We start from the raw sequence: 57517 nt of genomic DNA on the forward strand, positions 1-57517 counted from the left end.
TGGCAATTGTTTCTGTCGCTGTCATAGTCCTTTGTTCACTGACATAGAGTCTGTTTCTGCGTCGCTATCGCTTGTGCTACTTCCACCAGCATCGTGATTTGTCTTCATGTGTTTCGCTCGAACTCGTGGGTTGAAGACACGATCGAGTGCTTGAGAGAGCAATAACAGTGCGAACGACAGCAAGATGATCGCGATCATTGGGACGATCAGCCAGTGGGCTGCATCCCACGAGTGCATCGCACCGCCGGTACTGTAGGCTCTGTTCAATGTCAGCCCCCAGTTCGCACCGGTCACCGGGAGAACGCCGAGGAAGTACAGTCCAACGGACGCGTAGATAACACCGCGAGCGTGGCCGACCATACTAACGAGAATATACGGCATCAGGTTCGGCGTCACGTCTTTGAGCATAATCGTCCGTCTCGAGATCCCCATCGTTCGGGAGGCTTCCACATACTCGACGTCCCGCAGCGTAAGCACCTGCGAGCGGATCGAGCGGGCGAGGCCTGCCCAGGCTGTCAGCGACAGCAAGACGCCGATTGTCACTGGATGGGATGGTTCAACGGCGGCCGCGAGAACGATCAACAACGGGAGACCGGGGATCGTCATCGCGATGTCGGATACGGTCATCAACGCCTGGTCAACGTTTCCGCCGATGTAGCCCGAACCGACGCCGACGATCGTCGCGACGGTCGTCGCGAAGACCGCCCCTGCGGTGATCATAATCAACATCATCGGTGTCGCGTGGACTGTCAACGAGACGATATCCTGTCCGTTCCCGTCGGTTCCAAGCGGATGCTCGAGTGTCTCAAAGGGGCCAAGCAGGTTTGGTCCCTGATTGACCTGTGGAGCGTCGACGAGGACAACCCCAGCTGTCGCCATCAGTACGTACCCGAGTAACAGAGCCAGTCCAACGAGTGCCCGCCAGTCTTGCCGAAGCACACGCGCGGGTGATGCGATCCAGCGATCGTAGATCACTTTTGCCCGCTCCTGTCTACTCATCGTCGTTCCGCTTGCACTCGAGAAGGCAGCGATTGGTGACTCCGTTCTCCCACCATCAGGAAGTGGACGATCGGCATCGGACTCGGTCGTGCTCGCTGAATCGTCACCGAGCAGATGCTCGAGATCACCGGTGGCTTCTCGATTGCTCGAGTCGTCTGTCTGTGGTTGTGATTGTCCGTTCTGGTCAGTAGGTTTCACTGTCCTCACCTCCGCTTTCTGCACGTGGATCTATCTTGCCGTAGGTCAGGTCGGCAATGAACACGGCGATGACGACGCCGAGGGTGATGATGAGGAACGCACCCATCATTACTGGGTAGTCGCCGCGTTCGATCGCTTGGAACATGTAGTAGCCGACGCCGGGATAGGCGAAGATTTCCTCGATAATGATCGAGCCGCCGAAGACGAAGCCGAACGCAATCATCAGGCCGGTGTACATCGGCAAGATTGCATTGCGAGCGACGTATCGCAGGGCGATTCGACGTTCGGAAAGGCCCCGGAGTCGAGCAACGCGCATGTAGTCTTCGCCCAAGACCTGAATGCTGTTGCCTCGCATCGACAGTGCAACGCCGCCGAATCCGGTGATCACAATCGAAATGATCGGGAGTGCTCCGTGGTGGAGCACGCTTCCGAGGTACTCGGGGCTGAAACCGGCGGCGATGTCGTAGTTGACTCGTCCACGTGTTGGGAAGAGCTCAAACCCGTAGCCGAGGAAATACACGAGTAACAACGCGGCGATGTAGTTTGGCGTCGAATTGAGTAGCAGCGAGATGACGGTCGATCCGACGTCGAAGCGACTGCCTTCCCAGTAGGCCATCACCGAACCGAGCGCAACTCCGATCAGGAACATGAGGAACGTTGCAACGGACATATAAAACACCGTCCAGGGCAACGCCGGAAAGAGTACGTCGGCAACAGGCTGGCTGAGCCACATGGATTCTCCCAGATCCGCTTGCAGGAGACTCACCATGTACTCGACGTACTGTTGCCAGAGCGGTTCCTCTGGGTTGACGTTCGTGTAAGCCTCGACGAGGTTGTTGATCTGTTCCTGGTCGATGTCGCCGGATTGCTCCTGGCGAAGTTGTGTCCGAAGGTGATCGACCGGACCGCCTGGTAAATACCGGATCAGTACGAACGACAGCGTCATCACTGCGAACACAGTGAACAACGCTTGGATTGTTCGCTTTGCGTAGTAATGCATAGATGGCGGATACTCTCACTGTTACTCTTGTCGTTGCAACTCGCCCTCGCGAACGAGATACCAAGCCGGGAACGGAATCTGCATTATCGATTCGTCTGTGTCCGGAATGTCCCAGTCGTGGGTCGTCATCACTGCTTGGTCAAGTTTCTCTGCAACTGGAATTATCGGCAGCGACTGATTGTACGCGAACGCAATCTCTTGAATTAGTTGATGCTCTTCATCCTCATCGTGTGTGCGCTCGAGTTCGGTGAGCGCCTCGTCGAAGTCGAACTCCTCGGATTCGCCATCGGGGTCATCGAGCGCCGGCACGTCGAAGTCTGTTGGCGCGTCATTATGATTTTGCGGAATGCTGCCGACAACCTGGTCGTTCCACGCTTCATATGGATGGCCGGTTGCACCGTAGAAGTCAGCGGCGATTTCGAAGTCGCCGCTATCCCAGTCGTCGGCCCAGTAGGCGTCGTCGTCACGAGCGCGCAGTTCCGAGTCGAATCCGAACTCCTCGAGGTGCTGGGCAACGGTCTCGAGTCCGTCGATCCAGTCGCTGAACCCTGCTGGTCCACGAATCTCGACTGAAAATGGCTCGCCATCGTCGTCGAGCCATTGGTCGTCATCATCGCGTTCGTAGCCGGCCTCTTGCATGAGCTCTTCTGCACGGTCCGTATCCTGGCTGTAGTCGGTGAAATCGTCGAGAACGTCCTCTAGGTACTCCTCTTCGTGAAGTTCTGCGAGCCCCGTCGGGTGAGAGACTCCCTCGTAAACCGGTCCGCCAGCATTCTGTGCGACATCCTCCTGATCGATCGCAAATGCAATCGCTTGTCGAACGCGAACGTCCTGAAACCGCTCGTGGCTGTGCTGTGGATAGATGGCGAGCCCTTCGTTTGCCGGAATCAACCACACTTCCACGTGATCTGGGAACCCCTCGAGGACGTGTTCCGGGATGAACAGCGTCGAAAAGCCATCGAGTTCGTCCTCGATGAATCCTTGCCAGCGCGCTTCGTTATCTGGGAAGTGATAGAACGCGTACCCAGCGAAATTCAGCTCGTCCGTATGTGGGTACTCCTCGAACACGTCGAAATACGCCGCTTCGGGATTGGCTTCCGAAAACGCGAACGGACCGTTCCCGACGGGTTCGTCGGGGGCAAAATCGAGGAGTTCCCCGAGGTGTTCGTCATGCTCGTCCGACTCGAGTTCGGTGTCCTCGAGTGGATCGAGGTACTCCTCGTAGACATCTGCTTTCGTATCGATCTGGAACTCGAGGAGAACGTTCTCGAACAATGCCGGGTTGACGTCGCCATCGAAACTGAAGTACAGCGTGTGGTCATCTTCAATTTCGATTTCGTCAACATATCGCCAGATGTTCGAATCACCGAAGCCGTGATGATACTCGAGTCGGAACTTCGTGTAGACGTCTTCTGCGGTGAGTTCGTCCCCATCGTGCCAGACGTAGTTCTCGTTGAGAAAGAGGCGAAGTCCGTCCTCGTCAACTTCCCAGTCGTCACCGATTAGCGGCCGGAAATCGTCTGTCTCCGGCTCGTACTGGAATAGCTGGTCGGTCGCCATCTCCATCATATCTGCATCGTAGCTCGTTGGATTGTATGGATTAAATTGCACCTGATCGGGTTGATCCCACGCTGGAATTCTAAAGTACCGTTCGTCCCCGTTTCCACCTGTTCCCCCTTCCTCACCGGCCGGCTCTTCGTCTGAACAGCCGGCAAACCCGGCGGCAAGTCCGGCTGCTCCAACTGCATGGAGGAGTCGACGGCGCGAAACTGGTGAGTCATTCGACTGGCGCTTGGTATTACTCGGCATACTCCAACACAACCGTTGATCTATCGTTAAATAAAGATTATGGTGGGTGACATCCTCCCCGGTACAGTAGACAAAATGCCCTTTTCAGTGTGTATAGGGCTCGAGACGTACCTTTATGATCATCTCTCACTGTATTTTGTACGCTCTGTGTCATCGGTGGGCCACGGCAATGATTGATGGCTACTCGAATCTGTGTAATTTCTTTTCTTTCCCGTGAATTCGCCTTTCAGTCGTCGACTTCCGCAGGATCTCGAGAATATACCAGTGCAATAGTTTACACTGGTACACTCGTAATTAGCTGTGTCTCTATTACGAGTGGCGAGATACCAATTAACATGAATTCTATACTGAGACGGGTATTCAAAACGATTTATCACAACATAGTCGTCGGCCAATTGATTATTGTGTCGATGTTCGATGTCAAAATAAGTGGTGAAATTTTGCTTCGCAGATTATATTTTGTTGTCTGGCCACCTGTATCAGGGAGTTCACATCACTGGTTGGCAATCTATCTACACAACTTTCAAAATGCTGCTCAATATGTAGTATCGATTGTAGATAACTCAGCGCCAACTAACAGAACTGGCTATGGATGACTCAGACAGTTAACCCCTGCCAATTATCACTTTTCCTCGAGCGACCGTTCAGTTCGACAGAGGGCGTATCACAGCAAATTAGCGCTTATCTATTTCGAGTCTGGTCAGGATCGCCTCGTATTCCTCCTTGAACGCCCCTTTCCCACCGATACTTACGACTCCGTCAGCAGTTTCGATATCGAGTGCGCATTCGATGACCGCGCCTTTTGTCGGTTCGACGAGTTGCTGACGGATATCGGTAATTTGGCCGGAAAATTGCTTTTGGGTCGTTGTATCGGTCGTTGAGCGTGCTTCAACCGTTGCGAATAGCGATTCACCGTTGGTCGCGTGGACGGCAGCTTCCATGACTGCGTACTGAAAGCACGAGTACGTCTTTGGAAGTGAATTTGGTTGCCTGACGTTCGTCTCTTCAGCGAACTTCCACTCGTTACTTAGAAAATTTCCGTAGACGACCGGTTCGATGTAGGACTGGCCGAACGCGACCGCTTTTGTTTGTTCAGATGGATTCGTGAGCAATGATCGGGGTGCAAGTAGTCCAAAACTGCCATCGACAGCGAGTTGAATCGGTACTTCCGTTTGTTGTGTACGCGTAACGTGTGCAATCTCGTCGAGATCAAACGCGTCTACAGCAAGTTGTTCTTTCAAGTTGCCGTATGTTACCAACAAGACAAACACATCTCTGTCAACTGCAGCAGCGAGCGCATCGGTTAATTCTGCAAGAAGGACTGGCGGAACGATAATTGAAATGATTTGATCCGCTTCGTCGATGAACTTCTGGATTCGCTTTTTCAGACTGGGGCCTGATTTAATCACCTGAACGGTTTCGAGATCCGCTTTCGCTCCGTTGTATTGATCGGCCAACTGCTCGTGGAGGTGATCGATATTCGACCTGTATCGTTCTTTGACACGGTCCGGCGGCGTTGGGCGCAACAGCGTTGGGGTAACAAAATCAACCATTTCAACAAGTCCATGTGTCTCGAGGCGTTCAGCGGTATTGTAGACGTGGCGCTTTGAGACACCAGCTTCCTGTGAAACCTCTTTTGCAGTCGTTTCTCCGTGCTGGAGAATCGTGGTGTACGTGTCGGCCTCCTTTTTTGTCAACCCAAACGATTGCAACAGATCCGTAAGCCCCGAGTCGTCCATACCTCGAGGTAGTCACTGCCCCATGAAAGTTCTACCCTAAACTCTAATTTCGATGAGATGTGTCCAGTCGCTCCGTTTTGTCAGATACACCGCAATCTTGCCGCTTCAGAAACGGGCTTTCACAGGAGGTGTGAGGAACTAGTATGGCATCGACACGTGTCACCGTCTGGAACGAATTCGTTCACGAGCAGGAAAACGACACCGTCGCGGAGCTCTATCCCAATGGGATCCATGCAACGATCGCTGACGCCCTTGAGGAGCATGGCTTTGAAACACAGACTGCAACCCTCCAACAATCTGAGCATGGACTCACCGAGGACGTCCTCGCAGAAACGGACGTGCTCACTTGGTGGGGCCACACGGCCCATGACGAAGTCGACGACGAAATCGTCGAGCGGGTCAAAGAGCACGTCCTCGAGGGAATGGGACTGCTCGTCTTGCACTCGGGACACTTCTCGAAAATTTTCCGCGAACTGATGGGCACCACCTGCGCGCTCAAATGGCGCGAGGCCGCCGAACGCGAGCGCCTGTGGGTCGTCGAACCAAGCCACCCAATCGCCGACGGCATCAACGAGTACATCCAACTCGAGGAAGCAGAAATGTACGGTGAGCACTTCGACATCCCACAACCCGAGACGCTCGTCTTCAATTCGTGGTTCGAAGGCGGCGAAGTGTTCCGCTCGGGCTGTTGTTACCGCCGCGGTAGCGGGAAGATTTTCTACTTCCGACCGGGCCACGAGACGTATCCCGTCTATCACAACGAGGAGATTCAGCGGGTCCTCGCAAACGCCGTCGAGTGGGCCGCACCCAGTGACGACCGCTCGGAGCCAGTTCGTGGCAATCACGACCCACTCGAGGAGATCGACACGAGCGACGATCGAACCGTTCACTGATCCGCTCGTGTCCATTTCGCCCTCTCGGTAGTGTTAAGGGAAACTGTCGGAGTAGGGCGACGTATATTTGATCACCATCCATCCGAAAGTGGTTTTACCATCTGTGCTACGAGTTCCTCCACCAAATCATATGGTGTGAATAATACTATTTTTATCGACAAGTCTGGGGGACAGATCGAGCTAAAATAGTAAAATAGTCTAACCTTGGATAAAACCCTGCCTAATATCCCGACTTCCATCTCCATAGGCCTACTGTGGTCTAAATCATCACATATCGGTTGATGATATGCGGGTCTGATTCACACCTATCTATCAGATATGTGTTGTATATGTCTATTTCTATATTTGAAGTTATTTTATCCACTTACTCTCATGATTTCCGATACATGAGCGTTCGCTTTCGACCTCTGCCGTAAGTAACTCTCTATAAGCGGTCAAGGCAGAGTACCACGGGTCACCTGACCCGTGGGTGAATGCCGACCAATCACTACCTTTACAACGGTTCACGACAAGAATATGATAATGCAAGATGCAGGACTCACTCAGACACTTTCTTTTGGATTAACTATCCAAACGGGGAGTTCTGACAACTTGCACGAAGGATGTCTCGAAGCCAGACGAGTCCGTAACGAAGTCAACCGACTCGACAAACACGGGTGGAATTGGGACGACATCCACGATACTGTCGTTGACAACGCCAACCTCATTAAAAACACGACGCAACTTCTCGTCCAGAAAGCTCTCGGAGAGCTTGAGACGTACCACGACCACAAAAATGAGGGTTGGGGTCGCCCGTTCCCCTATATCGACGAGGCGTATCCGATGCGGATGAACCACGACGAAGGATACGCGCTCAACGTGGATGATTCGGGAGACGTTCGGTTCCGCATCAGCTACAAACCGTACAACCACGTCAAAGGCGTACTTCGTGGCAGTCCCAACCACCTCGAACAAGTGAAAAACGCGCTCGAATCCGAAGCGTGGCGAGTGGGAGTGGCCGAACTTGTGTACAAACACGGTGAATGGCGACTGCATGTCACTGTAACCCACAAAACACGCACAGTATCGTCCCCAGACAATGCTGGAACTGTTGTGGGTGTAGACATCAACGAGGACTGTGTGGCACTTGCCGCTATGTGTCGAGACACGGGCGACGTACTTGATTCAGTCGTCATCGAGTACCCGGACATCAAGTGGGTTCGCCACGAGTTCTTCACCAAACGCAAGCGGATGCAGACAGTCAGGCAGACTGCGTTTGAAAACGTTGTCCGAACCGAAGAACGGGACTTCGTTCACGACCAACTCCACAAAGTATCGCGTGATGTGACCCAATGGGTTTCGCAATTCAACAACCCAGTAATTGTCTTTGAAGACCTCAAAGACATGCGAGACTCAATTGATTACGGCACGCGGATGAACCGTCGCTTACACTCCTTGCCGTTCGCGACACTCCGTGAAATGATAGCGTACAAATCCGCATGGAACGGTGTTCCGTCGGATGACGTGAATCCAGAGTACACGTCCCAGCGGTGCCCTCGCACGGAGTGTTTGCATACGGAACGAGCTAATCGAGACAAGAAACGGTTCAAGTGCAAGGAGTGTGGATTCCAAGACCATGCAGACCGGAAAGCGGCAGTGTGCGTGGCGCAAGAATGGTTTGACGACCACGATGAGAATGTGCTGTCTCTCGAAACCTTTCCTCGAGTTCGGAAGGTGAGACGGACAGTATCGGGCCTGTGTGAAGAGGCCGACGCTCACGGAGCAGTTTTCGCTTCGGGTGTTACCGACACGGAGTCGGCGCAAGACTCACAGAGTCGAGCGCGAGCGGAATTAAAGACTGTTGCGTCCACGGCGGACTAGACACAGACGCCCCGCGTCACCCGACGCGGGGTACTTCACCTCAGTTCGTTGTTAGTGATGTACGCTAATCGACTGCATTTGTGAATTGCAAATATAATCGAATCTGACTCGCGGCAAAGAAACTAGATAGCTATTTAACCAGGTATACCAAAGTTTGGCACACGAGAAACGCACCTGATACGGAACTGACCGACCCACAATTACACGGAATCCACCCACTCAATTCGTTGAAATTGAATCTCACGGTGATAATTGATGACACAACCACTACTCAAGCGCATACTTGTTCCAGTCGCCAACGAAGACGATGCATATACAACCTGTCATGGAATCAAAAACCACCTTGACGGCTGTACGGAATTGCACGCCATCCATATCATCAAGAAAGGCGGTGGTGCCCCCGATAAAGCACCGATCGATCTCCGTCGCGAGCAGGCCGAGGCTCTTTTTGAAATCCTTGAGACCGAACTGGCAGACACAGCGTGCGAGCTTTCGACAGAACTTCGATATGGAACAAATGTTCTAACCGAAATCATCGCAGCTGCCGAGGAGAATGATGCGACAGCGATCGCTTTCACACCGCGATCCAGTGGCCGAATTACGAAAGTACTCACTGGAAACAAAACTCAGAAACTCGTTTCCAAAAATCACGTTCCTGTAATCGTCCTCCCAACAGATAGCGAACAGGGATGACGACTGACAGCGAGTCTGTGAAGTGGCCGTCCGTCCGAAAACATATTCGGTAATATACTATTTCGCTCGAGTTCGTCTTGGCTATCGCTGACAATATCTTGTTGTCGCCGGAAACATATTATGACTGTACGATTGTATACCAACATAAATACCCCTGTATCTGTACAGACAAACTCGTATTAGGTGGTGCGAACATGCCAAAACGATATTAGTATGTTAATCTCGTTATATTTGATGTTGATGAAGTGGCCGACTCCCATAACGCATTGCACAACGTTGGGCAGTCATCAACGTACTACCGACACCGCTGGATCGTCGCTTAGTGACATCGACCAATCCCACGATGGCCTTGAGTGCAAGTACGGGACCGTGCGAGCTGCCGTGGTCAGTTACTCTATAGTAACAACTGCAACTATGTACACCTAATCGCATGATGGCCGTGCGATCAGGTGTGCAGTGACTTGCAGTGACTACTCTAGTCGCGGCCAAACTGAACTCGGCGGTCGGCGTACGGGAAACTTGCAATCCGCCTCATGAAAACACGGCGACAGCGAGGATGGCGAGCAACGCATGCCAGACGATGGCCGTCGCTACGACCCGCGGATCTGACGCTGGGAGCGGCGGGTTGCGAAAGATTGCATCATAGACAAACAGCGTCGCGATGACCGTCCCAACGAACAGGCCGGTCTGGAATCCGATTGCGGTCAGACTCCCTAGAACGACCCCAATCAGCAGGCTCCCAGCGATGCCAACAATGATTTTGTCGTAGTAGTCGAGCATGGTATTCCCCTTGGGCGAGTATACGGCCCCAACCAGTAGTAATCTGCTGTCAGTTAGCGCCGGGCAGGAATACATTTCTGTTGGGCCCACGACCACGACGGTATGCACATCCTCGTTCCAATTGACGACAGTGAACCTGCTAAGAAGGCATTGAAACGCGCGGTAACAACGTATCCTGATGCAACTTTCACCGCGCTCCACGTCGTAGAGCCGTCGGTTGCAACTTACAAGAGTGCCACGTCGAATCACTACGACTTGCAGTTGCCCGTCACTGCCGAGGATACAAACGTCGATCCCATATTTGTTGACGTCTCGACGCTCGCAGACGACCACGATACCACCATCGAAACCGAAATTCTCGTCGGGTCGCCCGCTCGAGCCATCGTACAGTTTGCTGAGACGAGCGACGCGGAGCAGATCGTCATGGGGTCTCACGGCCGTACTGGCGTGTCTCGTGTGCTGCTTGGCAGCGTGGCAGAGCGGGTCGTGCGTCGTGCGCCGATTTCAGTAACGGTTGTGAGATGAGCGCACGCTGGGACGTTTCGGCCGTGGTAGTGCCCAGACACGCTGTGGGTGCGTTGGTCATCTGGAACAGGCGTCGACGAGTGTCTCTGCATTATGAACGCGATCAGCAAGCGTCTCGAGAAATCGCGCGGCGTCGGCACCGTCGAGCGGCCGATGGTCGAACGTGAGATCGACGGTCATGCGACGGCGAACGGCAACGTCTCCATCGTTCCCGTCGGGGACGACTCGTTCGCGGACGCGATTGACTCCGAGAATGGCGACCTCTGGGGGGTTGCTGACAGGACTGAAAGAATCGAGGCCCAGCGGACTGAGGTTCGTTACCGTGAACGTGCTTCTTTGCAGATGGCTCATCGAGTGGTCTCACGCCTGCACGAGGCCCCGACAGTCGTCATGTCGATGGCGTCGATGCCGTGGCCATGGTGGTGCGTCTGCGCCCACTCGACGTCGCACGAGACGCCAGTGTGAGACAGCAAGGTTGGAGTGCGTTCGAGCGGCCGCGAGTGAGACAGCAGAGTGGCGCTCGGTGAGCCGCACGCGGCAGGATACTCTGGCATCCAGCCCGGACAAATGACCTTTCCACGTTCTCCAGGACTGTCTCGAGCAAAAACGAGTTCTCGAGTGCAACCGATCCAGCGGACTTCTCGAGGGTGTCTCAGCGGATCGTCCCCGTTCGGAACTGATGTCGAAACCGGTCAGTACGGCGGCCGCTGTGCCTGCACGACATCCGCGAGTTGCTGGTGTTCGTCGGCGAGCAACTCGTTGAGGTCGTCGACCGTGATGATGCCGCTCAGTTGGCCATCGTCGTCGACGACCGGCAATCGACGGACGCCGTGCTCGCTCATCAGCTCTGTCGCCTGATAGAAACCGTCGTCGTGGGCAACCGTACACAGGTCTGTCGACATCACGTTCTCGGCGGTGACGTCGTCTGGGTGCTCGCCGTCGCCGATCACCTGCAGCGTGAGGTCGCGATCGGTGACGATCCCGACCGGTTCGTCGTCGTCACAGATGACGATACTCCCGACGCTCTCGTCGTCCATCGTCGACGCGAGTTCTTGGACTCCGGTCTCGGTGGTCGCCGTTACGACGTCACTGCGGGCGAGATTGTCAACTGGCATGATTCCTGTTATCGTTCCACGCTTGCGACTATAATACCGGGTGGTGTCCGTCCCTGACCCGTACTGTCACGAGTATCGACTGCTCCCGTGTCCAGCAGTCTGGGCCATCGATATCCGTCGCTCACTATAGTAGCCACTGCAAGTCACTGCACATCTGATCGCTGGACGGGTCGGCGATCAGTGTGTACATAGTTGCAGTTGTTACTATAACGGCCACTATTCACGTGACCGAGTTCACGGCAGTTCGAGCCAGAATAAGTGGCTCGGAACCGTTCGACGGCGACTCGAGGGTCATCCGGGATAGTAGAAGTCCGATTTTGGGGAGTCGTACGCCGAGGCAGTCCTGAGTGTCGAGATCTTCGTCGGCCGACGATGGCGAACGATAACGACGTCGTAGGCAGTATCCGTGGCAACGGAGCCGCCCACGCTACTCACTGCCGTGACGAGCCGACCCGCGTTCTCGCTCCCGATGAAGACCATCGAGGCGTCCTCGTTCCGCGCGACCTTCCGCAACCGTTTCGCGATCGAGCCAGGCGGAGCACGGCGATCGACGACGGTGTGACGAAAATTCGCGCTCGGGCAGAGACTCGTCACCTGTTCGTGCAACGTCGAGACGACGGTCTCCATATCGAACGCGTCATCCGTCCCGAGCCAGCCGCGTTCTCTGGCGTAGTCCGTATTTCCCTTCGGAATCACGCTCACGGCCACGACGATTTCGTCGAAGACGTTCCCGAACTCGGTGGCTCGGACGAGTGCCGCCTCGGCTAACTCCGACCCGTCGAATGGAACGATCAGTGTCATATATGACTACTTTCACCCAGTATTGAAAACTCGACCGCCACTTTCCACGCAGCGGGAATCCACCAGTCCGGCTGCGAGCAGTCGGCGCTACCGCTGGGACGGCACGTTCGACGTGACCGTCCTCGAGTGATCGGCTCTGTCGGCGAGTGGTTGCCTCACGACGACCGACGGTAGCGTGGTTCGTGGTTCGTGCCCTGCCGGGGCCATCGTTTATTTTTGTGCGAGTCGACAGGACTGCCATGAACTGCCTCGTCGCTATTGATGGCTCTGACGCTTCGAAGAACGCACTCATTCACGCGATTGACGTCGCAGACGCAATGAACGGCTCGGTTACAGCCGTTTACTCCGTCGATCCATCCGTCTTCGAGGAGGGCGGCAGCGAACCGATCAGCGGTCTCGGTGATGCCGACAACCGACTTATTATTGAACGCCTCGACGACGCCGAAGCACGCAGGTTGGACATCCTCGAGGATGCGGAACGAGTCGCCAGCGAACGCGAGGTGAGCGTTGAGACGGAACTGCTGTACGGGAACCCAGTTGTAGCGGTCGCGGACTACGCCGAGGCGTTCGACGCGCTCTTCGTCGGCCATCGAGGACGGTCCGAGCGCGCAGATCTGCTGCTTGGCAGCGTCGCGAAGTCGATTGTCGAGCGGGCACCGATTCCTGTGACGGTCGTTAGATGAGACCGCTAGCCGTCGATTACTCCTCGAGCAGCCAGCCGAAGCGTTTCTCCCAAAACTCCTCGCCCGGCGGCTTCTTCGTCCGGCCGTGGGTCTTTGCGTCGCGGATCTGGCGCTCGAGGACGTCTCGAGCCTCGTTGATTGCGTGCTTGGCTCCGTAGCCCTCTCCGGATGCGATGAACAGTCCACTGTCGGTGTAAAGCCGAACACGGGCGAGCAGGAGCGACCGGCCGCGCCGTGTTTCGTCGTGTTCTTGGAGGTGGACCTTTGCATCGAGGATGTTCATCCCGTGATCTCGGTCGTCGAACTTCTCGACCATCGCGACAATATCGTCGTACGAGAGATCGTCGATCAGGCTGGCTCCGTAGAGTTGGACGCTGCGGTTGCCACCGGCTTCCCAGGTGAGCGAGTCCAGCACGTCGGTCTTCGTCACGATTCCGTAGGGTGAGCCGTCACTGGTCACGACCAGCGAGGAGCCGTCGATCTCGAACATCTCCTCGACAGCCGTCTCGAGCGTTTCGGACGGCGAAATGGTCCGAACCGGCGACGCCATGACGTCCTGAATCGGCAGATCGAGCATCCGCTCGAGTTCGCCTTCCCGCGCACCGAATCCACCGCGACGTGCACGCGCCGTGCTCGAGGATATTTCGCCACCGAAGGGGTCGACGCCACCGGCATCGCCGCCCTGGCTCTGGACTTCGGCCCGCACTGTGAGATCGGTAATGTCGTAGAGACTCAGGATGCCGACTGCGGTCCCGTCTTCGACGACCGGCAGGTGCGTGATACGGTGCTCTCGGAACGTGTGCAGCGCCTCGCCGAGTCGCGACTCCGGCGAGAGCGTGATCAGGTCCCTCGAGGCTGCCTCCGAAACGGTCGCTGCATCGAGGTACGGTGTCACCGCCTCGAGGATGCCGTCGACGGTGACGACACCGCGAAAGTCGCTGTCCTCGAAGACGGGCAGCAACTGTGAGTCGCTGTCGATCATCAGTTGTGCGACTTTGCGGATGTCTTCGTCGGGCGTCAGCCGAGGGACGTGCCAGACCAGCGAGCCGAGCTTTTCGTTTGGCTGGCGGTGCGACGTGGCCAGTTGTCTGCGGGTGACGACGCCCTCGAATTCGTCACCGCGAACAATGACGCCGTTGACAGCGGTGTCTGCGAACGTGCCGACGAGCTTCGAGACAGTGGTATCCGGGGCGAACTCGACATAGTCTTCGGAAATGATGTCTTCAATGTTCATGGTCATGATCGTGCGTGGGGTGTGCTCTTACATGCGGTCCTGTAGCAGGCGTTCTCTCGCAGTCGATAGTTTGCTGGACAGTACCAAATACCCGGTGGTGATTCCCGATCTCTGGTCAGTCTGGTCTATCGGCACCTCGAGATTGGCTCTCGCTTACGATTCGAGATACGCCATTGCCTCCTCGTCGGTCACCTGCCCGAAGTCAGCGTAGAACTGTCCAACACCCCTGAATCCGACGGGAGTCTCGAGACAGACGACTTCGTCGACCTGCGCCTCAAGGTCGGCGATCGTGTCCGGCGGGCCGACCGGGACGGCGAGGACGACCCGGGCGGCGTCGGATCCCTGGAGTTTCGAGAGGCAGGCCCTAACGGTCGATCCCGTTGCGATGCCATCATCGACGACGACCACTGTGTTACCGGTCAGTTCGGGAGCGGATCGACCGCCGCGGTAGCGATCGGCCTTTTGCCGGGCGTTCTCGGCTTCGATCTCACGTCGTTCCTGAAAGTACTCCTCGTCGGTCCGCGTCCCACCGATTGCCTGTTCGTTTCGCCAGACGCTGCCGTCGCTCGCCACGGCACCGACAGCGTATTCTGGATTCCCCGGCGCGCCAATCTTCTTCGCGACGACGATATCAAGCGGTGCCTCGAGCGCGTCCGCGACTGCACGGCCGAGCGGGAGACCGCCACGCGGAATCGCGAGGACGAGGTCGGCGTCGAGCCCGCGCTCGAGCAGGGCCTCGCCGAGGCGTTCGCCGGCGTCGGTTCTATCGGTGAACTGTCGTGTGCTAGCCATCGTCCTAGACGAATCCACGAGACGAGAGACTATATAACGGACCGTCGAACGCAACGCCCCCACCATCAAGGTCGTTGGCGGTGTCGTCCCACTATGGCCCACGAGACCGAAACTGACAGCGTCGTCTCTATCCCGGTCGGCGACGGCGACATCGAACTCGAGGGAGCGCTTGAGGTGCCGGCGGATGCACCAGGGATCGTCGTCTTCGCCCACGGCAGCGGCTCGAGTCGGAAGAGTCCGCGAAACAACTACGTCGCGAGCGTGATCCGCGACCGCGGACTCGGGACGCTGCTGTTCGATCTCCTGACTGAGGCTGAAGACCAGCGACGCGAGAATCGGTTCGACATCCCACTGCTTACGGATCGGCTCGTCGCGGTGACCGAGTGGCTGTGGACTCGCGAGACGACACCGACTGCCAGCGTTGGCTACTTCGGCTCGAGTACGGGTGCTGCGGCCGCACTCCGGGCGGCCGCCCGCCTCGAGAACGATGTCGATGCCGTCGTTTCTCGCGGTGGGCGCGTCGACATGGCCGAGGAGACTCTCGACGAGGTCCGCGCATCGACGCTGTTCATCGTCGGCGGCGAAGACACGCAGGTACTCGAGTACAACCGCGAGGCGCGCACACAACTCGACTGCGAGAACGACCTTCACGTTGTCGAGGGTGCAGGCCACCTCTTCGAGGGCGACGGTGAACTCGAGGAAGTCGCCGACGTGGCGGCTGATTGGTTCGCCGACACGGTAGCGTGATCTCATCGGCTAACGAAACGGTTCATACGGATCGTTGTAGCGTTTTACCGGTGATCGCTCGGACGAGGTCAACGATCACCGGTAACGAACTACAACGGACCGTATCAATGCTCGAGACGGTACTCGAGCATACACCGGACCCCTAGATTGACACCCTTGCTCGAGGAGTGAACGAGTGCAATGAATTTCGATGAGTTCACCGGCGAGATACAGCACCGACTCGAGTTCCCTGATACTGGCCGAACTGTGCGGGCAATCCGAGCGACGCTCATGACGCTTGGCGAGCGGATTCCAGAGGGTGCGGCCGAGGACCTCGCGGCATCGTTGCCGATGGAGATCAAGTGGTACATGACGGGTGCGGTACAGGACCACGGCCAGCGGTTCGACTGGCAGGAGTTCATCTCGCGGGTCAGCGACCGCGAAGGCGACCGAACCGACCGCTCGGAGGCCGCCTACCACTCCCGGATCGTCGTCGATTTCGTGGAATCACAGGTGCCGCCGTCGGACTTCCAGCAGCTTCGCGATCAGCTGCCCGAAAGCGCGGACGACGAGAATTGGGGCACGCTGTTCGAGGTGGTTGACAGCGGCGGCTGGGGCGATGCCCAGGAGGCCCAGACCGGCGGCGGTCCACAGCCGGAGATCGATGAATGAGCCCCTCGTACACTACTCTCACGTCCAATCTGCGACGCGAATAAGCCACGATGTACAACACCATTCTCGTTCCGACCGATGGCAGTCCCGGTGTTGAACCGGCAATCGACAACGCACTCGAGCTCGCACAGCGGTACGACGCGTCCGTCCATGCAATCAGCGTGATCGACAGTGCTGAACTCATGGAACTGGACTATCTCGGCGATCGGACTGCCTTCGAGCAGACGATCGAACCCCTCGAGGACGCGGCCAAAGACGCGGTCCAAACGGTCGAGGCGCGAGCGCGGGCGGAAGACGCCGATCTCGAGGTCGTCACCGTGGTCCGCCAGGGAACGCCCTTCGAGACGATCCTCGAGTACGCCGACCACGTCGATGCCGATCTGATCGTGATGGGGACTCACGGTCGCCGCGGGCTGTCACGATACCTCCTTGGGAGCACGACCGAGCGAATCGTGCGGGCTTCACCCGTCCCCGTGCTCACCGTCCGGTTCTCCGTGGATGGTGAGTGAAACGGGCCTTGAAGTCGTCTCCCCGACTTCCAGCCGCCGGATCGACGCACGTTACTCGGTTTCGACCTCGATATCACCAACCTGCGTTGCCTCGTGGTACGTACAGATGTAGACGTCCATTTCCTCGGAGGCGACGACGCCCTCGAGCGTCGTCTCCTCACCCTCTTCTTCGACATCATCGCTCTGGTAGTCGTCGATAATCTCGTCGTCCTCGTCCCTGATCTCGAGGTTGTGGACCACGCCGTCGGCATTGATCCAGGTGAAGTCGTACTCCTGGCCTTCGATAAGCGTAATCGTTGGGTTCTCGTCGCCCTCGATGAACGCCGGTTCGACGCCGGTCCACGCCTGGACTTCCCCCTCGAAGACGAATTCATCGACGGCGCCCCAGTCTTCGTCCTCGTCTTCGTCCTCGTCGTTATCGACATCGTTGTTGTCGTCGGGCTCCTCGTCCGCACAGCCCGCGAACACTGCCAGACTGGACGCGCCGCCGATCCGTAACAGCGTTCGCCGGGACAATCGACTCGCAGTCTGCTCCCTCATAGCCGGTCCTATGCCAACCCAGTAATTAATGTCAATTCATCATAGGAGCGACTGTTCAGCGTTCGGACACGCTCGAGCAGCCTCTGAACTGTTTCACTCTCTCCCTCAGCCATACTTCTACTCCCACTCGAGTACTCGAGTGCCGGAGTCTCAATTCCGCCACTTCTCTCACTCCCCGTCGCGTCCGACCGCCGAGAGACGGTGGCCGATCGCGTCCGCGCCAACGAGTGCGTCGCGCACGTCCGCGGGTGTCACCGGGAAGGGCTCGTTGTGAATCGTCTCCTCTGTGGCGCAGGCCGCCTCCGCGACGACCTCGAGGTCCTCTGTCGAGGGGTTCTCGAGCCCGATTTCGGCGAGCGTCGTCGGCAGCCCCACCGATGCTGCGAAGCCAGCGACGTCTTCAATGAACGCGTCGTCACGTCCCTCGAGAACGAGCTGTGTGATCGTCCCGATTGTCACTTTCTCACCGTGGGTTGCGTCGTGAGTCGCCTCGAGTTGGGTCAGGCCGTTGTGGACCGCGTGCGCGGCAGCGAGTCCGCCGCTTTCGAAGCCGAGGCCGCTGAGCAGGGTGTTGGCCTCGACGACGGCCTCGACGCTGTCGGTGACGGCGTCGCGTTCGACGGCGTCGACTGCCGACCGACCGTGTTCTCGCAACGTCGTGTACGCGAGTCTGGCGATCTGCTGGGCCGTTCGCGTCGAGCGCGTTCCGAAGATTGTGGTCGCCCCCGACTGGTGGGCTGCTTCTGCCTCGAACCAGGTCGCGAGCGCGTCGCCGATCCCGCCCCGAAATAGTCGCGTCGGTGCCTCGGCGACGATCTCGGTATCGACGAGGACGAGTTCGGGGTGGCGCTCGTAGACGTGAAACTCGACGAACTCGCCGTCTTCGGTGTAGATGACGGCGACGGAACTCGTCGGCGCGTCGGTCGAAGCGACCGTCGGCAGCGAGACGAGTGCCCCGCCAGTGTGTTCGCGGGCGGCCCGCGCGGTGTCGATGGCCTTTCCGCCCCCAGCGCCGACGATCACGTCGGCACCGAACTCCTCGTGGACGTTGGCGACCCGCTCGATTTCGGCCTCGGAGCACTCACCGGTGAACTCCTCGAGCGTGACGTCGAATCCGCCCGCCTCGAGTCCATCCTGAATGCGGTCACCGAAGAGATCGAGGACGAGCTCGTCCCCGAGAACGACGGCGCTATCCCCAAGATCTGCGGCGTGGTCGCCGAGTTCATCGATAGCGTTGCGGCCCTGTACGTATCCTGCTGGAGATCTGAATACCTGTGTCACGTATACTCCTCGAGACTGGTGTCTCGAATCCACACTATCCGCTATGACCGGGGCGACCAAATAAGCGGGCGTTTGTCACCCTTGCAATAAAAGGTGGCTCGATCCAGGGATACAGCCCCTCAGAGACACCGCTACTGAGCTACTGATCGCGAACGGGACTCTCAGGGCCGACCAGCACGGACAGACTTCGCTCGCGAATCGACACCTCGAGGTCGGTCGCCGAGAGGGGTTCGCCGTCGAGACTGAAGTTCACGGGCTCCTGATCGTCTTCACGAGTCGTGATCGACACCGACGACGCCTCGACCCTGGTGATCGGCCCCGGAATCGCGTCGAGATCGGTGTCGAACACGCTCGCTGTGCCCTTGTCGTCGACTGCGAGCGACTCGCCGTCGCGCCCCCGCTCGAGGATGACCAGCTCGAGGGCGGCGTCCGCGATAGGAGTCCGTGAGCGTCTCCTGACTGTCGGGAGCCGGAAGGCATTCCCGACGAGGACGAGCAACGCGTTTCCTCGCCACGTCGACGTCGTTCCGTCATCGTCGTCATGGGCGTCATCGGCGTCCGTAGCATTAGTGGCGTCATCGTTACCATCAACGCCAGTATCGGTATTGTCACCGGACTCTAACTCCACACTGGCACCGGAACCGAAACCGCCACCGGTACCAGCATCGCCGTCAACTTCTGTCTCGTCGTACCGAATCTCGAGCGGGAGCCCCTCGTACTCGGGGAGGAATCGAAGCGTCGTGAGGACATAGGCGAGCGGTCCGAACTGGCGCTTCCACTCGTCGGGCGTCGACGCGTTCGCATCGGCGGAGAGCCCGGCCAGACAGGTGTTGAGGAACGGGCGTCCGTCGGCGACGCCGACATCAACCCGTCGGCTGGTGCCGTCATCGATCACCTCGAATCCGGCATCGAGGTCTGGAATGCCGAGCGTTCTGGCGAAGACGTTGGCAGTGCCCGTCGGAAGCACCGCGATATCGACTCGCTCGAGCGCGTCCGCCTCGAGGAGGCCGTGGATGACTTCGTTGACAGTGCCGTCGCCGCCCGCGACGGCGATCAGTGAGACGGGACTGGTAGCGCTGCCGCCGTCGACGGTCTCGTCACCCTCACCGTCGCTCTCATCGGTATCACCGCCATCGTCGTCGACGGCCGCCTCGCGAGCGAACCGGCGCGCGTCGCCCGCTGCCTCGGTCTCGCGAACGACGAAGCCACGTTTCTCGCCCCGTGTTCGAACGTCGGAGGTGTGATCAGCCGACCCGCTCGCGGGATTGCAGACGAGCAGCCGATCGGTGCGGGATTTCGACTCGGACCCGGACGCGGATTCGGATTCAGGGGAGGACACGGACATTGACTCGGACCGCCGCTCGTTCATAGCCGTCGTTGCATTCGATGCATCATAGGAGCGGCGATCGGGCGATCAGACGATCGAACGACCCGTGACTGGAGTCGGAGCCATCGACGCCCGGGACGAGACGGGAACCGAACGGCTACTGAAACATCCCCGTCTGCATTTGCTGTTGCTGCTGGCCCTGTTCCTCGGCCATCTGCTGGTACTGCTGGGCGACCTGTCGCATCCGCTGTTGGATCTCGTCGGCCTGCTCGTCCAGCGCAGTCGTGTCAATTTCGAACTCAACGAGAGGCTCAAGCGCAGTCTCGATTACCGATTTGGCGGCCTGTGGGTCGGGCAAGAACGGATGGGAGCGGACGATCAACAGGGCAGCGGGTACATCAGCCTGGTAGCACTCTCGGACCAGTGAGCCCGTTATCCCGCTGACCAGCCCTCGCTCGTCCGGGACTGCAATGTCTGCCTTGAGCAGATCCTCGCGTATCTCGTCGGTCGTCGCGACGCCAGTCACGTCGCCGATCTCGTCCTCGGACTGGGCCGGCGCGCCCGCAAGGAAAATCGCCCGACCGAAGTCGTCGGCCAGTTCCTCGAGCACGCATCGCGAGAGGGGTTCGAACGCCGGCTCTGGGAGTGCGAGATCGCTCTCGAGGGTCATCACGGCCGGGTCGTCGCTGGCGTAGACCCGGACCAGATCCTGCACGAGGCCGTCCTCGAAGGTCACGACGGGTGGGAACTCGTCCGACGCAACGTTCCCGTAATGTTCGAGGTCGAGCTGGTCGGTGATCTGATCGACGGCGATGGCTGCAACGAGCCCGTGTCCCGGGAGTCCCTCAATCAGCGTCGGGGCCTTCGTGGAGATATCTGCGACCTGTTCGAACGACGCGGGTACAGTCTGATCGGCCATGTGTAGGCGGAGCTACAGCCTCGATGACTATGATCGTATGGCTGGCCTCGACCTGCTTGATAGGTCGGTCTAAAGCGAGCAAACGGCCAGCACCCGTCGCAGACAGTACGACACCGCGTCTCAATCCCGACGCGTGGACTCGCCGTCCAGTTCGAACTCGAGTGCACGCTCGTGGATTGATGGGCCGTCCTCGTCGTCGAGTCGCCAACTGGTTCCCTCGCGGTCGAGGAGTTGCACGTCGGCACAGCGAACGCATCGGAGCGGGTAGACCGGACCGACGTCGTCCGTGACGACGACCTCGTGGTGCCACGGGTGGTGCCAGTCGTGGCCGTACAGCCGGCATTGCCAGTTGCTGTTCAGGTAGCCCATACTGTGAGAGACGCACTCACGGATAGTAAGTTGCTCGCCGACTGTGGTGTCATACGGATTCCTGTAACAATTTACCGGCGCAACCGCGACACTGGCGGCGGTTGCGCCGGAAATGACGTACAGGAAACCGTATCAGAGTGGAGTGAACCTACTTGTACACGAGTGTGGTAGGGTCCGTTCGATGTACGACACGATTCTCGTACCGACCGACGGGAGTTCCGTGGCAGAAGACGCCGGAACGTACGCGATCCGACTCGCTGAGCGCTTCGACGCGGCCCTGCACGTCGTCTCGGTTCTCGAGCGTGGACTCATTGGCGGCGACGACGAAAACGGGGGCGAACGGGCCGTCGAAGAACTAGCCGATCAAGCGCGGGACCGCGACCTCGAGGTGACGACCGAACTTCGCGAGCAGGACGACGACGTGCACGAAGAGATTCTCGCATCGGCCGACGAACACGATTTGGACCTGATCGTGATGGGAACGACCGGCCGCAGCGGAATCGGCCGGTTCCTCCTGGGCAGCGTTGCCGAGCAGACACTGCAAGAGTCGTCCGTTCCGGTCGCGACAGTCCACGAAGAGACGAACCTCGAGGGCGAGTTCGATCGCATCCTGGTACCGACAGACGGGAGCCACAGCGCGGAACGGGCCCTCGAGCACGCCGTTGACCTTGCGGTCGAAACGGGTTCGCGGCTCCACATCGTTCACGTCAGTGACGAGGAAGCCGTCGACGGCGCCGAGACAATCGACCTCTCGAGCGACGACGAGGTCGGCCTTGAGCCGGTCGACGACGCACTCGAGCAGTTGCGCGAGTCACCGCTGGAGACCGTCGACATCTCGGTACCCGACGGTCGTGTCGACCAGCAGATTTTGGCGGTCGCGGCCACGCACGACGCCGACTGCATCGTGATGGGGACCCACGGCGAGACCGGCCTGCGGCGCTACCTCCTTGGGAGCACGACCGAACGCGTCGTCCGCTTTGCCGGCGTGCCGGTGATCGGCATCAGTGCACCGCGAGCCGAGGCCGTGACCGTCGAATACCTCGATTACCAGGTCGTCGACGAACGCGGGTGGTCACTCGAGGATGCCGACCTCCTCGAGCGGGCTGCGGAGGCTGACCTCGACAAGACGGCACACGGCACCCTCGAGGTGTCTCGCGACGAGTACATCCTCGACGCGTCCGAGGCGGCGGGGCACGACTGGCCGTTTCACTGCCGGGCCGGTGGCTGCGTGAACTGTGCTGCCGTGTTGCTCGAGGGGGAAGTCGAGATGGACGTTCAGCGGAGCCTCTCGGAGGACGAAGTCGAAGAAAAGAGGTTCCGGTTGACATGCGTGGCCACGCCAGCGAGCGACTCCATCAAACTGGTCTACGGGGCGAAACACCTCGACGAGCTTCGAGATCGTGTCATCTAGTGGTTCGTACCGGGAATAGTTTTATTCGAGCGATCGGTGATCGTGTGATCACAACCATGTGATACGGTACTATCATGACGGCAGATACCAATAACGAACTCACCCATCACCTGGGCGTGGCGGTCGGTAGCATCGTCGTAGCGATCCTGCTGTGGGTCGTCGGATACGGGGAGCAGCGCGTCGTCGCAGCGATTCCCTTCTTCATCCTGTTTGTGGTGATGATTATCGGCCCGCTGGTCCGCATCCGGCCGTCGATTAGGCGTCGGTTTTCCGGAAACTTCCCCGTCAACTGGCGATCGGAACTGGGCATCTGGTTTGCCATCTGGTCGGTCGTCCATGTGCTGTTCGTCTTCTGGGCCCGCGACTGGGACGTCGTCGGCTACCTGGTCGATATGAGTCCGTGGGCGTTCGGTGCCATGGTCGCCGTCCTCATCGCGATCGTGCTGGCGGTTACGTCCAACAACAAGGCCTACGACTATCTCGGGCCGAAAGCCTGGAAGTGGCACCAGAGCCACGGCACCTACGTCATCTTCTGGCTCGTTGCCGTCCACGGCTACGATCGGGCGTACCTCCGGCCGTACGAGGAGCTAGGGTTTCTCTCGGATGATCCGCTCCACCTGCTTTACCTCGCGATGATCGTCATCGTCGTCGCGCTCCACGTGATCGCGTTCGCTGCGGTCGTCTCCGAGTACCGGAAGACCGGCGAGTACCCGCCAGATCTGTGATTTCGGTCAGAACAGCCGCCTCGAGTCGACCTCGACCCCGCTCTGGAGTGAAACCGAAGGCCGCGTCGCCAAGGTCGATGCGGCGGTCGCGAACGTCTCAACCCGAACCGCCGAAGCGATCCGACGGATCAGTACCGTTCGAAGTATCGATCCTGAACCTTCACGAAGACGGCCATCAGTAATGCAAAGAGTATCGCTGCGACGGCTATTTGGACCCAGTGGACGAGCGCGAGCGGTTCGACGTCGAACAGGAGTTGGCCAGTCGACGTGTAGAGGACGAGCAACTGGAGCGTGACGGCAACGGCCACCGCGATCACGAGCCAGCGGTTCGTAAAGAGCCCAAGCCCGTAGCGGTAGCGGATTGCCTGAATACGGACGATTTCGAAGACGACAAAGCCGGTAAACACCATCGTCTGGGCGAGTTCGCGGCTGGGCTCGTAATCGGGGCTCCAGCCGATGACTGCACCAAGCACGTCGTATCCCGGCACGAGTTCACCGTAGAAGTTCAGCGTGAACAGCGGGAGCAGACAGACCGTCATGAAGATCGCGATACCGACGATTGAGGTGATGATGCGATCCGTGATGACGCCCTCCTCAGGCGGCCGCGGGTCACGTTCCATGATGTCTTTCGCGGGGGGATCGACACCCATCGAGAGCGCTGGGATACCGTCAGTGACGACGTTGATAAAGAGAATCTGGATCGGCGTGATGACGAGACCGAATCCGAGCATCGACCCGGAGAAGATCATCGTCACCTCGCCGCCGTTACCAGACAGCAGGTAGTTGACGAACTTCCGAACGTTATCGAAGATTCGACGGCCACCCTTGACCGCATCTCGAATGGTTGCGAAGTTGTCGTCCAGTAAAACGATGTCAGAGGCCTGCTCGGTGACGTCGGTCCCGCGGATCCCCATCGCGACGCCGACATCAGCGTTTTTTACAGCCGGAGCGTCGTTGACCCCATCACCGGTCATCGCGACCGTGTGGCCCTTTGCCTGCAGCGTCTGCAAGATTCGAGTCTTATGCTCCGGTGACGTCCGCGCGAAGATGTCGACATCCTCGACGACGTTCGCAAGTCGCTCGTCGCTCATCTCCTCGAGTTCGGGACCCGAGATCACCGTCGTCGAGCGGAGACCGATTTCCTCACCGACCGCTCGTGCCGTGACCGCGTTGTCGCCGGTGATCATTACGACGTTGATACCCGCGTCGAGACAGCCTGCAAGCGCGTCGGTGACTTCGGGGCGGGGCGGATCGAGCATCCCTTGAAGACCGAGAAAGACCAGCTCCTGCTCGAGGCGTTCGTCCGGCCGATTCGCCTGCTCGTCGGACACGTCAGGTCGGTAGGCAAACCCCATCACGCGCAGGGCATCCTCAGCGAAGTCTTCGTTCTGTTGCTCGAGTTCCGCACGTCGCTCAGCGGTCAATTCGACGATCTCACCATCGACGAGTTCCCGGTTACAACGCTCGAGGACGGTCTCCGGCGCTCCTTTCATGTACGCTTTCAGGTCGCCGTCTGGCGTCTCGTGGATCGTGGTCATTCGTTTGCGCGTCGAGGTAAACTCGATCTGACCGACTCGAGGATACTCCTCGGCGAGCGCCTCGTGGTCGAATCCAGCCTTCTGAGCGGCGACGAATAACGCGATTTCGGTGGGGTCGCCGAGGTAGGTTCGCTCCTGTCCAGTCGGTTTTGCGGTGGTGGTCCCGTCGCCGGGGGATCCGTTGGTGCCGGTTTCGTCGCGTTCTCGAGTCCCAAGATCGACGTTGTTACACAGCATGCCACAGCGAAGAACCTCGGCGACCCGCTCCGTGTCTACGGGGTCACCGTCCTGCAGAAACGCTCCCTCGGTGCCGTAGCCGGTCCCTGTCACCTCGTAGACTTCACGGTTGGTGACGAGCCGCTGGACCGTCATCTCCTCTTCGGTGAGCGTTCCCGTCTTGTCCGTACAGATGACGTCGACGGAGCCAAGCGCCTCAACAATGGGCAGTCGGCGTACCAGGGCGTTCTGATCGGCCATCCGGCGAGCCCCAAGCGCGAGCGAAAGGGTGACGACCGCCGGTAGGCCCTCGGGAACTGCGGAGACGGCGATGCCGACAGCCGTCAGGAACACCTGAAGTGGCTCGGTCTCACCGATGACGAGTTCGGCGACCGCAATCACCGCCACCGCGAGAACGACGATACCGGCGATGAGTTTTCCCAACTGATCCATCTCGGACTGGAACGGCGTCTCTCGGTCCTCGGCCTCCTCGAGTGCCGTCGCAATCTGGCCGATTTCGGTCTCGGGACCGGTCTCGACCACGACTGCCACCCCGGAGCCACGTTCGACGACCGTCTCTTTGTAGATGGTGTTCGTCCGCTCGGCCAGCGACGTTTCCTCGTCGACCTGGCCAACTTCCTTCGATACGCCGACGCTTTCGCCCGTCAGTGCCGCTTCGTCAACGCGAAGATTCGACTCCTCGAGGATGCGTGCGTCCGCCGGAACGATATCGCCCGACTCGACGAAGATAACGTCACCGGGGACGACTGTCGTTGCAGCGATCTCTCGTTTCTCGCCATCGCGTCTAACGATGGCGTACGTCGTTGCCATCGCCTGAAGCGCACGGATACTCTGTTCGGCGCGGTAGTCCTGAACGAAGCCAAACAGCGTGATGAAGACCACGATTCCCGCGATGACAGCCGCGTCTATTGTGTGGCCCACAGCGGCCATCACGACCGCAGCGACGATCAACACCCAGATCAGCGCCGATGAGTACTGTTCGACGAGAATCCGCAGCGGCGACGTTCCCTCCTCGGCTTCGATTGTGTTCGGCCCCTCACGCTCGAGTCGGTCACTGGCCTGGGCAGCCGTCAGTCCCTCTGCGGACGTCTCGAGGTCCGCGTAGACCTCCTCAAGTGGGTGTGCATGCCAGTCCGTCGGTGTGTCGCCGGTGGGTCGCTTGGCGTCTGCTTGTGACACGGGTTTGCTGTCGAGAGAGTTGCGTCGTAGTCAGTGCCGGTTCTTTGCATCGAGACGCAAACGTGAGACGGCCGTTACGTACCGGCGATATGCGTGCCAATACTGAGGGGAGACAAGCAGGCTGCCGTTGCGACCCCATCCGCAGCGAACGGCCCACAGATCGATACCTCGAAACAATCGCACGGGGTCGTGACGACGGTGCAAGTAGTCTGAACGGGCATGTGACGATCCTACGACGATTCGACAGATAATACCCCAGTTAACACGTAGATTAGTTGATGTGCTTTCCATCGGCTGTCAAGAACGTTGACATGGGGAACGAGCACCGTTCGGCCGGTTTGTGAGCTGTCGACTGTCTGCACACAGCCGACAGCATCCGGTGGCTCGAGGTCACAGCCTGAATCGACGTTCCAGGAATCCGAACTGCTAACCGGGAGCAGATGAAAGTGAACGATGTCTTGAATGGGTCCGACGATTCACACCGACGACGACGTCCGAACAATTCTCGTTCCAACCGACGGGAGTCCCGCCTCGCGGGCTGCTCTTTCCCGGGCACTCTCGATTGCCGAGCAGTTACCGACCAACGCTGACGAGAGCGGGACAGCCACTGACGCGGAGACGCCAGCGGTTCACGTCCTCGCAGTCGCCGATACGACGGGTGATCCGTTACGGTTCGATAGTTCGAACGTTCACGAACTCGAGCAACTCAAAGAACAACTTGTGGCCGAAATCGCGTCGGCGTACGAAGACCACGATGTCGACGTGACGACCGCCATCCGGCGCGGCCACCCGGCCCAAACGATTGTCCAGTACGCGGCGGACAACGACATTGACCTCATTGCTCTCGGACGGACGGGACAGACCGGTGTGACACGACTGCTGGGGAGTACGACCGACCGAGTCGTTCGACAGTCTTCGATTCCAGTCCTCGTCGTTCCCGAATCGAACCCGGATGAGGAATAGTGGCTTGCTCGTTCACGCATCGCTCACCGATTCAATCACAACCACCAGTTCGATGAGTTGTCTCGGCGGTACGTGGTTTTAGGTTCGTTCCCCGCAAACATCTGAGTTGAACCAATGGCCCGATCGATTCTCGTTCCACACGATGGCTCAGCTAACGCACAAGCCGCGTTCCAGTACGCTCTCGAGACCTTCCCGAACAGTCGACTTATTCTCTTCCACGCAATCGATCCGTTCGAAGTGACGCCTGCTGATGAGCAGTTGCCGCCGTTGACTGACGAGTGGCTTGCCGACCAGCAGTCGCGCGCTGATCGACTGTTCGAGGACGCACAGGCAACGCTTGAAGACGAGGGTGACACGACGATGACCCTCGAGATTGAAACCGAAACAGGGGTCGGCTCACCGGCACAGGTCATTCTGGCCGCCGTCGATGAGAGTGGTGCCGACCAGATTGTAATCGGAAATCGTGGACAGGGTGGCGCAGCCGGGGCGCGAATGGGAAGTACAGCCGAACTCGTCGTGAAGCGATCAGACGTCCCGGTGACGGTTGTGCGCTGACAGCACGTCGGTGTCGTCGCCGTAGTATCATCTACACGCCGTCCACGGTAAACGACCGCGTGCGGACACACAATCGACAGGTGCCGGCGGTGCGGTTCTCGGCGCAGCCCATACAGCGCGGTCGTCGCGTATATTTTTGTAACCGATGCACGAAGGACCACCATGGGCGTACTAGTCCCCATCGACGATTCGGAACCGGCAAAAAAGGCGGTCGAACATGCGGCACGAGAGTTTCCTGAGACGGACCTCACATTGATTCACGTCATCAATCCAGGAACCGGAATGTACGGCGAAGGCGGTGCGTACGCGTACGATTCGATCATCAAATCGCGCCGCGAAGACGCTGCTGAACTGCTCGAGGAGGCCGCCGAAATTGCGGCTGAATACGGTCACTCAGTTATGACTGAAACTGTCGTCGGGCAGCCAGCGAACGAGATCGTTTCGTTCGCGACCGAGTCGGATATCGATCACATCGTCCTTGGCAGTCACGGTCGTTCGGGGCCGTCACGCGTGCTCCTCGGGAGTGTCGCCGAACTGGTTGCCCGCCGGGCACCCGTTCCAGTGACGATAGTTCGATAAGTGCGGTGTGTGTCGGCGCGAGTCAGATATCCTGCAAACCCGACTCGCGGCGCTCGCATACCAACGACACCGACAGTGACCAGCAAGAGGACCACCTGCGGACTACACGTTTCAACCTCGCGTACTGCCGGCCCCATCCAGATTTATTTATCTTGGTGTGCGAGTCACTACAGTATCACACTCGAGCCGATAGAGTGACCGCACATCCAGCTGGCTATCACGTCACGCCGATCACTCGAGCAGATACACACACGACACCGATTATGGATTACAAAACATTCGTCGGTCAGGTTCAACACAGACTCGAGTTCGCGCAGATGGGACAGGCCGTTCGGGCGACTCGAGCGGTGTTAACGACGCTTGGCGAACGGCTGCACGAAGGTGAGGCAACGGACCTCGCGAGCCCGCTCCCGATGGAAATCGACCGATACCTGACTGAGGCCGAACACGGACAGCGCTTTGACTATCAGGAATTTCTCGACCGCGTTGCGGCGCGCGCGAACGTCGACCGGTCGGATGCAAACTACCATGCACAGCAGATCGTCGCTATCGTCGCAGACGTGGTCCCACCTGGAAACATCGAGAAAGCAGACAATCAGCTCCCCGAGGACTTCGATCCGCTGTTCGGATTGATCGATACGCAGGAGCCAGATCAGTGAGAGCTACGTCGCCGTCGGATCGCCCTGCACGAGCGTCACCGTCAGCGAGGAGCGCCGCGCAACGCGTTCTGCAACTGAGCCCAGTAGCCGCGCCTTGAGGGAGCGCCCGTGACTCCCCATGACGATCTGGTCGCAACCGTTCTCGGTGGCGTACTCGAGGATCGCCTGTGCTGGCGCCCCATCTGCGGTTTCCGTCTCGATTGTCAGTCCACGCTCGTCGGCAATCGTGGTCGCCGATTCGAATAGCTCCGCTGCTCGTTCTTCTCGGTCGGCTGCAATCGCTTCGAGATACGTCCCTTCGACCGCAGAGCGAGGCCGATCGAACGGGAGCGAGAGCGCGTGAAAGACCGTGTGTGACCCGTCTGGGAACGCCTCGAGTGCGTACGCGAGCGCCGCGTCGGCCTGTGCTGAGCCGTCGATCGGGATCAGCACGTCACCAGGAAGATCGCGGTCACGAACGGCTGCCGTCGGTTCGGGAACAATTGTGGTCGAAACCGGGGCCCGCCGGACGACGGCTTCGCTTACGTGGCCGAGAAACGGGCTTGTGATCGGCGATTCGCCGTGGCTTCCCAGCACGATGTGATCGACGTCGCCAGTTGCGACGGAGAGAATTTCGGTGTGGGGCGTTCCGGTCTTCCGTATCGTCTCTATTTCACGACCGCGATCTGCAGCGCGCCTCGCCGCACGCTCGAGGATCTGGTCGCCACGTTGTTCGGCGCGGTCTCTCGACGTCGTGTCTGATCCGGCAGTTGCCTCATTATCGTGCGCGGGATCGACGACGTACAGTGCGGTCAGTGCTGCATCTGGAAACGATGCAACGCAATACTCTAATCCGGCAATGGCGTGATCCGATCCATCAATCGGAACGAGGACGTGTCGTGGCATGGATGAAGGTGACTGAATCGGCGGTGAGTGTCCGCCTGATCAGGCTTCCACGAGGATACCGATAAAGACACGCCGATAGAACAGTGTTCGGTATACTCACTGCGGCGGATATGTTGTTCCGTCTCGAGTCTGCTTGGGGCCACTGGTCGTCGAGGCACGCCACCAAATGAAAGCGATGCGACCAGTTTGAGATGTGACTGCTGGGCCACTGGGGGCTCGAGGACGCAGTCGTCCAGAATCCGAGACAGGATCTCACTCGGTCCGGCGTTTTTGCGCAGAACACATCGCTACGACGGTCAGTTGCCGACATGGATTCGCTGTAGTCGGTCGTTTCTCGCTCGTCTCGAGCAGACAGTGACGACGTGAATACGTTCAGCTCACTATCAATTAGCCAATAGTTATCCATCATGTCCGTGTAGTTCGAGGGTATGGACTCGTCGCAACCCAATATCCTCCTGATTCACGCACACGATCTCGGCCGGTATCTGGGCTGTTACGGCGTTGATATTGAAACGCCAAATATCGATGCACTCGCCGCCGACGGCGCGTTGTTCGAGCGCCACTTTGCGACTGCCCCGCAGTGTTCTCCCAGTCGCGGGAGCCTCATGACCGGGCGCGTCCCCCACGTCAACGGCCTCATGGGGCTCGCCCATGGTGACTGGGGGCTCCACGACGACGAACGAATCCTCCCGCAACACCTCGGTGACGCCGGCTACGAGACACACCTGTTCGGACTCCAGCACATCTCCCAGGATACGGATCGACTCGAGTACGACCGTGTTCACTCAGAAGGGAACCTCTACCCGGGCGTGTCACCGGCAGTCCATCAAGCGAATCGAGCCCGTAACGTCGCGTCGGTTGTCTCGTCGTTTCTTGACGCATCGGAGTACGAGGAACCGTTTTTCGCGTCGATTGGATTTTTCGAGTGTCACCGAGTTGAGGAGGACGACGGGCGATTCGGGTTTGACGCAGAGTACTACGGCGCTGACGATCCAGAGGCTATCCGCCCGCTCCCGTATCTGCCGGACAGACGCGGTCTGCGTCACGACCTCGGCGAAATGCGTGGGATGGTGTACGCCCTCGACGAGGGCGTTGGAACGATCCTCGAGGCGGTGGCCGACAACGGACTGGACGAGGACACGCTCGTGCTTGTGACGACCGAACACGGAATCGCGTTCCCGCGTGCAAAAGGGACGTGCTACGATGCGGGAATCGAGGCGGCGCTCGTGATGCGCTATCCCGATGTCATCGATCCTGGCGAGCGATACGACGAACTCGTCAGCAACGTCGACGTCTTGCCGACCATCCTCGAGTTCGCGGGTGTCGAGGTACCCGATGCAGTCGACGGACGAAGCGTTGCCGGACTGATCACGGATCGTACGGAGTCCTATACCAAGCGAGATCGAATCTTCGCCGAGATGACCTGGCACGATATGTACAATCCGGTCCGGGCTATCCGTACTGATCGGTACAAGTACATTCGAAGCTTCTGGCATCTCCCGACGGTCTACCTGCCTGCTGACGTATTCGCCAGCGAATCTGGTCGTGAAGTCCGTGAAACCGATGGTGTGCCACGCCGACAGTACGAGGAGTTGTACGACCTCCGCGATGCGCCACAGGAAGACGACAACGTCGTGTACGAACCCCGGTATCAGGACGTCCGGCGCGACCTCTCTCGAGAACTGTACGAGTGGATGGATGACACTGCTGATCCACTCCTCGAGGGTCCTGTCCTACCGGGCGATTTCGACGAGATACAGTCGTGGCCACACGAGTCGGCGTAGTCGATGTCGGCTCGAGTATCGTCGTGTGACCGGCGATAACCGGCCGTGTTACGTTGCTGGTGAGTCTCGAGTTCCTGTCTCGTCGTGTTCGTTTGCAATCGCGAGTTCGAGGACGAAACTCGAGGAGGAGACGATGTCGCCGATGCCGACCGTTCCCGCGGGGTCCTTGACGACGCGATTGGGGCACGCGGCGACCCTCGGGGTGGAGAGGACCCCGTTCTCGGCTGTTTCGTCGAGGTGATCTGCGAGAAGCGAAATCGCCTCACGTCCCTTCGCGGAGGGCTCGTACTCTAGGCCGGTTTCGAGGTCTTCAGGCGACGTGATGTTACCCAGTGCTGCTTTCGTCGCCGCGTTGACCGCCGAAAACTCGAGACCGCGTGCGACCGCATCCGGGTGGGGATACGACTCCATCACGGCGAGGTGGTACTCCATCGCGTGTAACTGAATGCATCCGATGCCGAGTTCGTCTCGGATCGCCTCGAGCATGCGATAGTGCGTGAGGATTTCCGCTGGTTCGAACGGCGTCGCTTCTGTAGGGGGTGTCTCGACGGCCTTGAGGTCGGCGTCGTCGTGTAAGAGGGTCAGTTCGTGTGTATCCGCGCCAACGACGTCAGCTTCCGGGAGAATCCACTCGTACATACTCTCTCGGAGGGCTTCGTCGTGGGTTACGGCGTACTCGATGTGGACCTGCAGGCCGTCCTCGCTCCCGGACCGAAGCCGACGGATGACATCTCGCGCGTGGCGATGGGCCTGCTCGTAGCCCTCCTCGACGTGGTCGGGCGTGAGGTTGTGATAGCCGGCGAGCAGTGCCCCCTCTACGACGGCACCGACCTGATCGACGTTGTCATCGAGGTCGCCGGCGACGAGGTCGAACTCCGGGGGGCGGGAAGCCGCGATGAATCGCGTGTCCTCGGTCGCACGGACGCCGAACAACTCGTCGTCGACACGAAATTCGAACACCCAATTGATCTTTGTCCGGTCCGTGTTGATCGCCTCACGCAGTGGGATGAACGCCACCTCACCGTCCTCGACCTTCGGATACTCCACTCCGTCGGGGTGGTCGAACATCGAGAGCTGGCGATCCGAGAGCAGGTACGTATACGTAACCGGCGACGCACCGAGCGCGGAGACGAGATTGGTCATGATCCCCGTCTGGCCCCCCATCTGCTGACTGTCGGGCTCGAACTCCGCCTCGAGCGTGGCCGAAAACTCATCGGTCATCGCGACTTCGTCGCCCCGTCCTGCCGCCATCGTGTGCGTGATCGCTGTTGCGAGGTCCCGTTTCGACGCGAGCGGACTCGGCGGCTGGCGCTCGCCCGGATCGGACGGTCGGTCAAGGTAGGATTCGACGTCCTCGTCGACCCGAACAATTGCGTCGACGTTGGCGTTGTACGCAACGAACACCGGTAGCCCCTCCAGCGCTCGGATATCTGCCTCTAACTGGGTGTTCTCGTCCACCATGGTAGGGGTGCTCCCAGCCCCAGTGAGTTAATGGTATGCGTGTCTCGGCGATACTATCCCGCAGCTACCCCGAGTCAGCCGCGAGCGTGCCCTCGAGGCGGTCGATCAGTTCGGTGCTACCGACGTGAAGTGGCACTCTATCGTGCAGGTCAGTCGGTTCAACCTCGAGGAGGGAGGTGCTCCCATCGGAGGACCGCCCACCAGCCGTCTCGATGATGTATCCAATCGGGTTCCCTTCGAACTGGAGTCGAAGCTTGCCTTCGGGACTGTCCTCGAGAGCGGGGTAGGCGAAAATGCCGCCGTGTGTGAGAACCTGATTGATGTCGTTGATCATCGCGCCGCTGTAGTGTAACTCGAGTCCGAGCGCTTCGTCCATCTCGATTGTGCGGACGAACTCGCGGAAGTCGTCGGTCCAGGTCGGGACTCGGCCGCCGAATCCGTAGACGGCGGGGTCGTCTGGAATCGTGACGTCGTCGCGGACAACGGTTCGTTCGCCACCGGCGAGTTCGTACTCCGTGACGGTCCCGTCTCGAGCGACCATCATCGTGGTGATCGGTCCGTAGAGCACGTATCCCGCCGCGACAAGGGCCGTTCCCGGCGCAGGGAGTGGCGCGTCGTAGATGCCGAATACCGTTCCCATCGTGTTGTTCGAGGGCAGGTTCGACGTCCCGTCGACGGGATCAGCGGCGACGGCGAGAGTGCCGCCACCGCAGTCGACGATTTCGGCTCGCTCCTCACTGGCGTACTGTGCGACGCCGTCGACTGATGATAGCCGATCGGCGAGCAATTCGTCCGCGAAGAGGTCCGCCTTGAACTGCGTTTCGCCGCTTGGGTTCTCGTCGTCGGTCGTCACCCGTCTGCCAACCAGCCCCTGATGAATTTCACTCGCTGTCCGAGCGATCGTCGCGACGACAGTTTCGATGGGGGAATTCGTGTCGATCATGGGTTCACGCCTCGAGAACTCCGTCGATGGTCGCTTCCTCGTATACGATCCGCTCGAGGCCGTCATCCATCGCGAGAATCAGTATCCGCCCATCGCGTACGATGGGAGTATCGTCGATCAGAATCATTCGCCGAGTTCTCCACCGAGGAGCCATATACTGTTTGTGGTGTGTCAGGAACGCAACTCACCGCTGGCCGTTTCACACTCGAGTGACACCACCGCTAGACGGCACCTGGAACTGACACGAAGAACACGTATGCGAGAATCGTCGACATCGAGGGCCCAACGATCCACATCGTGACGTATCGGATGACGGCCTCTGGTTTGAAGAGTTCGTCCGCCTCGAGAATCTCCTCGGGTTCGTCCTCGCCGATTGGTACTGGATCGTCGACCGCGTCCTCAGCGGTCAATGCTCCCATCACGATCTCAGTGTCTGTCGTCTCTCTCGAGAGTGCTTCGCGGGCAGCGATTGGCCTGGTTGCCCGTCCCCAGCCGAGGCCGACGATGGCGCCGACCGACGATAGCACGAGACTGATCGGTATCCCAATGTAAGAGAGTGCCGTCGTAATCGAGGCAGCCGTGAGCATGATGATCAGTGCACCGAGCAGCGGAATGTCGCTGATATCGCTCCCGACTGATTCCATCGTCCGCCGGGCAATCGTGAACCCGCCCAGGCCGATTGCGACCGTCGCTACGACGATTGCCGGTTCGGCTGCCAGTGCTCCTCCGCTAACGAGGGGCGCAGCGGCGTTCGGGACGTTGCTCGCACCCGCACTGAACGCCATGTAACACCCGAGGATGACGATAACTATCGTCCCAGCGATCTCTCTCCAGGTCGTGTTGGGTCCGAAAGCGGGCGTCAGAAACTGACCCGAATCGTCGAGAACAAGAAGCGGCCTCTCTGAGTTCTCGAGTTGGACGCGGCGACTGAGCCCCGCGTAGATGTACCGGCCGATGATCGCACCGATCAAGAACGCGAAGATAGGTGTGAAAATCCACCACGAGAGAATCCAGGCGATGGTTTCGTAGTTGAGTGTGTCCGTTGCCAGTCCAAGCCCGGCAATTGCCCCGACGGTCGTCATCGAGGTTGGCACTGGGACGCCAAAGACGTTGGCGACGAGGATTCCGAGTCCGATGAAAAAGAGGACGGCGACACCGGCTGTGAGCGAGATTTCAATTGTAATAATCCCGTCGCTCAACGTCTCCATCACGTTCCGACCGACGGTCCAGCCGCCCAGAAAGACGAATCCCGTCATGATGGTTGCTGCCGTTGCCTTCCCGATCAACCCCGCGCCCACAGCAGGCCCCCAGGCGATTCCGGTCGAGGAGCCGCCGATGTTGAATCCGACGAACACCGAGACAGTGATCCCGATCAGCAGGATGGACTCGACCATCGGTAGAGACTGGCGAGACGAACGCTCAAATAGGTATTCTAGCGTTTGATGAACGGAGCGACTCGAGTCGGGCTACGGGTGAAAGCTTTACCACGAGTCTCGGTGGAGGTCGCACCCGGGACTGCACCAGATTCGTATGAATACAACGCGAGTAGCGATTCAGTTGACTGCGACACAGTATCGGCGTCGACCACCGTCTGTCGGGGGCGAGACGAGCCGATGAAGGCCGTCGTCCTCGCCGGTGGGTACGCCACGCGGCTGTGGCCGATCACGAGACACCGACCAAAGATGTTCCTCCCGCTCGGGGAGACGACCGTCATCGAGCGCATCTACGACGAACTCGAGGCGGACAATCGAATCGAGGACGTCTACGTCAGTACGAACGAGCGGTTCGCTCCTGAGTTCGAGGCACACCTGGCCGAAAGCGGCTACGAGAAGCCACGGCTCTCGGTCGAGAAGACCCATGCTGAAGCGGAAAAACTCGGCGTCGTTGGCGCGCTCGCCCAGCTGGTCGACCGCGAAGGGATCGACGACGACCTGCTGGTAATCGCCGGCGACAACATCTTCGAGTTTGCAATCGCGGATGTTCTCGAGTACTACGACCGAAAAGACGCACCGGTGATCGCCGCCGCGGATGTTGGCTCGCGGGCGCTGGCGACTGCGTACGGGGTTGTCGACCTCGAGGGCGACCGCGTGGTCGACTTTCAGGAAAAACCCGACGACCCACCCGGAACGCGCGTTTCGGTCGGCTGTTACGTGTTTCCGCGAGATACGCTCGAGTTACTGCCGACGTATCTCGAGGCGGGAAACGATCCCGATGAACCGGGCTGGTTCGTCCAGTGGCTCCAGTCACGGGAGCCGACGTATGCGTACGTATTCGATGGACCCTGGTTCGACATCGGCACGCGCGAGCGCTATCTCGACGCCGTCGCCTGGGCCCTCAAGGGCGACTCACACGTGGCCGACTCGGCACTGCTCGAGAACGCGTCGGTCGGACCGAACGTCCACGTCATGGCGGACGCAACGCTTGTCGAGACCGATATCGAACGGGCGGTTGTCTTCCCGGACGTCACACTACGGGGGATGACGGTCGACCGGTCGATTATCGACGAGGGTGCACAGCTCGAGGGGGTCGACCTGCACGACGCGATGATCGGGGCGTACACGCAGATTCCGGACTGACCGCACCGGAATTTCGTGATCGCCGTCACGGTGACTCGGCGCTCACCGGGACACAGAACACGGGCACATCGGCTTCTCGAACGACATTTTCGGTGACGCTTCCGAGAAACCATTGCCCGATTCCGGTACGTCCGTGTGTCCCCATGACGATCAGATCGACGTCGCGCTCGCTCGCAGACGTCAGGATTACGTCCGCCGCCGGGCCGGTTGCGATTCCACCGGAACTACTGACATCGGCATCCCTAGCCTGCTCTCGAATGTGCTCAATCGCGTCCTCGCCGCGTTGCTCGAGTGCGCCGAGCAATTCCTCCGGTGCTTTCGCTTGGGAAATGCGGCCCGTTTCGATGGCGTACACCGTGTGGATCATGGCCTCGAGCCGGCTCGCAAGCGTGATCCCCCAGTCGGTTGCGACGGCAGCTCCGTCACTGCCGTCCGTCGGGAGCAGAAACTCGTTGAAGACGATATCGTCGATGTTGCTTGCGTCTGTGCTCGGCGGAACGGCAAGGACAGGCGTCCGAGCCGTCCGGAGAACGTTTTCGGTGACACTTCCAAGCAGGACTCTGTCGAGTCCATCCCGGCCTTTCGTCCCCATGGCGATGACGTCAATTTCGCGCCGCGTGGCGTACGCTCTAATCGACTGAAACGGTGTCCCGCGCGTGACGGTGGTCGTCACCTCGAGCGCATCGTCGTGAGCCCGTGCCATGTCCGCGACGGCCTCCACAGCGTCTTCAGCCTCGTCCTCGAGCGATGCATAGATCGAGTCCGTCGTATCCATGATGCTCTCTAAATCACTGCGAACGGCGACGACCGAAAGGACGTGTATGTCCGCGCCGGTCCATGATGCGAGCGCAATTGCACGTTTTGCACCCGCAAGGGCGCCCTCGCTTCCGTCTGTCGGTATTAGTATCGAGTTGATAGGCCTGCTCATGACTGTTGGGTGTTGCCTTCACCACTGTAGCGGATAATTGTAGGGGGCCAGCACCTCGTGGATCGACGCGACCGACTCATTCTTTCCCGTGACCTCTAGTAGCCACTGCACGTCACTGCACACCTAATCGCCAGAGGGTGCGCGGCTCGGAGCGAATACGCGGTTCGGAATGAACGCAGTGACTGAGACCCGCGGTTTCGCATACCCTGCGAACGGCGCATTGTGCCGCGAGCAGACGGGCGTTCGTGCCCGTGAGCAGGTCGGCGAGCAGTGTGTCACTCGTTGCAGTTGGTACTATAGTTCGTCGGCGATCACACCCAGCAACTCGACGAGTTGTCGCGGTAGCAAAAACTGCTCTCGAACGTGTTCATGCGCGTTGTCGCCAAACTTTGCCCGCCGAGCATCGTTCTTGAGAAGGGTAGAAACCCGCTCGCCAGCACCACTTGCGTCGTCAGCATCGACGAGATAACCGGTTTCTCCATCGACGATTTGCAGTGGGATACCGCCGACGTTCGAGCCCACGACTGGTGTCCGCTTCCAGAGTGCTTCCGAAACGACTAGCCCGAAGCCCTCACGCAGCGACTTTTGGATGACGACGTCCGACTCGCGCTGCAAGACGTTCACGCCACTGTCTGGTAAATCGGTCAGAACGTGGACGTTCGGATCGGCGGCCGCCGCCTCAGCGACCTGTTCGTACAACTCTAGTCCCTCCGGATCGTCGCCGGCCATCCCGCCGACCAGCGCCAACTGCAGGTTGGGTACGTCCTCACTGGCCCGACGATACGCCTCGAGCGTGCCGAACTGGTCTTTCCACGGGTCGAATCGAGAGATTTGCGTGACGAGCGGGTCCTCGAACGAGAGGGGATCCAATCGATTGCGCTCGGTCGCCACCGTCTCTGCGTCGAGTGTCTGATTTTTCTCCGTGACTGGGTCAATCGACGGATAGATGATGCTCGTTTCCGGAACCGCAGTGTCGCCGACGTAGGCAGATCGGCTAAAAATTGCGTGGTCAACCTGCGCCGTGTATTCGGAGATGAACGTCAGGTACTCATCGGTTGGATCGGTGAGATCGATGTGACAGCGCCAGACGATCACGGCCTCTGGCATCGTCGCCTCGAGGTGATCGAGTAGCCCCAACGGCTGTGGATCGTGGATCACCACGAGATCGTACGTGGCTTCGCCCTCGAGTTCAATCGCATTTTCCTCATTGACGGCCCGGTAGGTCGCTTTCATTTCCTCTGTCAGCGGGGGGCCGCTGCCTTGCAATGCGTTGTGCATTGCTTTTGTCACCTCGAAAAACTCGTCGGTAGCGTCCATGACAAACCAGTCGGTGTCGATCCCAAGATCGTTGCACAGTGGCACAATCGACCGGAGGAGTTCGGCCACTCCGCCACCAGTCGCAGTCGAGTTAATGTGTAGGACACGGCTGTCGGTCAACGCCTCAGCCAGCGATCGCAATCGCTCGAGACGATCCGATCCCGTCACATCGATGTATGCGTTGATCGTTCGATCCGGGTGTAATGGCGCGTGCATCGTCCTGTCCGTCCTACAACGACCGGTAGTATCAGTTGTGGGGGGACCACGAACCAATGTGTCAGTTCGACCGCGAGAGCAAGACGGTGACTCGAGAGAGCAGATCGTGTCATGAATCGCCACCCTATCTCACCTGCGGTACGGTGCGCCTCGCCGTGGGGCGTAATTTGATCACACAATAAATTGACATATGTGTGGGATAAAAATAATATAAAGATATCCAATTCAGGTTCCTACCTAATTTATGACAGGGTGAGGGATGCGTTGTCGACAGTGACATTCATAGCCAGAACGGTGTTGTATTGGGTTCAGTTAGTCAGTATAGTTGTTGTGAAACGTAGTTGCGCCAACGTCATCATAGGGCTCACTCAGCATTTCAAACCCACACTTGTAGGTCCTGTATCTTGGGTCTACAGGCGTTTCATATCGTTGGCCGCTGGTAGACGGATCGCCACCAACGTATTGCCTGTATCGTTCGTCAATAAGAGAAATCACCAGCTTATTGAGTATACCATCGCAGTGATTTCCTATTTCTATCTTCTCGCTCTATGCTCCGAACTTACTATCTATCTACACTTAATCATAACTGATAGGTGAGTATTATACACACCGATAATTTCCCAAATCGAGGTGATGAAACCACTCCTATTTGTACTGTGCCTGACTACTCACACTGTGGGTTACTGTATACCTCTGGAAACGAGTAGTATGAGGCGGGACGGTGATCTGAACACCAGAAACCCCACCTCAGCGGTTAAAACGTTCCGTTGTACACCGTCTGTTTTCCGTGGCTAAACGCTTAAGTGGGTTTATGCGAAAATAGTATACATGACATCTGGTCCCACATCTCAAGAGACAAAACGGATCGATGCCGTCCAGACGACACTTGACATTGTTGAGGCATTACAGACCCTTCAGGGAGCGGGTGTAACGGAAATCGCGACTCATGTTGGCGTCACGAAAGGAACAGTCCATAACCACTTAGCTACACTCCAGGCAAACGACTACGTAATCAAGGACAACGAGGACACGTACCAACTTGGCTTCCGATTTCTTGATACTGCTCACCACGCTCGCAACCGGATCGAAATATACGATCTCATTACGCAGGAGTTGGATAAATTGGCTGAGGAAACAGGAGAGATGGTGTTGTTTACCGTCGAGGAACACGGTAAGGGAGTGTGTCTCTATCGATCATTCGGTAAACATGCTATTGAAACCCCGTTGTACGTCGGCTATCGTTCACACCTTCATCGGACCGCCGTTGGGAAAGCCATCCTCTCACAACTATCGCCAGAACGCGTTGACGAAATTCTTGACCAACACGGCCTGCCCGGCGTCACAGAACATACGGTTACTGATCGCGCCGAGTTGTTCGACGAACTCGAGACGATACGAGAGGAAGGAATTGCGTACAATCGTGAAGAGACGATTCAGGGCCTCATCGGTATTGGTATGCCGATTCTCAATCACGACAAAAAGATCAACGCTGCTATTAGCGTCATCGGCCCGGTAAGTAGAATCGATGAGCAAACACTCAACGAAAACATTCTCGAGTCAATCAGACAGCGATCGAACGTCATCGAAGTCAACTCGACGTCTGTATACAATCCAGACCTCTGAGCGACTCTCTCACAGCTGAACTATAGAACCAACTCAACGATGTATACACTGCTCGCCGACCTGCTCACGGGCACGAACGCCCGTTCGCACGATTCACGAATGTGACTCGAGGGCAGTGTCACTGTCGCTGACCCAAATCATTATTAGCGCGGATGGACCAATCCTACGTATGCAACTCGCATCGTTGATAGCCGTTCGTTTGGGTCGGAGGAACAAATGAATCGCGCAGATGAACAGGACTCACTCCGAATCGGGATGCTCTCGAGTGCACACGTTCACGCCAATGCCTACGCCGATATCGTAGTCGCACAGTCGGATCTCGAACTCGTCGGGATTGCAGATGACGATCCCGAACGGGGGCGAAAGTTTGCCGAGCAGTACGGTACGCAGTACCGTGACCGAGACACTGTTCTCGAGGATGCTGACGCTGTGATCGTTTGCTCGGAGAACGAAAGACACGTGGATTGGGTTGAAAGTGCCGCAGACGCGGGCGTCGATGTACTTTGTGAGAAGCCACTTGCCCCGAGGGCATCCGATGCATCGTCGATCGTCACTATGTGTGAGGAGGCGGACGTTACACTTGGGGTTGCGATGCCGTTGCGATTCTCCGAACCCGCACTCGAGGCAAAAAGCGCCTGTGAGGCGGGCCGCATCGGTTCGATCGAGTACCTTGTTGGAACGAACCGCGGACAGATGCCCGGCGACTGGTTCACCGATCCTGACGCGGCTGGTGGTGGGGCAGCAATCGATCACACCGTCCACATCGTCGATCTGGTTCACTGGTTGACCGACGAACGCGTCGCCGAAGTCTACGCGGAACTCGGCACGAGATTTCACGATACCGCAGTCGAGGACGTGAACATACTCTCGATGGAACTGACTGACGGAACGGTGTTTACGCTTGATGGCTCTTGGAGTCGCCCCGACGAGTGGGACTTCTGGGGCGACGCGACGATCGATATCGTTGGTTCTGAGGGAACAATCGACGTCGACTGCTTCGATCAAACGTACAAACTCACTCGAGACACTGGTGACGATAGTGGAATTGCGTCGGTGTACTGGGGATCGGATCCGAATTATGGCTTGATCCGTAACTTCGTCGAGGTAGTCAAATCTGACACAACACCCGAAATATCTGGTCGGGACGGCGTCGATGCCGTCGCAGTCGTTGATGCGGTTTACGAATCGGCAAAGCGCGGTGCACCCGTTAGCGTTGCGTACCCGGAACTTGAATCGTAGGGTGAGTTCGTACTGAGAGCGGCTTTCTACTGTTTCGGTTTTGAATCCGCTGCGTCCAACTTACCACTCGAGCAGGACGCCCATCGCCTCAGATCGGTCCTCAAGCAGCGTCTCGTAGATATCCGCTGCGTCGGCGTAGTCCGCGCGGTGGCTGATGAGATGGTCAACGGAGAGGTCGCCGTCCTCGACGAGTTCGAAGAACAGTTCGGCGTGTCGATGCTGAGTCCAGGGATTTTCTGGTGTTGCAACGCTTGGATGTGAGGAGTTGTGCGCGCCGATGATGTGGTAGCTCGGGCCGTTACAGAAGTCGTGAAAGTCGAACTTCGTCTCTCCACGTGGGCTACTCAGTACAACGAATCGACCCTGTTCTCGCAGAACATCGAGTTCGTCGGTGAGTACAGCCGGATTCCCGGTCACCTCGAAGACAACGTCTGCCAGTCGATCGTTCGCGACCTCTCGAACGGCGGTTTCCGGGTCGGTTGCAGATGGATCTACTGTTTCGATTGCCGGGTCGTCGGGGACGTACTCGAGACGCCTTGTCGCGACGTCCGCGGCGATAACAGGGCGAGCACCAGCAATTCGGCAGTACTGGACGGCAAACTGTCCAAGCAGCCCGAGACCGTACACCGCGGCGGTTTCACCCCAGGTGAGTTCGCTTCGGCGTACGCCGTTCATCACAATCTCTGCGATAGTAAAGAAGGCCGCTTGATCGTCGTCGACACCGTTGGGAATGGGACGGCAGTGATCGGCGCTGGCAACGGTGTAGGCCGCGTGTGGACCATACGTGCCGACACGCTGGCCGATCTCAAGATCAGTCACCGCGGTGCCGATTTCGACGACCTCGCCGACGTTGTTGTAGCCTGGCTCGAACGGATACGACGCATGTTCGTCCCAGTACGATCCCTCGGGGTACTCGCCGGAGAGAACCGTCAGTTCCGTCCCCGTACTCACCAGTGTGCGTTCGGTTCGGATCAGGACTTCGTCGGCGTCGGGCGTTGGTCGTTCGCGCTCTTCGATCGTAACTGCATTCGGCTCATCGAAGACAATTGTCTCTGAAGTCTTGTTGCGTGCCATCGGTGCTGTACATTACCATGCCACTGCACCCCCATTAAGTTATCCCGTTTGCTCACGCCGCAGTTGTCCATTCAGAACTACTGCCCACGTGGATAGATCGCAAGAGAGTGCTCGAGTGCCGCGACCTGTTGATCCGACCAGTGGCCGTCACGATACGCCGAGCGCACGCTCGGGATCTGGGTCGTGGCCGGATCCAGGATGTCTGTACCACTGCCCGTCGCCATAGTGCGTGACGACGCCAGTTGCGGGTCCGTGTCGACACGTTGCTATTGCCGTTCGACACGGAAGGCAGGGTGTATCAGACGCATAGCATCGGTCGAAAACCATACCACTATCGGCGAGCGTGTCAATGGTTGGGGATGTCTGGCGACTGTAGCCGTAACATCCGAGGTGATCAGGTCGTAGTGAATCTACGTCGACGATGAGTACCTTCATGCGTTGTGGTTCACTGCAAATTCGCTTAGCGGTACTGGTGATTTTGATCCCTGTCCGTGATGTTCTGTTTGTTGCCCAGCGTTTACTATGGGTGAACAGTGTTTGTGTCTCTATCTCAGGATTTTTGCTAACTACCAACAAGACCACATCTCCCAGCATGCCAACGCAACTATTTACATAGGTACCTATGTAAAAACTTGTACGTGATCCCGTCACACACCCTCGTTTTTTATCCAGTTCGTCAGTTTTTGAGCACTGCGATCACATAATTCCGACTACTGTTTGTGTTATATTTCTGTATGTCTGTTGCTGTTAATGTCTCCAAGCCAAAATCACGTCGGTGAGGCTCATTTTCGCTCTTTGTTTAGGAGAACTGAACGCCAATCGTTCGTACTCACTTGGTTCTGGTACTGATACTAGTTCGCTTCTCAGCACATTGGGCCATACATCGGATTGAATTCGCGGCTGACGTAACTCCCCTCGGCGTTTAGCAGACCTAAACGAGCATGTCATTTGTCACCGTGGGTCGTCCGTGTCTTGGTGGTTTGCCTCTTATACTGCCCATTCACTGTCTTCTACACCGAGATGCAGGTCGCACGAACGGTTCGATATGCAGACTTTATCCATCAGCGTTGATTCGCTGTGTCCTAATCATCTTGGGTAGTACGGCTGCGGACCTGCCACTTCGATGAAAATACTCGAGTGGACATAGGTACGTGTCCCGCTGAACCGACGACTATCGTGAGCTAGACAATAGGCTTATATCCGTGAACACGAAATGATTTTCTGACAATGCCTGTCTATAGACTCGCTGTAGACGGTGGTGAGGGTGCTCGGATCGGTCCTGTCGATCGGGCGTCCGACACCGTAACGTCGACCACCGTCGCTCTTTCGACGATTGCGAACTACCTTCCTGGTAGGTCCGTGGGATCGATGCGACAGTCCGATCCCCCAGTGAAACACACAGTTGACCGCTCCAAAAATAATTCTTCGAGTAGGTGGGACTGAAATATGAGCCAGCAGCGACGCGAAATCGGCTACATCGGTCTGAACCACCACCACGCCGAACCCTACCTCAAGAGCATTGAGGATCTGCCTGTCGAGATTACCGGTGCGTGTGAACCCGACGAGTCGGTCGCCCTCGATTCAATCGACGGACTCGAGGCGATTCCGACGTACCGATCGGTGACTGAACTCCTTGATCGCGAACAACCCGATTTGGTCTGGTTGACACTGTCCAACGAGCAGACCCCGGAGGTCATCATTGAGGCGGTTGAGCGCGGTATCGACGTCTTCACCGAAAAGCCGGTTGCCAGAACGGCTGCCGACCTTCGGCCCGTAATCGACTCCGTCGAGGAGTCCGAGGCGACCGTCGGTGTGTCGTACTCTTGGCGTGGGCATCCGATCGCGCAGGAACTTCGAGATCGAGTAGAGGAGGATTTTTTCGGCGACGTTCATGCCTTCGAGACGCGGTTTCTCACCTCAAAACCGGCCTACCGAGATACAGACCACTACCTTTTCGACCGATCGGCGAGTCGTGGCGGGATCGTTCAGTGGCTCGGTATCCACTGGATCGATCTCTTACCGTGGATTCTGGACGATCCGATCGAGCAGGTCAACGCCTCGCTCAATTCCCGCTCGGATGCCATCGACGTCGAAGACGGCGCCACGATCCAGTTCGAAACTGAATCCGGGGCTCTCGGCACGCTTCAGTGTGGGTATTATCTCCGCGAGGAACGGTACGACACGCACGTCGCGATCTACGGCGACGAGGGCAGAAGTCGGTGGGATCCTATTGGTCGCCAGTTCGGCTTCGACGGCGAAACAGAACTCGAACTCGAGTCGGTAACCGAATGTTGGGACGGGACCGCAAAACGGACGATCAACTACGACTATGAGCCACAGGACGGCTACGGTGGCGAGTGGGGCCTCGAATTCCTCGAATTGTTCCTCGAGGCAATGGACGAGGGGAATCCCGTTCCTGTTTCGCTTGAGGATGCACTCACCGTCCTCGAGGTACTCGACGCAGTCTATGAGTCAGCCGAGACCGATCAGTGGGTTTCCGTTGGCACCGAACGGTCGGTTCCGATCGAGCAGGACTGATGGTGATCGTCGCGATCCGGTGGCAGTCTTTCGGGTAGCTTTCTAGTCACAGTATGGCAGCACCAAGTGCAATGACCGGAGGGATTAATAGCTGACCGGCGCAGATACGGTGTATGTCTGGTACTGTTTCGCACGAGGCGATGCTTCAAGCCGGTGTGGCGAGCAAAAATATTACGCCGGATGGCCCGGTTGAGATGAGCGGGTATGGTGCACGTGAGGGGCTGTCGAGTGGTGTCCATGACTCGCTCTCTGCATCGGCGGTAGTGTTCGATGACGGTGCAGTCACGGTTGGGCTCCTCTCCGTGGACGTGTTGAACGTCTCCCGCGAACTTACACACCAAGTGCGTCAGTCGCTCGCCGATGATGGGATCGTACTCGATGGTCTATTCATTGCCGCGACACACACTCACGCTGGCCCGTATCTTCCCGCCAGAGCACTGGACGTGAGTCCGCCGCTACAAGCCGAGACTGACGTGTCCGACACGGTCGCATCCATTGAACGGGGTCTCGTGGCCGCACTCACCGCGGCGTACGAGCGCCGGGAGGCAGCAACCGTTCGAATCGGCCACGATAGCGAGACGACGGTCCCTGAAAATCGCCGCAAGACTGGTGGCGTCAGCGGAAACGTTCGGGTTCCGTGGGGAACGGTCGACCCCGAGGTAACCGCACTGCTGATTGAGACGGCGTCTGGTGAACGTGCGGTCGTCTACAATTTTGCGTGCCATCCAGTCTGTACGACCGCCGGCGAGACGGAACTTTCCGCAGACTGGCCCGGATACGCGCGCCGTCGCATTCGAGCGCAGTATGGCGACGTTCCGGTCCTGTTTCTCAACGGTGCAGCCGGCGACATCAACCCATCCGGCATGGATTCCGATCGAACCGGCGACGCTGTGTACGAGTACATGGCTGAAATCGGAACGAGCGTCGGCGATGCAGTCTGTCGTGCACTTGAGGCCGCGACGAACTCGACTGCGGTAACGATGCGACGACCGCCAATCCAGATCGATCAAGCAGACGTCTCACTTCCGGTCAAAGAAACGCCGCCGGAATCAGTGATTCGTGACCGGATCGCAGACCTCGAGAGCCAGCTGGAGCGCCTCGAGGCGAACGGCGACCAGGTTGGCCACACGAAACTCGCACATAATCACCAGTATGCCGAGGAGCTACTCGCCATCGCGCGGTGGGATGTGACACACCTTCCGACGCATATTCCGTACATCGAACTCGGCGAAGTGGGTCTCCTTGGTATGCCTGGCGAAGTTTTCGTTCGTCATGGCCTCGAGTTGAAAGCGCGCACTCGAGTGTCGACGCTCGTTCCTGCTGGGTACGTCAACGGGTATATTGGCTACGTTCCGCCGCTTTCAGCCCTAGAACAGATTGGATACGAGGTCCGGACAGCAAAGATTGCACCTGAGGCGGTCGTTAGGTTCCGCGAGGCAACCTTGGATCTCATCACGTGAACATGTCTGTGGAGTACACCGAGTGACTCATGTGGGTCTCTCTCTGTCAATTCCAACGTCACCGAGAGCCGTCTCGTGGTCGTACTAGTATATCGGTCTGAAAATTCGTCTCACCGAGCGTGTTTGTAGGCGATGGCCGCGTACACGATGTCCTCTCGAAAAAACAGGCTAGAGGATGAACGGCGAGGCGAGCCAGAGCAGGCACAGTGTCGTGGGTACGGTGCTGACGTAGAGCGCTTCCCGCAACGAAACGTCACTGATCTCTTCGACGACGGTTGCCCAGATGTAGCCGCTGTAGAGGACGAACGGGATGGCCAGAACTGTTGCCGCGATGAATATCGGATCGCCGAGTGCGCTATCAGTATAGCTCTGGTACGCCTCGAGTTCGTACTGAAACGCCGAGAACGACGGTTCAGCAGGCTCTTGTGCACCCTGTAATGCGTATAGTTGGCCGAGACTTTGAATGAGTCCCGCGGCAATAAGCGGAACGAGTCCCCATCCGGTGAGTCGAAAGAGCAACCCGGGCGGGAAGTAGCCTTTCACGAACCGAGCAGTGTAGTAAATCGCGACGGTTACGACGCCCCAGATGACGAACGGGAGAAGCAGTTCGACGAGCGACAACACTGCAATTGGTGCACTAACATGGCCATACCCGTCTCCGATCACTGCGACCGTGCCTGCATGTCTGATCGCGAATGCAAGTCCAACGAGCAACGCAATGATGCTCTGTGTACGTATTCCGGGGTACTTTGACTGTCGCTCGACGAACGCCTGGGGATTTGTTACCAAACGGGCAATCATCTGGTTAACATGGAGAGGCCGATGCCGTATAAATTACGGTATATTGTCTCCGGTTAACATGTTTGTACTGAGCTATCTCCGAACCGGACTCGATAGAATGGGTGCAATGTGCAAACAGTTATTACGGTCTATCTGGATTACCTCGTGTATGGCGACACAATCGTTCGCGGAGCCATCGTCATCGATGGAACGTGCGGTCGAGTCAATTCAGGAATATGCGATTGTCGCGTACCCCTTGCTAGCTGGACTCAGCCTCATTGTACTGGGTCTCGTTTTCCAAGCTGTGGGTCGAGGCACGGAAGCTGGTGTTTCGGCCGCGAGTGGACTCATCATCTGTGCGATCACGATCTTCGTTTACGGACTGTTCTGGGCACTTGGTCGATACGGTCACTAACGCACTAGGAATGGTAGCCCGATATTCCGATGCAACCGCGGGACAGTTCGCAGTCGCATTGGAAATGACTTCCAAGAGATGGGATATCGATTTGCTCTCGAGCCACGAATCGGTTGGGACTGCCACTCTATCATATTCATTAATGTACAATAATCGCTCGAAAGTTTTGCGAAACGTGAACTAATCTCGTACAATATCTCTCCTTTGTTGATCTTCAAGCGTTAGCCCAGGATACTCGACAAACGGGCCAAAAGCTCTGAGAAAAGGAAATATTCGGCATGCTAGTATCGGATATCTATGCAAAGGTTTAATTAGGTTGTGCCCCACTCGTACAACTGAACGTTAATGTCCAAAGATAGCCCTGTGGTCGAGCGTGTAGGCTCGACACGCAAGCGTACGGTCAATCGCCGACAGATGCTCGCACTAACTGGAACGGGTGCTGCCGGTTTACTCGCGGGTTGTTTCGGTGGGGGAGATGATTCGAACGGTGACGGACCAGATGACCTTGTTTCAAACGAGTTCGTCACGACTGAACTCGCCGCTCAAGAAGACGTCCAGTTCAATCCGTTCAATATCACTCTGCCAACGGAGTGGAGTATCGGAATGCCGGTTTTCCCGCAGATGGCAGCTGACTCTCGAACGCATGGAGAGTACTATCCAATTGGTATCCGTGAATGGACTATCGACGACGAGCAGGTGACGGCAGAAGTCCAGGATGCACTTAGTTGGCACAACGGCGATCCAGTAACAGCCGATGATGTTGTGCGTTCGATCAGGCTTGCAGCACTTGCTAACGAACCAGTCGAACAGTACGTCGACGATCCTCGAGAGGATATCTATGCCGATGGGGAGACGACCGTGATACTCGATCTCAACGACGAGTATAACCCTGCACCGCTTATCGGGGATGCCTTCTGGGAGATGCCGATTTTCGCCCACGAAGAGCTCTACGGTGACATCGAGCAACAGTACTTGGACGCAGACTCCGACGATGACGTGGACGATGTGAGCGCGGAATACGCGGAGATGACTGTCAGAGCTGACGAGTTAGAACCCTACGCGTGTGGGCCGTTTGAAGTCGAGGATGTCGACACGCAAGGCGCACACTTCGTCAAGTATGATGACTATCCATGGGCTGAAATCCAACAGACGTTGGAGGACGATCATGGGCTCGACCTCTCTGATTACCCTGACGAGTTGAATTACGAACGACAGTTCAGTCGCTTCTTCGGTGAACGTCCGGCGCTTCATCAGGCGGCAATTCAAGGCGACATCGACGGTGGTGACGGGTTCGAAATTGACAGCCAGGAGGAACTCGAGAGCGAGTATCCACCGGAATCTGAACTCAATCCTATCGTCGGTGGGTGGACCGACGGCTTCGTGTTTAATCTTCGTGACGGAGAGTACGCCGACCTGTGGCGCGATGAACGTGTTCGACAGGCATTTGCACACATCCTCAACTTCGATGGCATCAACGGCCAATACCACGGTGACTGGGGTGAAGTTGACCGTGAGTTTAGTGGTATGTCGCCACCGATGGAAGAAGAAGGGTGGGTTGATGATGACTGGAATGATCAACTGACAACCTATGATGAGGATTGGGACCGCGCCGAGGAACTGTTGCTGGATGCTGGCCTGACGGAAGAGGATGGCGAATGGTACACTCCTGATGGGGAACCGTTCGAGGTTCCGTGGTCGGCGCCATCGACGGTCCAATGGCAGGTCGATGGGATGGAGTACGCTGCATCGAACCTATCGGAGTTCGGTATCAGTTCGACTGTCGAAGTGATCGAGGGGACGACGTACTTCGGACAGACAATCCCGAATCTCGACTACGAGATTGCGCGTGGGTTCATTGGCTTCGAAGACATCGTCAACGGCTGGGAACTGACGTGGATTCGAGACGACTCTGAGCAAGAAGAAGACGACCCATTCGCGAACTACATCTCGGAGCCATACGGTGAACCCGGTATTGAGGTTCCGCCGGTAGGAGAACCCGATAGCGATGACACGATCGAAGTTGAGCCGGTTGAACTGTGTGATGAGTTGCTTCATACGACGGATGAGGAACGGATTCAGGAGATTACGGAAACGCTCTCGTGGACGTTCAATCAGACCGTCCCCAAACTGCCCGGTGGAGCCGGTGTGTACAACTGGTATATGACTCAGCGGTGGAACTACCCCGATGATTTCGGTGAAGATCCACTGGCTGGACTGATGCCATATACGTACACCCTCCCGCAAATCGGTGCGATATCGGCAAAGACTAACGACGAATACGAATATTAACTAATTGCGGGTGTTTATCGATCTTTGATGTGTTTGTCACTATTACTGTGACAATTTGTCCACATCGAACGCTCAACCGCAACATCTAAAAGCATAGGCCGCACGTTATGGCATACACTAACAAACCATGGGTAAGAGTAGTACGGCGCATGAATGTGCCCAACACACACGGTGTCGACTGTCAGCCGGGTGCTGCACCACACCGCGCCACGCATCTGGAGGGTAACTAAAACGAATGGTTTCAACTGAATACTTCATTAAACGCACCGCGATGGCCGTTGCGACGTTCTACGCCGTCATTACACTCACGTTTGCAATGATCCGGCTCATGCCGGGTGGTCCGATGGACCATATGCAAGCACAGATGGCAGGTGCAGGCCAGGACACCGCTCAAGTCGCTGCGCAAGTCGAACTGTACGCCGCAATCAATCCGGAAGAACCGCTCTGGCAACAGTACGTCGATTACGTGACCAGCACGATGGTCGGTGATCTCGGGACTTCAACGTGGTACCACGATCCCGTCGCCGAGATTCTTGGCAACGCAATGCCGTGGACGATGTTCATTTCGATCATCTCCATGATCCTGATCTACCTCCTCGGGATCAGCATCGGCGCGTTCATGGCGTACGTTGAGGGCTCACGATTCGACGTCTCCTGGTCTGGAGCGTCGATCCTTCTCACATCGGTCCCGTTCTACGTTGTCGCCGTTGTCCTCCTGTGGTACCTCGGCTACAATATGTCTCTCTTCCCGACGAGCGGTCACTACGGATCCGGTATCGAAGAGGGATTCAATATCGAGTTTATCGGAAGCGTGATCCACCACGGGACACTACCGATTGCTTCGCTTGTCTTGGCTGGATTCGGTGCTGTTGCCCTCCAAATGCGAGGGAACGCAATTCAGATCCTGGGTGAGGACTACCTCCGCGTTGCCCGATTGCGCGCACTGTCCCAGCGTCGTATTGCGATTCGCTACGTTGCACGAAACGCTATCTTGCCGATGTACACTGCCATGATGATCTCGCTTGGAACCCTCTTTGGCAGCTCGATTATCCTCGAGCAAATCTTCCAGTACCCCGGTGTTGGCTACTTCATGTACCAAGGAATCAGCGCTCGCGATTATCCGTTGATGATGGGGACGTTCCTCTTCATCACGGCGGGTGTGATCATCGGTGTCTACATCGCTGACCTCACATACGGTTACATTGATCCCCGTGCGGGGAGTGGTGATCGTGAATCGTTCTAACGACGACTCGCAAGGGCGAGATTCGCCGTCCGATCACGAAACGGATCTCGAGTCACTGTTCGAGAGCAGCGACCACTCTCGGTCGGTCTCGGAGTCAGACTCGGATCCAGAGACGGTAACCGACGGTGGTGTCTCTCCACAGCAGTCGTTATTCGAGACGACAGCGGACATCGAGCGGACGCGAACTGATCGCTACCGTCGGCTGTTCGACGAGTACGTCATGGCGCCCGGTCGAATCCTCTGGAATGATTGGCGCGCAAAGTTCGGCTTTTTCCTCTCGTCACTGTTCGTGATCACCGGGCTGATCTCGTGGATCTCGACGAGTCGCTGGTGGATCTTTTCGGAGGTGACCATCGTCCAGCAGACCTTCGCCGACGACGGCGAGGTGCTCGTGGGGCCGTTCGACTCGACGTACATGACCACGTACTACGGCATTCCAGTCTGGGAGCATCCGCTTGGGACTGACGGCATGGGTCGTGACGTCTTCAACCAACTCGTCCACGCAACACCGGCGATGCTCGAGATGATGTTCGCTGGGGCGATCTTTTCGATCGTGTTAGCAACGTTCTGGGGTGTGTTCTCCGGCTACAAGGGCGGCTCCGTCGATGGGTTCATGATGGCGGTCGCAGACGTCGTGATGACTATCCCTGGATTGCCACTGGTCGTCGTTCTCGCGGCGATTATTGAGCCGACCAGCCCATGGGTGATCGGTATTATCCTCGTGGTCAATGCCTGGGCTGGCTTTGCACGGTCGCTTCGATCTGAGGTGTTGAAACTGCGCCGTGAATCCTACGTTGAAGCGTCCCGAACGATTGGGATTTCGATGCCGGCGATCGTGACCAAAGACGTGTTGCCGAACGTCATGCCACTGATCGTCGTCAATTTCGTCACGACAGCGCGGAACGTGATCATGGCGTCCGTGGGTCTGTACTTCCTCGGACTCCTCCCGCACACTGGGCTCAACTGGGGCGTGATGATGGACAACGCGTACGGCCAAGGTGCGATCTACACGACGAGCATGTTCCATTGGTTCTACGCGCCAATGGTAACGATCGTTCTCCTCTCGCTCGGCCTGCTGTTACTCGGGCAGGGGCTTGACCGAATCTTCAACCCACGAATCCGCGCTCGTCACTCCGAAAGTACGAGCGATGAGGAATCGACCGAAGAACCAGCCGACGACGTCTCAGTTGCGGATCAGCAACAACAGGGTGGTCTCTAACATGACAGCAAGTGAATCTGCGAACTACGACAGCGATCACAGGCAGGATCAACAGCAGACGATTGACGGTGCAATCGAAACCCCCGATCCGATTGTCAAGGCCCGAAACCTGAGCGTTACCTTCGATATGTCACGGGGTATTTCGAGGGTGCTTGATAACGCGAATCTCGATATCCAACGAAACGAGATCCTCGGTATCGTCGGGGAGTCTGGGTCTGGAAAATCGATGTTTGCCTCGGCGATGCTCGATGCTGTCGTCGATCCGGGCGAACTCAGTGGGTCAATCGAATACCGACCGTCCGCAGACGAATCGGTGCACGTCCTCGAGACCAGCACACGCGAACTCAAGCAGCTGCGATGGTCCGAAATATCGATGGTGTTCCAAGGGGCGATGAGTTCGTTCAACCCAACGATGTCGGTTCGTGGGCATTTCGAGGAAACCCTCGACGCCCACAACGCCAATCACCAGGAGGGGATGGAACTCGCTCGAGAGATTCTTTCGGATCTCTACCTCGAGCCAGAACGCGTGCTCGATTCGTATCCCCATGAACTATCGGGTGGGATGCGACAGCGGACGCTTATTGCCCTGAGTCTTGTCCTCGAGCCACAGGTGTTGGTTATGGACGAGCCGACAGCGGCGCTCGACCTCTTGATGCAGCGTTCGATTCTCCAGTTGCTTACTGACATCAAAGAAAAGTACGGCATCACGCTGATCTTCATCACGCACGATCTGCCACTGGTAGCGGAGTTAGCTGACCGGATTGCGGTGATGTATGCCTTCGAGTTCATCGAGGTCGCACAGACTGACGAAATGTTAGCGCATGCGTCCCATCCGTATACGAGAGCGTTGCTCAATGCAACACCGAATATGCGAACGCCAATCGAGGAGATGCGGCCCGTTGAGGGATCCGCGCCGGACCCTGTCGACGTTCCGACCGGCTGTTCGTATCATCCACGGTGCTCGCTTGCAACAGATCAGTGTCGCGCATCTGACCCCGAGTATCACATCGTTGATTCCGACCACCACGCGAAGTGTTTCCACTGGGAGGATGCAGCCGACGAAATTCCGTTCTCGATCGCTGGAATGGAGGGTGATGATTGATGAGTAACCCACGTGGAGAATGCATCATCTCGCTCGAAGATGTCGAGGTGCACTTCGAGGACAGTTCGGACAGTGGCGGCTTCTTCGGTCTGTTCTCGGACCCAGATACGGTACACGCGGTCGACGGTATCTCGCTTGATATCCATGAAAACGAGATGATTGCGCTGGTCGGTGAGTCCGGATGTGGAAAAACGACGCTCGGAAAGACTTCGATCGGTCTCCAGCGGCCGACTGGCGGGTCCATTACGTACCGTGGGCAGGATATCTGGGAGGCCAAAGACGGGGAGGGCGAGATCGACATTCCCTTCCGAGAGATCCGTAAGTCACTCCAGATCATCCATCAGGACCCCGGCAGCGCGCTTAATCCCAACCGGAAGGTGATGACAATTCTCGAGTCGCCACTGAAGAAGTGGGAAAAACACCTTTCGAAGGATGACCGAGCCGCTCGTATTCTTGGGCTGTTAGAGCGCGTTGGTATGTCGCCCCCAGATGACTACGCCTACCGTTACCCGCACCAGCTTTCGGGCGGCGAGAAACAACGCGTCGCGCTGATTCGCGCGCTGTTGATGAATCCGGATCTCATCCTTGCTGATGAGGCCATTTCCGCACTCGATGTCTCACTGCGTATCGAGATGATGGATCTGATGCACGAACTGCAGGATGCGTTCAATACGTCGTTCCTGTTCATCTCGCATGACTTCTCGAACGCTCGCTATCTCTGTGAGAAAGTCGGCGGTCGGATCGGTGTAATGTACCTCGGCGAACTGGTCGAGATTGGCACCGCAGCGGAGATTACGCAAAACCCCCAACACCCCTACACCAAGTCGCTTGTGTGGGCAACACCGGACTTCGAGTCGATCAACCGGGAAGATAAGATGCCGATTCGAAAAATCGACATTCCCGATCCAGTGAATCCACCGAGTGGCTGCCGGTTCCACACTCGTTGCCCCGAGGTCATCCAGCCTGAGGGGCTCGACCTCGATCAACAGCAGTGGGGGCGTGTCCTCAACCTCCGACAGGCGATTGAAGAAGACCGCGTTGAATTGGATCGCCTCCGCGAACAAGCAGCAGATGAGGATGTCCTCGAGGACGGAAGCGAGGACGAACTCGAGGTCCCCCTCGAGGACCTTGTCGCAGAGATTCGACTCGATTACGGACTCGAGGACCCACTCTCACAGGGCGATGCCGAATCGACGCTCGATGATGCGGTTCGAATGGTCGCGACGGGTAAGCGGGAGGAGCCGATTGAGACGTTGCGGAGTCTGTTTACAACGCCTTGTGAAGAGATAGAACCGCCGGCAGAGTCGGTTGGGACAGACCACACTGTCGCATGCTTGCTCCATCAGGATGAGTATGGAACTTCCGACGCTGTCTCGGACACTGATGGTGATTCTGACACTGGCCACGAATCGGGGGCTGCTGACGACTGACACCGATAGATAGCTGATTTTCGCGTGGGAAGTGGTTCGAACCCGAATACCTATACGGTATCACGTCCGTGGTATTGATACACTATGTCAGAACGGTTCTGGGAGATCATGTGTGCGGGGATGCCGGTCTGGGGTATCCTCTTTGGATTGAGTGTCGTCTTTCTGGTCTTTTCGGTGTTGACGCTGTATCTGGCATCACCCGAGGCAGGATCATTTCACATTCTAGTGATCAACGTCGCACTGATTCTCCCCTTTATCGGCGTGTTAGGCTACACGATCCGGAAGTGTCGAAGTGGGGACTTCTGAACAACGGTAAACGCCTGCTCGGAGTCAGGTTTATTGTCTCACCCAGAGAGCATCGGACAACGAATGGACGCGCTTGTAACATATCCCACTGTCCCGACGCGGGACGTGTTGTATCCCGACGCCCTTGTCGAGCGCCTCGAGTCACTCGGCAGCGTCGACTGGAACGATAGCGACGAACAGTTCACACCCGAGGCGTTGTCCAACCGACTGAACGGCGTCGATGTCTGCATCACCGGTTGGGGTTGTCCCACCCTTTCTGAATCCGTCCTCGCGGACGTCGACACCCTCGAACTCGAACTGGTCGCACACGTCGGCGGCAGCATCGCCACGGTCGCCTCGCCGGCGCTATACGACCGTAAAATTCCGGTTTGTAGCGCTAATCAGACAATGGCGCCGTTTGTAGCCGAGGGAATCCTCGCGTACGCCCTGTCGGCGCTTCGCGACGTTCCGGCTTTCGACGCCGATCTGAAAGCCGGTGGCTGGCCGGTCGCGGACGGTGCGGCATCCGCAATCCCACAGACTGACACACTGTTTGCCGCATCAATTGGATTCGTCGGCCTCGGCGACATCGGTCGGGAACTGCTTGCCCTGCTCGAGCCCTTCGGTTCCACCGTCCGTGTCTATGATCCGTACGTTTCGGCCGATGAACTCGACGAATTCGACGGTGTTGAGTTGACCAGTCTCGAAGCAACCCTCGAGACGGCTGATGTCGTCTCAATCCATGCCTCGAAAACGCCCGAGACGATCCACCTACTCGACGGCGAGCGCCTTGCGACGCTCCCAGACGGCTGTTTGCTGGTCAACGCTGCTCGCGGTGCAATCGTCGATGAGGGCGCTCTCGTCGCGGAACTTCAATCTGGCCGGATTACGGCGGCGCTCGACGTGTTCGAGGCTGAACCGCTTTCGGAGACGAGTCCGCTCCGAGACCTCGAGAACGTCGTTCTCGGTCCACACGTCGCGGGTTCGCCGGTCCGCCATCGGCTGACAGAAACGGTTATCGCCGAGATTGAACGCTTCACCGCCGGCGAACCCCTGCAGCATCGCCACTCCCGCGAACGCTACGAGCGAATGACCCGCGACCAACTCGAAACTGAGGACGCAACACACGCGAGTTGACACTCATGGAGATACGACACCTCACCACGGCAGACGTTCCCGCGGCGCTGGAACTCGTAAAGCAGGCTGGCTGGAATCAGGTCTCCGCCGACTGGCATCGACTGCTCGATCTCGAGCCTGACGGTTGTTTTGGCGGCTACGTCGACGGCGACCTCGTCGCGACCACAACGTTGTGTACGTACGACGGAAGCGAGCACAAGTCAGCAGAGTGTGGCAACGGGCCCGTCCTAACTGATACCGGTTGGATCGGCATGGTGTTAGTC

The 57517-nt window shown here is 57.9% G+C and carries 55 protein-coding genes and 2 pseudogenes (2 of these 57 only partly in view); 28 read left to right on the top strand and 29 right to left on the bottom strand.

The annotated features are described in order from the left end of the window. From G6M89_RS16395 to G6M89_RS16415, 5 genes are all read right to left on the bottom strand, one after another. A protein-coding gene (locus G6M89_RS16395) for an ABC transporter ATP-binding protein (RefSeq protein ID WP_165162957.1) crosses the window boundary here: on the bottom strand, positions 1–25 show its 5' portion. 1049 nt of this gene lie to the left of the window's left edge; the window shows 25 of its 1074 coding nt (coding positions 1–25); it begins with the start codon at positions 23–25; its stop codon lies off the left edge, out of view. Continuing rightward, a complete protein-coding gene (locus tag G6M89_RS22790; protein ID WP_206335595.1) occupies positions 22–1197 on the bottom strand; it encodes an ABC transporter permease in 1176 nt (391 codons plus the stop codon). Before G6M89_RS22790 ends, G6M89_RS16395 begins: the two co-directional genes overlap by 4 nt. Further along, positions 1184–2197 carry an ABC transporter permease gene (locus tag G6M89_RS16405; RefSeq protein WP_165162958.1) on the bottom strand — a complete coding sequence of 338 codons (1014 nt, stop codon included), beginning with the start codon at positions 2195–2197 and terminating at the stop codon, positions 1184–1186. Before G6M89_RS16405 ends, G6M89_RS22790 begins: the two co-directional genes overlap by 14 nt. Before the next feature lie 21 nt (positions 2198–2218). Further along, a complete protein-coding gene (locus G6M89_RS16410) occupies positions 2219–4006 on the bottom strand; it encodes an ABC transporter substrate-binding protein (protein WP_165162959.1) in 1788 nt (595 codons plus the stop codon). Between the two features lie 674 nt (positions 4007–4680). Beyond that, the gene (locus G6M89_RS16415) at positions 4681–5745 is read right to left on the bottom strand and encodes a TrmB family transcriptional regulator sugar-binding domain-containing protein (protein WP_165162960.1); all 1065 of its coding nucleotides are present in this window, start codon (positions 5743–5745) and stop codon (positions 4681–4683) included. A 143-nt stretch (positions 5746–5888) separates the two neighbouring features. Here G6M89_RS16415 and G6M89_RS16420 point away from each other — a divergent pair, with 143 nt between their 5' ends. Continuing rightward, positions 5889–6638, top strand: a complete 750-nt coding sequence (locus G6M89_RS16420; protein ID WP_165162961.1) for a ThuA domain-containing protein — start codon at positions 5889–5891, stop codon at positions 6636–6638. 71 nt (positions 6639–6709) lie between these two features. On the opposite strand, the gene G6M89_RS16425 is transcribed toward G6M89_RS16420, so the two are convergent. Beyond that, positions 6710–6883, bottom strand: coding sequence for a hypothetical protein (locus G6M89_RS16425; protein ID WP_165162962.1), 174 nt, complete (start codon positions 6881–6883; stop codon positions 6710–6712). 277 nt (positions 6884–7160) lie between these two features. Between G6M89_RS16425 and G6M89_RS16430 the strand changes: the two genes are divergently transcribed. Together G6M89_RS16430 and G6M89_RS16435 are read left to right on the top strand one after the other, a co-directional pair. Further along, on the top strand, positions 7161–8498 hold the full coding sequence (locus G6M89_RS16430; protein ID WP_165162963.1) for an RNA-guided endonuclease TnpB family protein: 1338 nt from the start codon (positions 7161–7163) through the stop codon (positions 8496–8498). A 255-nt stretch (positions 8499–8753) separates the two neighbouring features. After that, a complete protein-coding gene (locus G6M89_RS16435; protein WP_165162964.1) occupies positions 8754–9191 on the top strand; it encodes a universal stress protein in 438 nt (145 codons plus the stop codon). Between the two features lie 531 nt (positions 9192–9722). Here the strand turns inward: G6M89_RS16435 and G6M89_RS16440 are convergent. Then, positions 9723–9971, bottom strand: coding sequence for a hypothetical protein (locus tag G6M89_RS16440; RefSeq protein WP_165162965.1), 249 nt, complete (start codon positions 9969–9971; stop codon positions 9723–9725). A gap of 102 nt (positions 9972–10073) precedes the next feature. Between G6M89_RS16440 and G6M89_RS16445 the strand changes: the two genes are divergently transcribed. Beyond that, the gene (locus G6M89_RS16445; RefSeq protein ID WP_165162966.1) at positions 10074–10496 is read left to right on the top strand and encodes a universal stress protein; all 423 of its coding nucleotides are present in this window, start codon (positions 10074–10076) and stop codon (positions 10494–10496) included. 57 nt (positions 10497–10553) lie between these two features. Here G6M89_RS16445 and G6M89_RS16450 read toward each other — a convergent pair whose 3' ends face one another. From G6M89_RS16450 to G6M89_RS16460, 3 genes are all read right to left on the bottom strand, one after another. Next, the gene (locus tag G6M89_RS16450) at positions 10554–10847 is read right to left on the bottom strand and encodes a 2-oxo acid dehydrogenase subunit E2 (protein WP_165162967.1); all 294 of its coding nucleotides are present in this window, start codon (positions 10845–10847) and stop codon (positions 10554–10556) included. A gap of 341 nt (positions 10848–11188) precedes the next feature. Beyond that, positions 11189–11611, bottom strand: coding sequence for a CBS domain-containing protein (locus tag G6M89_RS16455; RefSeq protein ID WP_165162968.1), 423 nt, complete (start codon positions 11609–11611; stop codon positions 11189–11191). Positions 11612–11902: 291 nt separating this feature from the next. Continuing rightward, a complete protein-coding gene (locus G6M89_RS16460; protein ID WP_165162969.1) occupies positions 11903–12412 on the bottom strand; it encodes a universal stress protein in 510 nt (169 codons plus the stop codon). Positions 12413–12651: 239 nt separating this feature from the next. Here G6M89_RS16460 and G6M89_RS16465 point away from each other — a divergent pair, with 239 nt between their 5' ends. Further along, on the top strand, positions 12652–13095 hold the full coding sequence (locus tag G6M89_RS16465; protein WP_165162970.1) for a universal stress protein: 444 nt from the start codon (positions 12652–12654) through the stop codon (positions 13093–13095). Positions 13096–13111: 16 nt separating this feature from the next. Here the strand turns inward: G6M89_RS16465 and G6M89_RS16470 are convergent, their stop codons facing one another. Both G6M89_RS16470 and G6M89_RS16475 read right to left on the bottom strand, forming a co-directional pair. After that, positions 13112–14329, bottom strand: coding sequence for a CBS domain-containing protein (locus tag G6M89_RS16470; RefSeq protein WP_165163200.1), 1218 nt, complete (start codon positions 14327–14329; stop codon positions 13112–13114). A gap of 153 nt (positions 14330–14482) precedes the next feature. Then, entirely contained in the window at positions 14483–15121 is a 639-nt protein-coding gene (locus G6M89_RS16475; RefSeq protein ID WP_165162971.1) for a phosphoribosyltransferase, read from the bottom strand. Positions 15122–15214: 93 nt separating this feature from the next. On the opposite strand from G6M89_RS16475, the gene G6M89_RS16480 reads away from it, so the two are divergent. The 3 genes from G6M89_RS16480 to G6M89_RS16490 all read left to right on the top strand — a co-directional run bounded on the left by G6M89_RS16480 (position 15215) and on the right by G6M89_RS16490 (position 17028). Continuing rightward, complete coding sequence (locus G6M89_RS16480) at positions 15215–15868, top strand: dienelactone hydrolase family protein (protein ID WP_165162972.1); 654 nt, start codon at positions 15215–15217, stop codon at positions 15866–15868. 180 nt (positions 15869–16048) lie between these two features. Next, positions 16049–16519 (top strand): DUF2267 domain-containing protein, encoded by a 471-nt coding sequence (locus G6M89_RS16485; protein ID WP_165162973.1) that lies wholly within the window; start codon positions 16049–16051, stop codon positions 16517–16519. A 50-nt stretch (positions 16520–16569) separates the two neighbouring features. After that, positions 16570–17028 (top strand): universal stress protein, encoded by a 459-nt coding sequence (locus G6M89_RS16490; RefSeq protein ID WP_165162974.1) that lies wholly within the window; start codon positions 16570–16572, stop codon positions 17026–17028. Positions 17029–17079: 51 nt separating this feature from the next. Here G6M89_RS16490 and G6M89_RS16495 read toward each other — a convergent pair whose 3' ends face one another. The 5 genes from G6M89_RS16495 to G6M89_RS16515 all read right to left on the bottom strand — a co-directional run bounded on the left by G6M89_RS16495 (position 17080) and on the right by G6M89_RS16515 (position 21464). Continuing rightward, a complete protein-coding gene (locus G6M89_RS16495) occupies positions 17080–17568 on the bottom strand; it encodes a PKD domain-containing protein (RefSeq protein WP_165162975.1) in 489 nt (162 codons plus the stop codon). 168 nt (positions 17569–17736) lie between these two features. Next, entirely contained in the window at positions 17737–18849 is a 1113-nt protein-coding gene (locus tag G6M89_RS16500) for a glycerol dehydrogenase (protein ID WP_165162976.1), read from the bottom strand. Positions 18850–18988: 139 nt separating this feature from the next. Further along, the gene (locus G6M89_RS16505) at positions 18989–20218 is read right to left on the bottom strand and encodes a diacylglycerol kinase family protein (protein ID WP_165162977.1); all 1230 of its coding nucleotides are present in this window, start codon (positions 20216–20218) and stop codon (positions 18989–18991) included. 115 nt (positions 20219–20333) lie between these two features. Then, positions 20334–21095 (bottom strand): proteasome assembly chaperone family protein, encoded by a 762-nt coding sequence (locus tag G6M89_RS16510; RefSeq protein ID WP_165162978.1) that lies wholly within the window; start codon positions 21093–21095, stop codon positions 20334–20336. A gap of 120 nt (positions 21096–21215) precedes the next feature. Then, positions 21216–21464 carry a hypothetical protein gene (locus tag G6M89_RS16515; RefSeq protein WP_165162979.1) on the bottom strand — a complete coding sequence of 83 codons (249 nt, stop codon included), beginning with the start codon at positions 21462–21464 and terminating at the stop codon, positions 21216–21218. A gap of 181 nt (positions 21465–21645) precedes the next feature. On the opposite strand from G6M89_RS16515, the gene fer reads away from it, so the two are divergent. Continuing rightward, on the top strand, positions 21646–22875 hold the full coding sequence (gene fer, locus G6M89_RS16520; protein ID WP_165162980.1) for a ferredoxin Fer: 1230 nt from the start codon (positions 21646–21648) through the stop codon (positions 22873–22875). A 74-nt stretch (positions 22876–22949) separates the two neighbouring features. Further along, positions 22950–23600, top strand: coding sequence for a hypothetical protein (locus G6M89_RS16525; RefSeq protein ID WP_165162981.1), 651 nt, complete (start codon positions 22950–22952; stop codon positions 23598–23600). Positions 23601–23728: 128 nt separating this feature from the next. On the opposite strand, the gene G6M89_RS16530 is transcribed toward G6M89_RS16525, so the two are convergent. Beyond that, complete coding sequence (locus tag G6M89_RS16530; RefSeq protein ID WP_165162982.1) at positions 23729–26554, bottom strand: cation-transporting P-type ATPase; 2826 nt, start codon at positions 26552–26554, stop codon at positions 23729–23731. Between the two features lie 462 nt (positions 26555–27016). Between G6M89_RS16530 and G6M89_RS16535 the strand changes: the two genes are divergently transcribed. The 4 genes from G6M89_RS16535 to G6M89_RS16550 all read left to right on the top strand — a co-directional run bounded on the left by G6M89_RS16535 (position 27017) and on the right by G6M89_RS16550 (position 29310). After that, positions 27017–27517 carry a universal stress protein gene (locus G6M89_RS16535; RefSeq protein WP_165162983.1) on the top strand — a complete coding sequence of 167 codons (501 nt, stop codon included), beginning with the start codon at positions 27017–27019 and terminating at the stop codon, positions 27515–27517. A 114-nt stretch (positions 27518–27631) separates the two neighbouring features. Further along, a complete protein-coding gene (locus G6M89_RS16540) occupies positions 27632–28072 on the top strand; it encodes a universal stress protein (protein WP_165162984.1) in 441 nt (146 codons plus the stop codon). A gap of 162 nt (positions 28073–28234) precedes the next feature. After that, positions 28235–28651 (top strand): universal stress protein, encoded by a 417-nt coding sequence (locus G6M89_RS16545; RefSeq protein WP_165162985.1) that lies wholly within the window; start codon positions 28235–28237, stop codon positions 28649–28651. Positions 28652–28914: 263 nt separating this feature from the next. Continuing rightward, on the top strand, positions 28915–29310 hold the full coding sequence (locus G6M89_RS16550; RefSeq protein WP_165163202.1) for a DUF2267 domain-containing protein: 396 nt from the start codon (positions 28915–28917) through the stop codon (positions 29308–29310). 3 nt (positions 29311–29313) lie between these two features. Here the strand turns inward: G6M89_RS16550 and G6M89_RS16555 are convergent, their stop codons facing one another. Beyond that, positions 29314–30195 (bottom strand): universal stress protein, encoded by an 882-nt coding sequence (locus G6M89_RS16555; RefSeq protein WP_165162986.1) that lies wholly within the window; start codon positions 30193–30195, stop codon positions 29314–29316. A 428-nt stretch (positions 30196–30623) separates the two neighbouring features. On the opposite strand from G6M89_RS16555, the gene G6M89_RS16560 reads away from it, so the two are divergent. After that, entirely contained in the window at positions 30624–31979 is a 1356-nt protein-coding gene (locus G6M89_RS16560; RefSeq protein WP_165162987.1) for a sulfatase, read from the top strand. A gap of 48 nt (positions 31980–32027) precedes the next feature. Here the strand turns inward: G6M89_RS16560 and G6M89_RS16565 are convergent, their stop codons facing one another. The 4 genes from G6M89_RS16565 to G6M89_RS16575 form a co-directional block, all read right to left on the bottom strand. Then, a complete protein-coding gene (locus tag G6M89_RS16565) occupies positions 32028–33440 on the bottom strand; it encodes an ADP-dependent glucokinase/phosphofructokinase (protein ID WP_165162988.1) in 1413 nt (470 codons plus the stop codon). Positions 33441–33504: 64 nt separating this feature from the next. Next, positions 33505–34383, bottom strand: a complete 879-nt coding sequence (locus G6M89_RS16570; RefSeq protein ID WP_165162989.1) for a class 1 fructose-bisphosphatase — start codon at positions 34381–34383, stop codon at positions 33505–33507. Positions 34384–34387: 4 nt separating this feature from the next. Then, a complete protein-coding gene (locus tag G6M89_RS22600) occupies positions 34388–34510 on the bottom strand; it encodes a hypothetical protein (RefSeq protein WP_255488450.1) in 123 nt (40 codons plus the stop codon). 94 nt (positions 34511–34604) lie between these two features. Then, a complete protein-coding gene (locus tag G6M89_RS16575) occupies positions 34605–35777 on the bottom strand; it encodes an inorganic phosphate transporter (RefSeq protein WP_165162990.1) in 1173 nt (390 codons plus the stop codon). Positions 35778–35996: 219 nt separating this feature from the next. Between G6M89_RS16575 and G6M89_RS16580 the strand changes: the two genes are divergently transcribed. Further along, positions 35997–36959, top strand: coding sequence for a sugar phosphate nucleotidyltransferase (locus G6M89_RS16580; protein WP_165162991.1), 963 nt, complete (start codon positions 35997–35999; stop codon positions 36957–36959). 25 nt (positions 36960–36984) lie between these two features. Here the strand turns inward: G6M89_RS16580 and G6M89_RS16585 are convergent, their stop codons facing one another. After that, positions 36985–37887: a universal stress protein gene (locus tag G6M89_RS16585; protein ID WP_165162992.1), complete on the bottom strand. Its 903-nt coding sequence runs from the start codon at positions 37885–37887 to the stop codon at positions 36985–36987. A gap of 294 nt (positions 37888–38181) precedes the next feature. Then, positions 38182–39420, bottom strand: coding sequence for a glycosyltransferase (locus G6M89_RS16590; protein ID WP_165162993.1), 1239 nt, complete (start codon positions 39418–39420; stop codon positions 38182–38184). 828 nt (positions 39421–40248) lie between these two features. Here G6M89_RS16590 and G6M89_RS16595 point away from each other — a divergent pair. Next, entirely contained in the window at positions 40249–41043 is a 795-nt protein-coding gene (locus G6M89_RS16595) for an IclR family transcriptional regulator (RefSeq protein WP_165162994.1), read from the top strand. 216 nt (positions 41044–41259) lie between these two features. After that, positions 41260–42282: a Gfo/Idh/MocA family protein gene (locus tag G6M89_RS16600; RefSeq protein ID WP_165162995.1), complete on the top strand. Its 1023-nt coding sequence runs from the start codon at positions 41260–41262 to the stop codon at positions 42280–42282. Between the two features lie 60 nt (positions 42283–42342). Here the strand turns inward: G6M89_RS16600 and G6M89_RS16605 are convergent, their stop codons facing one another. The 3 genes and pseudogenes from G6M89_RS16605 to G6M89_RS22795 all read right to left on the bottom strand — a co-directional run. Further along, on the bottom strand, positions 42343–43356 hold the full coding sequence (locus G6M89_RS16605; RefSeq protein ID WP_165162996.1) for a zinc-binding alcohol dehydrogenase: 1014 nt from the start codon (positions 43354–43356) through the stop codon (positions 42343–42345). A gap of 77 nt (positions 43357–43433) precedes the next feature. Continuing rightward, positions 43434–43580 (bottom strand): hypothetical protein, encoded by a 147-nt coding sequence (locus tag G6M89_RS22405; RefSeq protein WP_241175431.1) that lies wholly within the window; start codon positions 43578–43580, stop codon positions 43434–43436. Between the two features lie 52 nt (positions 43581–43632). Further along, positions 43633–43950: pseudogene (locus tag G6M89_RS22795) on the bottom strand (sulfatase-like hydrolase/transferase); the annotation flags it as partial. Between the two features lie 852 nt (positions 43951–44802). Here G6M89_RS22795 and G6M89_RS16615 point away from each other — a divergent pair. Beyond that, positions 44803–45894 carry a Gfo/Idh/MocA family protein gene (locus G6M89_RS16615; RefSeq protein WP_165162998.1) on the top strand — a complete coding sequence of 364 codons (1092 nt, stop codon included), beginning with the start codon at positions 44803–44805 and terminating at the stop codon, positions 45892–45894. A 113-nt stretch (positions 45895–46007) separates the two neighbouring features. After that, positions 46008–47354, top strand: a complete 1347-nt coding sequence (locus tag G6M89_RS16620; RefSeq protein WP_165162999.1) for a neutral/alkaline non-lysosomal ceramidase N-terminal domain-containing protein — start codon at positions 46008–46010, stop codon at positions 47352–47354. A gap of 168 nt (positions 47355–47522) precedes the next feature. Here G6M89_RS16620 and G6M89_RS16625 read toward each other — a convergent pair whose 3' ends face one another. Further along, positions 47523–48155 carry a YIP1 family protein gene (locus tag G6M89_RS16625; protein ID WP_165163000.1) on the bottom strand — a complete coding sequence of 211 codons (633 nt, stop codon included), beginning with the start codon at positions 48153–48155 and terminating at the stop codon, positions 47523–47525. A gap of 148 nt (positions 48156–48303) precedes the next feature. On the opposite strand from G6M89_RS16625, the gene G6M89_RS16630 reads away from it, so the two are divergent. The 8 genes and pseudogenes from G6M89_RS16630 to G6M89_RS16670 form a co-directional block, all read left to right on the top strand. Further along, complete coding sequence (locus G6M89_RS16630) at positions 48304–48549, top strand: hypothetical protein (protein WP_165163001.1); 246 nt, start codon at positions 48304–48306, stop codon at positions 48547–48549. 345 nt (positions 48550–48894) lie between these two features. Continuing rightward, a complete protein-coding gene (locus G6M89_RS16635) occupies positions 48895–50838 on the top strand; it encodes an ABC transporter substrate-binding protein (protein ID WP_165163002.1) in 1944 nt (647 codons plus the stop codon). A gap of 235 nt (positions 50839–51073) precedes the next feature. Continuing rightward, positions 51074–52081: an ABC transporter permease gene (locus G6M89_RS16640; RefSeq protein ID WP_165163003.1), complete on the top strand. Its 1008-nt coding sequence runs from the start codon at positions 51074–51076 to the stop codon at positions 52079–52081. Continuing rightward, the gene (locus G6M89_RS22800; protein WP_165163004.1) at positions 52068–53300 is read left to right on the top strand and encodes an ABC transporter permease; all 1233 of its coding nucleotides are present in this window, start codon (positions 52068–52070) and stop codon (positions 53298–53300) included. Before G6M89_RS16640 ends, G6M89_RS22800 begins: the two co-directional genes overlap by 14 nt. A 1-nt stretch (position 53301) precedes the next feature. Next, positions 53302–55352, top strand: a pseudogene (locus G6M89_RS22895) (ABC transporter ATP-binding protein); the annotation flags it as partial. A gap of 564 nt (positions 55353–55916) precedes the next feature. After that, on the top strand, positions 55917–56138 hold the full coding sequence (locus G6M89_RS16660; RefSeq protein WP_165163007.1) for a hypothetical protein: 222 nt from the start codon (positions 55917–55919) through the stop codon (positions 56136–56138). A gap of 63 nt (positions 56139–56201) precedes the next feature. After that, positions 56202–57254 carry a hydroxyacid dehydrogenase gene (locus G6M89_RS16665; RefSeq protein ID WP_165163008.1) on the top strand — a complete coding sequence of 351 codons (1053 nt, stop codon included), beginning with the start codon at positions 56202–56204 and terminating at the stop codon, positions 57252–57254. 5 nt (positions 57255–57259) lie between these two features. Further along, positions 57260–57517, top strand: the start of a protein-coding gene (locus tag G6M89_RS16670; RefSeq protein WP_165163009.1) for a GNAT family N-acetyltransferase. The gene runs 645 nt beyond the window's last position; only the first 258 of its 903 coding nucleotides appear in the window; its start codon is at positions 57260–57262; its stop codon lies off the right edge, out of view.

Origin of the sequence: Natronolimnobius sp. AArcel1 (assembly GCF_011043775.1) — an archaeon.
GTDB lineage: Archaea > Halobacteriota > Halobacteria > Halobacteriales > Natrialbaceae > Natronolimnobius.

What these genes read in the sequence shown, in the direction of transcription:
- G6M89_RS16565 (WP_165162988.1), bottom strand. Translation starts at nt 33,440, where the DNA reads ATGGTGGACGAGAACACCCAGTTAGAGGCAGATATCCGAGCGCTGGAG.
- G6M89_RS16665 (WP_165163008.1), top strand. Translation starts at nt 56,202, where the DNA reads ATGGACGCGCTTGTAACATATCCCACTGTCCCGACGCGGGACGTGTTG.
- G6M89_RS16495 (WP_165162975.1), bottom strand. Translation starts at nt 17,568, where the DNA reads ATGAGGGAGCAGACTGCGAGTCGATTGTCCCGGCGAACGCTGTTACGG.
- G6M89_RS16460 (WP_165162969.1), bottom strand. Translation starts at nt 12,412, where the DNA reads ATGACACTGATCGTTCCATTCGACGGGTCGGAGTTAGCCGAGGCGGCA.
- G6M89_RS16545 (WP_165162985.1), top strand. Translation starts at nt 28,235, where the DNA reads ATGGGCGTACTAGTCCCCATCGACGATTCGGAACCGGCAAAAAAGGCG.
- G6M89_RS16585 (WP_165162992.1), bottom strand. Translation starts at nt 37,887, where the DNA reads ATGAGCAGGCCTATCAACTCGATACTAATACCGACAGACGGAAGCGAG.
- G6M89_RS16510 (WP_165162978.1), bottom strand. Translation starts at nt 21,095, where the DNA reads ATGGCCGATCAGACTGTACCCGCGTCGTTCGAACAGGTCGCAGATATC.
- G6M89_RS16630 (WP_165163001.1), top strand. Translation starts at nt 48,304, where the DNA reads ATGGCGACACAATCGTTCGCGGAGCCATCGTCATCGATGGAACGTGCG.
- G6M89_RS16415 (WP_165162960.1), bottom strand. Translation starts at nt 5,745, where the DNA reads ATGGACGACTCGGGGCTTACGGATCTGTTGCAATCGTTTGGGTTGACA.
- G6M89_RS22600 (WP_255488450.1), bottom strand. Translation starts at nt 34,510, where the DNA reads ATGATTCTGATCGACGATACTCCCATCGTACGCGATGGGCGGATACTG.
- G6M89_RS16635 (WP_165163002.1), top strand. Translation starts at nt 48,895, where the DNA reads ATGTCCAAAGATAGCCCTGTGGTCGAGCGTGTAGGCTCGACACGCAAG.
- G6M89_RS16575 (WP_165162990.1), bottom strand. Translation starts at nt 35,777, where the DNA reads ATGGTCGAGTCCATCCTGCTGATCGGGATCACTGTCTCGGTGTTCGTC.
- G6M89_RS16525 (WP_165162981.1), top strand. Translation starts at nt 22,950, where the DNA reads ATGACGGCAGATACCAATAACGAACTCACCCATCACCTGGGCGTGGCG.
- G6M89_RS16450 (WP_165162967.1), bottom strand. Translation starts at nt 10,847, where the DNA reads ATGAGCCATCTGCAAAGAAGCACGTTCACGGTAACGAACCTCAGTCCG.
- G6M89_RS16490 (WP_165162974.1), top strand. Translation starts at nt 16,570, where the DNA reads ATGTACAACACCATTCTCGTTCCGACCGATGGCAGTCCCGGTGTTGAA.
- G6M89_RS16505 (WP_165162977.1), bottom strand. Translation starts at nt 20,218, where the DNA reads ATGAACGAGCGGCGGTCCGAGTCAATGTCCGTGTCCTCCCCTGAATCC.
- G6M89_RS16420 (WP_165162961.1), top strand. Translation starts at nt 5,889, where the DNA reads ATGGCATCGACACGTGTCACCGTCTGGAACGAATTCGTTCACGAGCAG.
- G6M89_RS16590 (WP_165162993.1), bottom strand. Translation starts at nt 39,420, where the DNA reads ATGCACGCGCCATTACACCCGGATCGAACGATCAACGCATACATCGAT.
- G6M89_RS16640 (WP_165163003.1), top strand. Translation starts at nt 51,074, where the DNA reads ATGGTTTCAACTGAATACTTCATTAAACGCACCGCGATGGCCGTTGCG.
- G6M89_RS16455 (WP_165162968.1), bottom strand. Translation starts at nt 11,611, where the DNA reads ATGCCAGTTGACAATCTCGCCCGCAGTGACGTCGTAACGGCGACCACC.
- G6M89_RS16615 (WP_165162998.1), top strand. Translation starts at nt 44,803, where the DNA reads ATGAGCCAGCAGCGACGCGAAATCGGCTACATCGGTCTGAACCACCAC.
- G6M89_RS16480 (WP_165162972.1), top strand. Translation starts at nt 15,215, where the DNA reads ATGGCCCACGAGACCGAAACTGACAGCGTCGTCTCTATCCCGGTCGGC.
- G6M89_RS16660 (WP_165163007.1), top strand. Translation starts at nt 55,917, where the DNA reads ATGTCAGAACGGTTCTGGGAGATCATGTGTGCGGGGATGCCGGTCTGG.
- G6M89_RS16535 (WP_165162983.1), top strand. Translation starts at nt 27,017, where the DNA reads ATGGGTCCGACGATTCACACCGACGACGACGTCCGAACAATTCTCGTT.
- G6M89_RS16595 (WP_165162994.1), top strand. Translation starts at nt 40,249, where the DNA reads ATGACATCTGGTCCCACATCTCAAGAGACAAAACGGATCGATGCCGTC.
- G6M89_RS16445 (WP_165162966.1), top strand. Translation starts at nt 10,074, where the DNA reads ATGCACATCCTCGTTCCAATTGACGACAGTGAACCTGCTAAGAAGGCA.
- G6M89_RS16435 (WP_165162964.1), top strand. Translation starts at nt 8,754, where the DNA reads ATGACACAACCACTACTCAAGCGCATACTTGTTCCAGTCGCCAACGAA.
- G6M89_RS16540 (WP_165162984.1), top strand. Translation starts at nt 27,632, where the DNA reads ATGGCCCGATCGATTCTCGTTCCACACGATGGCTCAGCTAACGCACAA.
- G6M89_RS16410 (WP_165162959.1), bottom strand. Translation starts at nt 4,006, where the DNA reads ATGCCGAGTAATACCAAGCGCCAGTCGAATGACTCACCAGTTTCGCGC.
- G6M89_RS16465 (WP_165162970.1), top strand. Translation starts at nt 12,652, where the DNA reads ATGAACTGCCTCGTCGCTATTGATGGCTCTGACGCTTCGAAGAACGCA.
- G6M89_RS16440 (WP_165162965.1), bottom strand. Translation starts at nt 9,971, where the DNA reads ATGCTCGACTACTACGACAAAATCATTGTTGGCATCGCTGGGAGCCTG.
- G6M89_RS16485 (WP_165162973.1), top strand. Translation starts at nt 16,049, where the DNA reads ATGAATTTCGATGAGTTCACCGGCGAGATACAGCACCGACTCGAGTTC.
- G6M89_RS16475 (WP_165162971.1), bottom strand. Translation starts at nt 15,121, where the DNA reads ATGGCTAGCACACGACAGTTCACCGATAGAACCGACGCCGGCGAACGC.
- G6M89_RS16560 (WP_165162987.1), top strand. Translation starts at nt 30,624, where the DNA reads ATGGACTCGTCGCAACCCAATATCCTCCTGATTCACGCACACGATCTC.
- G6M89_RS16470 (WP_165163200.1), bottom strand. Translation starts at nt 14,329, where the DNA reads ATGAACATTGAAGACATCATTTCCGAAGACTATGTCGAGTTCGCCCCG.
- G6M89_RS16430 (WP_165162963.1), top strand. Translation starts at nt 7,161, where the DNA reads ATGCAAGATGCAGGACTCACTCAGACACTTTCTTTTGGATTAACTATC.
- G6M89_RS16555 (WP_165162986.1), bottom strand. Translation starts at nt 30,195, where the DNA reads ATGCCACGACACGTCCTCGTTCCGATTGATGGATCGGATCACGCCATT.
- G6M89_RS16515 (WP_165162979.1), bottom strand. Translation starts at nt 21,464, where the DNA reads ATGGGCTACCTGAACAGCAACTGGCAATGCCGGCTGTACGGCCACGAC.
- G6M89_RS16570 (WP_165162989.1), bottom strand. Translation starts at nt 34,383, where the DNA reads ATGATCGACACGAATTCCCCCATCGAAACTGTCGTCGCGACGATCGCT.
- G6M89_RS16550 (WP_165163202.1), top strand. Translation starts at nt 28,915, where the DNA reads ATGGATTACAAAACATTCGTCGGTCAGGTTCAACACAGACTCGAGTTC.
- G6M89_RS22405 (WP_241175431.1), bottom strand. Translation starts at nt 43,580, where the DNA reads ATGGCGACGGGCAGTGGTACAGACATCCTGGATCCGGCCACGACCCAG.
- G6M89_RS16620 (WP_165162999.1), top strand. Translation starts at nt 46,008, where the DNA reads ATGTCTGGTACTGTTTCGCACGAGGCGATGCTTCAAGCCGGTGTGGCG.
- fer (WP_165162980.1), top strand. Translation starts at nt 21,646, where the DNA reads ATGTACGACACGATTCTCGTACCGACCGACGGGAGTTCCGTGGCAGAA.
- G6M89_RS16625 (WP_165163000.1), bottom strand. Translation starts at nt 48,155, where the DNA reads ATGATTGCCCGTTTGGTAACAAATCCCCAGGCGTTCGTCGAGCGACAG.
- G6M89_RS16580 (WP_165162991.1), top strand. Translation starts at nt 35,997, where the DNA reads ATGAAGGCCGTCGTCCTCGCCGGTGGGTACGCCACGCGGCTGTGGCCG.
- G6M89_RS16605 (WP_165162996.1), bottom strand. Translation starts at nt 43,356, where the DNA reads ATGGCACGCAACAAGACTTCAGAGACAATTGTCTTCGATGAGCCGAAT.
- G6M89_RS16405 (WP_165162958.1), bottom strand. Translation starts at nt 2,197, where the DNA reads ATGCATTACTACGCAAAGCGAACAATCCAAGCGTTGTTCACTGTGTTC.
- G6M89_RS16600 (WP_165162995.1), top strand. Translation starts at nt 41,260, where the DNA reads ATGAATCGCGCAGATGAACAGGACTCACTCCGAATCGGGATGCTCTCG.
- G6M89_RS16425 (WP_165162962.1), bottom strand. Translation starts at nt 6,883, where the DNA reads ATGGAGATGGAAGTCGGGATATTAGGCAGGGTTTTATCCAAGGTTAGA.